Origin of the sequence: Streptomyces sp. NPDC093089 (assembly GCF_044754405.1) — a bacterium.
Classification (GTDB): Bacteria; Actinomycetota; Actinomycetes; order Streptomycetales; family Streptomycetaceae; genus Streptomyces.
Map to the genome: position 1 here is coordinate 113,658 of NZ_JBIVPA010000018.1, position 44,298 is coordinate 157,955.

Sequence of the window (44,298 nt, forward strand, 5' to 3'; positions counted from 1 at the left end):
GCGGCCCCTCTCGATCGTTTGGGTGGACGCTGTTGGACGTCCTCTGTCGCACGACGTCGATCCGCGGGCAGGAAGGACGTCACAGCCCGATCCCCATGGTCCGACAGCATGCTCCGGACGGCTGACGCTCAACGGCCTCAGGCCAGGGGAGCCAGGGCGCGCACGCAGTCGGGGCAGCCGTGGCGAAGACGGCTCCCGGACAGCCAGGGGGCTTCAGGTCCTTCGGGCTGGTCCGCCACGCGCTCCATGTCGGCTGTGGGCCTGCCGCAGACGGTCATGTCACCGGGAGCTCCTGGGAGGTCGGAGGCGGGAAGTGCGGCATGGACCGCTACGGATGCCGTGGTCTCGTTTGGAAGGGCGCCTTCAAGTGCTTCTCTACGCAGCTCTCGCAGCACAACGATGCTCATGGGGTCACCCTCTGCGCCGCATCTCGCTGCCGCATGCCGAGGCCAGGCATTCGGCGGTAGGCGAAGCGGCCACGATCCTTCCCGGGGGACCGGTCGCAGGGGAGGGAGACGGGGTAGCGAATGCAGTCCAGGTGGAGCCCGTCGACGGCGTGGTCGTTCATCAGCTCCTGGAAGACGGAGGCGATGAACTGTCGGGCCGCCGGGATGGCGGGGTCGACGAAGTAGTGGCCCTTTTCCTGTGAGGAGGGGCGTGGTGCTCCGGCTCCCACGTCCTCGCGTTCCACGGCGGCCCATTCGGGGTGGGCCCTGAGGATCGGGCCGGGGCCCGGGTTCTCGGCGGTGTCCGAGCCTACGAAGAAGGTATGCGTCCAGGCGTGGGGTTCCAGGCCTCGGGCGTGCGCGGTGTCGATCCACACCTTGAGTGGGTCGAAGCCCTTCATGCCGGGGCGCTGGTCCTCGATGCCGGCCGACCTGGCCGCCTTGGACGGGTAGATGGTGTAGCCCTGCCAGACCGTCTCCAGGAAGACGATGTTGAAGCCCGCCTTCTTGATGCGGTCCACGGTCGCGGCGATCGCCTCGGGCGTGGTTTCCGTCGCCTCTCCAATCCCACCGCCGCACCCGTCAGGGTCCATCTCGGCTTCCCCGAAGCCGTTTCGGCGACACGAGTCCGACTCGACGAGACCCCCTGAGCGAGTCAGACGGCAAAGTCGACCAGGACATCGCCATGCGTCCCTTCGAGCTGCTCAGGCTGCGCTTGCGCTGATTTCCGGACGGCTTCCTGCCGCGAAGCGAAGGACGGGCCCGATCGCCCCGATCGGGTCAGTCTGCGTTCTCGAGGATTCCGGGGCCCTGGCCGCCAAGAGGCCGCAGACCGACGGTGAGCACCGCCTGCTGCCGTACAACCGGAAGAACTCCGGCGAGCCGGACATGGAAAGGCCGAGCGAGGAGGAACTCGAGTGGCGTCGGCAGCCAACCGACCCCTGAGAGCACACCCGAAGGACCGTCCCGTAAACGATCTTCAAGACAGATGCCTGTCGATGGACGCCCAGACCTCCTCCCGTGGCCGATCGCCCACGCTGTCGCCGTCCCTCACCGAGCCTCGACCTGTGTGAAGACGGGGTCTACACTCCGCGATCATGATCGATCTCACCGATGCGGCCACTGATCCGCGTCTCTTCGACATCATGTCCACCATGCGTGCCATGCGCCGCATCAAACCTGATCCGGTTTCCGAGGACCTCGTCGAGCAGCTCGTCCAGGCTGCGGTCTGGGGGCCCAGCGGCGGCAACATGCAGCGCTTCGAGTACGTGGTCGTCACCGACCGGGACGTCATGGCCCGCCTGGCTCCCCTGTGGAGGCGCTGTGTCGACGCCTACCTCGCCACCACGGGCGCGCTGGCCCCGGCGGGGATGGACGAGACCGCCTACGGCCGGATGGTCGCTGCGATCGAGTACCAGCGCGACCACTTCGCCGACACCCCCGTGCTTGTCATCCCCTGCTATCAGTTCCCTGCCCCGCGTGTGACCGAGGAGGGCTACCTCGCGTCCGCGGCGGCTCTCGGCCCGGCGGCGACCCAGCGGATGATGGAAACGCAGGAACGCTTCATGGCTCTCGCGGAAGGATCGTGCGTCTACCCCGGCGTCCAGAACCTCCTGCTGGCCGCCCGCGGCCTCGGCCTCGCCGCGAACATCACCATCTGGCACCTGATGCTGGAGGAGGAGTGGAAGCAGGCCCTCGGCATACCCGAGGACATGCGCACCTTCGCCGCGATACCTGTCGGCTGGCCCATGGGGAACTTCGGGCCGGTGCGCCGGCGCCCGGTCTCCGAGGTCGTTCACCGCGACCGCTGGTAGGTCTGAAGGACGCACGGGCCGGTTCACCCGTGGGGAGGGTGCCGGAGCGGCGGTCGACGGCGTCCGAAGTCCAGGAACGCGGGCCTTCCGACGGCGGGCCGGCCCGCCGTCGGAAGGGCGCGATCAGGCGATGGCGTCGAAGGAGGGCAGGTAGCCGTACTGCTGGCCCTTGGTGTTGGGGTGGTAGCTCTCGTCGACGGGGATGCGCGTGCTGTGGAGCCACGCGTCGCCCGAGCAGATCTCGTGGCCGCTGAACGCGCCGCGTACGTCGATGAACCGGAACCCGGCTGCGGCCGCCCTCTGGCTGATGACGCTGTTCAGGGTGTCGGCGGCATCGTCCAGGGCCTTGCGCTTGGTGTCACCGATGCCGACGACGCAGCTGCCGAGCTTGTAGAGCCGCGGGTAGCCGAGCACCATGACGCGCGCCTGCGGCGAGCGCGACCTGATGCTCGAGTACAACTGGTCGAGCTGGCCCGGCAGCTGGTTCCGGGCCTTGGACGTGCCTTCGTCGACCGCGTTGATGCATGCCTGATCCGACTGCAGCACGCAGACGCTCATGATGTCGGCGAATCCGATGTCGTTGCCGCCGGAGCTCACGCTGACCAGGGTCGTCGAGCTGGCGAGGCTTCCGAGCTGGCTGTTCCTGACGGTCGTGCTGGTCGCTCCCGAGCAGGCCACGAAGCTGAACGAGGAGGGGGCGTTCGCCGCGCTCCACAGCGCCGGGTAGGAGCGGGAACTGCGCTTGCAGCTGCCGCTGTCGGAAAGGTAGTAACCCGCCCCGACCCCGGAGGAGTAGGAGTCGCCCAGCGCGACGTAGCGTTCCCCCACGGCCTGCGCCGAGCCGGCGCCGACCAGCAGCGCGGCGGCCGTGGCCAGCATGGTGAGGGAAGCGGACAACCTGCGGAATCTGCGCACTGCGTGCCTCCATGGGCGGAGTGGTGGTCCGGGACGGCCCGTCCGTCCCGTGACGTCGGCCGCGGACGGCGAACGGAGGTGCGTCCTCCGGCGTCGCTGGTGGCATCGATGAGCCCTGCGGCCGACGCGGCTGAGCCGAGCGACCGCACAGTAACGTAATCGATTACGTTCGGGGAGAGGGTGCGCACTCTTTCGCATGCACGGTCAACTGCTGTGAGAATTGTGCTCCTTGAGTCCATGTGAGAAGCCTGCGTCGTTCGTGTGGAACGGCGGGCGAGGTCGGCTGGGGTTCTGGCGGCCGGATGCGGGTCCGGTGGGAGCACCGCGGTGAATCGTCGGCGGCCGAAGGGCTGCGCGCGGTTCCAGTGGCTCGACACCGCTACGGTCGGTCGGCATGACGGTTGACGTGGTTGCCTGCCGTCCGATCACTCGGGCGCGCGGCGCCGGTGAGGTGCCTGACGGGCTTGATGCGTAATCGATTGCGTAAAGATCATTTACGAAGTCCTCCTGTCGGGCTCTCGGCAGAAAGGCCAGCTCAAGGGGGGTGTGAATCCTCACAGGCGAGGGAACTCGTGAGAGTTCTCGGAGGCTTGGCAATCGACTTTCTCGCTCAAGGTATTGACACTCGATCATCTGTGCTGTGTGGTTTGGCGACCGCTTGGTCGGAGCGGAACTCGGCGCAAGGAGCGACCTCATGGCGATGCGTGATCGCACTTCTCTGATCAGACGCTGCGTGCTCGGTGGAGCGGCTCTGTCCCTCACCGCTGTGACCGCCTGCGGCGGCGGGGGAGGTGACAGCGGCGACGCGGCGAACGCGGCGTGCGAGCCTGCCGCCGGCAAGGTCACCCTGGACTACTGGTCCTGGGTGCCCGGCATGCAGAAGGCCGTCGACGTCTGGAACAGCGAGAACCCGGACATCCAGGTCAAGTTGAAGGCCGTCCCGTCGGGCAACGCCGGCACCTACCAGAACCTCTCCAACGCCCTCAAGGCCGGCAAGGCCCCCGACCTCGGCCAGGTCGAGTACGACTCCCTGGCGAGCTTCCGCCTCAAGGAGGGCCTGACGGACATCTCCTCCTGCCCCGGAGTCAAGGAAGCGGGCGGCAAGTTCGTCGACTGGACCTGGTCGCAGGTGGAGTTCGGCGCCGACGGCAAGGACGGCACGTGGGCGATCCCTCAGGACACGGGCCCCATGGCCCTGTTCTACCGCAAGGACATCTACGACAAGCTGGGCATGAAGGCGCCCGTCACCTGGGACGAGTACGCGGAGCAGGCCCGCAGGCTCAAGGAGGAGGGCAAGTTCATCACCCACTTCTCCCAGACCGATCCGAACTGGTTCACCGGCCTGCTGTGGCAGAACAGGGCCACCATGTTCGAGCGCGACGGCGATTCCTGGAAGGTCACCGTCGACCGTCCCGAGAGCCGGAAGGTCGGCGACTACTGGCAGAAGATGATCGACGACAAGCTGGTCGCCACCGACCTGCAGGGCTTCTCGCCGGCGTTGTACAAGGCCTGGAACAGCGGTGAGGTCGTCACCTGGGTCAGCGCCGCCTGGGGCTACAGCACGATCCGCGACAACGCCAAGTCCACCGCGGGCAGATGGTCGGTCGCCCCCATGCCGCAGTGGAAGGCGGGCGACCGTCGGGCGGGCAACTGGGGCGGTTCCACCACGACGGTGATGGCCGGTGCCGAGCACCCGGCCGAGGCGGCCAAGTTTGCCCTGTGGCTGAACACCGATTCCAAGGCCCTGGAGATCCTCAACCGGGAGGGCGGCCTCTATCCGGCGGCCAAGACGGGTCTGGAAATGCCCGCGCTGCAGCAACCGGTGGACTTCTACGGCAAGCAGAAGATATTTGACGTCTTCGCGCAGGCATCCGCCCAGGTCGACACCGGCTTCACCTGGGGACCGACGATGACGGACACCTACCGCTTCCTCAGCGACGGTACGGCGAACACCCTCGCCGGCAAGACCACCCTCGGTGACGTGCTCAAGGACACCGGCGCCCGAAGCGCCGACTCCCTCCGCAAGCAGTCGCTCGACGTCACCGAGTGACCTGCCCCCCTCCTGCCCTCCCCGCCGCCTCCCGGCGGCGGGGGACAGCACCTCGAAGGTTGTTCGTGACATCCACCACCGCACCGGCGCGCAGCCGTCCACGCCGGACCCTCGCCCCCTACGCCTTCCTCACGCCCTTCCTCATCCCGTTCGCTCTGTTCACCCTCGTCCCCGTCGGCTACGCCTTCTGGCAGAGCCTGCACAAGACCGCCCGCACCGGCGGCACCTTCGGCAGGACCCGGACGGTCTTCGCCGGGCTGGAACAGTACGGGCGAGTACTGGGGGAGGGCTACTTCGCCGACAGCCTGCTGCGCGTCCTCGGCTTCGCACTCGTGCAGATCCCCGTGATGCTGCTGCTGGCCCTTGTCCTCGCCCTCCTCCTCGACTCGGCGGTCGCCCGCGCCAAGAGGTTCTTCCGGCTCGTGTACTTCGTCCCGTACGGCATTCCCGGCGTCGTGGCCGCCCTGATGTGGGCGTTCCTGTACGACCCGCGGCTCTCACCCGTGGTGGACCTCCTGCGATCGACCGGCATCCACGCCGACCTGCTCGGTCCGGACGCCATCCTGTGGTCCATCGCCAACGTCGTCACCTGGACGTACACCGGCTACAACATGCTGATCATCTACGCCGCCCTCCAGGCCGTGCCGCCCGACATAGCGGAAGCCGCCCGGATGGACGGGGCGAGCGGCTGGACCATCGCCCTGCGCGTCAAGATCCCCATCATCCGCCCGGCCCTCGTCCTGACCGGGGTGTTCTCCATCATCGGAAGCTTCCAGCTCTTCACCGAACCGCAAGTCCTCAGAAACATCTCCACGAGCGTGACCAGCACCTACACACCGAACATCGCGGCTTACTCGCTCGCCTCCGGCGACGGCTACAGTGAGGCCGCCGCCCTGTCCGTGATCCTTGCGGTGGTCACGTTCATTCTGTCGTTCGCGTTTCTGCGCTTCACCACACGGAGGCAGGGATGAGTCTCCTGACCCGAACCGAGGGGGCCCATAACCCGACCGCCATGGCACGCCGACGGCGGAGCACCGGCGTCGGTCCGGTCGCCGCCCTCACGTTCATGGCCGTGGTCGCCTGCTACATGCTCATGCCGGTCTACTGGCTCTTCGTCTCGTCCACCAAGAGCCAGGGTGACCTCGTCACCACCCCCGGATTCCTCACGGCCGAATGGAACCTGGGCGACAACCTCTCCTCGCTCTTCGCCCAACAGGACGGCATCTACCTCCGCTGGCTCCTCAACAGCCTGCTGTACGCGGGCGCGGGGGCCGCCGTCGCCACCCTGCTGGCCGCCGCTGCCGGTTACGCGCTCGCCAAGTACGCCTTCCGCGGACGCGAAGCCGTCTTTTCCGTCGTCCTGGGCGGCGTCCTCGTTCCGGCCACCGCGCTCGCCCTGCCGCTGTTCCTGATGTTCGCCGAACTCGACGCCACCAACACGTTCTGGGCGGTGTTCCTGCCCAGCGTCGTCAGTCCGTTCGGCGTGTACCTCTCCCGCATCTTCGCCGCCGCGTCCGTCCCGGACGAGGTGATCGAGGCCGCGCGCATCGACGGGGCGGGCGAGTTCCGCATCTTCCGGACCATGGCGCTTCGCCTCATGGCGCCCGCCCTGGTGACCGTCTTCCTGTTCCAGTTCGTCGCCATCTGGAACAACTTCCTGCTGCCCCTGATCATGCTTCAGGACGAGCGCCTCTACCCCGTCACCCTCGGCCTGTTCACCTGGCAGACGCAGACGAGCCGCCTGCCCGAACTGCAGACCCTGACCATCGTGGGCGCCCTGGTCTCCGTCGTACCCATCGTGCTGACCTTCCTCCTCCTGCAGCGCCACTGGCGTGCGGGACTCGCCGCTGGAGCAGTGAAATCGTGAACCACCCCGCCCACCCCCTCACCGGCGTGACCCGCGCCCTGGGCGGAATCGCCTACGGCGGCGACTACAACCCGGAACAGTGGCCCCGGGAGGTATGGCAGGAGGACGTACGTCTCATGCGCGAGGCGGGCGTCAACCTCGTCACCCTCGGCGTCTTCTCCTGGTCCCGCCTCGAGCCACGCCCCGGCGTCTACGACTGGAGGCTCCTCGACGAAGTGCTCGACCTGCTGTGCGAGTACGGCATCGCGGTGGACCTGGCCACCGCCACCGCCGCCCCGCCCCCGTGGTTCACCCGGCGGCACCCCGAAGCCCGCCCCGTCACCGTCTCGGGCACTCGCCTCGCCCATGGCAGCCGACAGGTCTTCTGCCCCAGCAGCCCCGCTTACGCCCAGGCCGCAGACGCCCTCGTCACAGCGATGGCGACCCGCTACGCAGGACACCCCGCCCTCGTCATGTGGCACGTCCACAACGAATGGGGCAACCACAACGCCCTGTGCTACTGCGACACCAGTGCGGAGGCCTTCCGCACCTGGCTGCAGGAGCGGTACAAGACCCTCGACACGCTCAACGAGACCTGGGGCACGGACTTCTGGAGCCAGCGCTACGGCGACTGGACCGAGATCGACCCGCCCCGTGACACCACTGCGTTCCGCAACCCCGGACAGGAACTCGACTACCGCCGCTACTCCTCCGACGCGTTGCTCGCCCGCCACCACGCCGAGACCGCCATCCTGCACGGAATCGCCCCCCGCCTACCGGTCACCACCAACGTGATGGGCACCCTGGAGAAGAAGGTCGACGCACACGCCTTCGCCGCCGCATGCGACCTGGTCTCCGTCGACCACTACCTCCCGGCCGCCGACCCGGACGGCCACATCGACCTCGCGCTCAACGCCGACCTCGCCCGCGGCATGGCCGGCGGCAAGCCCTGGATGCTCATGGAGCACTCGACCTCCGCTGTCAACTGGCAGCCGGTCAACGTCGCCAAGCAACCCGGCGAAACCCGCCGCAACAGCCTCACCCATCTCGCCCGCGGCGCGGACGCGGTGATGTTCTTCCAATGGCGCCAGTCTCGCGCCGGCGCCGAGAAGTGGCACTCCGCGATGCTCCCGCACGCCGGTCCCGAAGGCCGCGTCTGGAACGAGGTCAAGGCGCTCGGCGCCGAACTCGCCGCCCTGGGCGAAGTGACCGGCAGCCGTGTCCGCAGCGACGTGGCCTTGCTGTTCGACTGGCACACCTGGTGGGCGCTGGAACTCCAGGCCCGCCCCTCGGAACACATGCGCTACCTGGACGCGGTCCGGGACTGGTACGAAGCACTGTGGACCCTGAACATCACCTGCGACCTCGTCCCGCCCGGCGCCGACCTGACCGGCTACCGCGCCGTCATCGCCCCCAACCTGTACCTGATCTCCGACTCCGCCGCCGACAACCTCACCCGCTACGTGGACCAGGGCGGTCACCTCGCCGTCGGCTGCTTCAGCGGCGTCGTCGACGAGTACGACCGCGTCCGCCTCGGCGGACACCCCGGGGCGCTGCGCGAGCTCCTCGGCCTCGTCATCGACGAGTACCTGCCACTGCGCCCGCAGGACCACGTCCTGCTCGACGACGGCTCCCGCGTACGCCAGTGGACGGAACGCGTCGAGCCCCGCGGCTGCACCACCGTCAGAAGCTTCGCCGACACCGCCGACGGCGGTCCGGCCCGCGGCGGCCCCGCCGTCACCCGGCACACCTTCGGCCGGGGCACCGCCTGGTACACGGCCTGCCGCCTGCCGGCCGCGGCCCTGCGCGAAGTGATCCGCGTCTTCTGCGCCGATGCCGGCTCCCTCCCCGTGGTCGAAGGCCCGGCCGGGCTGGAGGCGGTACGCCGCACCGGCGGGGATCACACGTACCTCTTCCTGATCAACCACACGCAAGGCCCGATGAGGGTCGCCGTCACAGGGGCGGGCCTCGCCGGAGCCGAGGTCACCGACGGCCGGGCGTACGTACCGCCCGGCGGCGTCGTCGTCGTCCGCGAGGACCCCACGACCGCCTCGTCCTGACCGTTGCACCCGGAGAACACATGTGAGAGGAACACCCTCCGTGAAGAACAAGCAGACGCTGCCGGTTCCGCCGGCGCAGATCGACGAGGCGAGCGGCACCATCCTGCTGCGCACCGCCCGCACTGCCTACGCGCTGCGGGTGGACCGGGCCGCCGGATCCGTGCTCCACCTTCACTGGGGCGCCGTGCTCCCGCATGCCGACGCGATCGCGCTGCCGCTGTGGTCCGAGCACGAGAACAGTTTCGCCGGCCGCTGGGACGGAGTGGAGGAGTACCCGGTCGACGGCGGAGCACGCTTCGGGACGCCCGCCCTCGAGGTCCGGTTCGCCGACGGCTCCAGTCCCCTGGAACCCACCGTCCGCGAGATGATTCTGGAGGCGGACGACCACGTCGTCATCCGCCTCCGAGACCGCAACCGGCCACTGGCATGGGACCTGCACTACCGCGTCCCCGCCGACAGCGACGTACTGGAACGCTGGACGGAGTTCCACCACAACGGTACCGCCGCCGACGGTGACATCCTGCTCCTGCGGTACGCGTCGGCGCACTGGCCACTGCCACCCCGCCCGGCCTGGCGAATCGGCTCCGTCCACGGCGGCTGGTCCCGCGAAGGCCGCCTCCACAGGTCCGGGCTGCCGGTGGGTGAGACGGTGCTGGGCAGCCGGCGCGGACACACAGGCCACCACGCCAACCCCTGGGCGACCCTCGACGCCCAGGACGCGAGCGAGGAGCACGGCGAGGTCTGGGCCGTCGCACTCGCCGCGAGCGGCAGCTGGCGCCTCACCGCCCAGCGCACCGCGTCCGGCCGAACCGGCATCGTGGCCGGCGAAGGACACGAAGGCATCGAACTGCGGCTCGCCCCCGGTGGCACCCACCGCACCGCGCTCAGCCTCGGGCTGTATACCGACCGCGGCTTCGGGGGCGCCTCCCGCACCTTCCACCACTACCTGCGCACCTACGTGCTGCCCCACCCGCAAGAACTGCGTCCCGTTCTCTACAACTCCTGGGAGGCGACGTCGTTCGCTGTGAACGAGGACAACCAGATCACCCTCGCGAAACGTGCCGCCGCCCTCGGCGTCGAGCTGTTCGTCCTCGACGACGGCTGGTTCCGCGGCCGCGACGACGACCGGGCCGGCCTCGGCGACTGGACCCCCCACCCCCACCGCTTTCCCAGAGGGCTGCGCCCGCTCGCCGACGAGGTCCACAGCCTAGGCATGGCCTTCGGCCTGTGGGTGGAACCCGAGATGGTCAACACCGACAGCGACCTCTACCGCCGACACCCCGACTGGGTCCTGCACCTGCCCGATCGCACCGCGACGGAACTGCGCAACCAACTGGTCCTGGACTTCTCCCGCCCGGAGGTCACCGGCTGGGCCCTCACATGGCTGCGCGAGCTCGTCGCCGACAACTCGGTCGACTTCCTCAAGTGGGACTTCAACCGGTCCTTCAGCGAAGCCGGCGTGCCCGGCCCCGCCCCCGACGCCAGGCGCGTCCACGTAGAACACGCCCGAGGCGTCCACCACGTACTCGACCACCTGCGCGCCGAGTTCCCGCAACTACGCATCGAAGCATGTGCGGGCGGCGGAGGACGTGTCGACCCTGCCACCCTCGCGCGCACCGATCAGGCGTGGGCCTCGGACAACACGGACGCAGTGGATCGCCTGACCATCCAGCACGGCTTCAGCCAGATGTACCCGGCGGGTGTCATGTCCGCATGGGTGACCGACAGCCCCAACCCGCTGACCGGCCGGACGGTCCCCATGCCCTTCCGGTTCCACAGTGCCATGGCGGGCGTACTCGGAATCGGAGGAGATCTCACCCGCTGGACCGAAGCCGAACTTGCCGAGGCCGGCCGGCTCGTCGAGGTCCACAAGGACATCCGTCCCGTCGTACAGCAGGGGGAGCAGTTCCGCCTCCTGGCTCCGGGCGACGGGCCGCTGACGGCCGTGCAGTATCTCGACGCGCCCGGCGAACGCGTGGTCCTGCTGATCTGGCGGCCCGGAACGGCCTTCGGGCCGCCGCACCCGCCGCTGCGCTTGCGAGGGCTGGAACAGGAAGGCAGGTACCGCGATGAGGAGACGGGACGGGAGTGGTCCGGGGCCACTCTGACCGGGTTCGGTCTCCCGCTTCCCGATCTTCCCCCGGGTGACTGCGCCAGCGCTCTGGTACGGCTGCGTCGTGTCGACGGCCGGGAACGGAGCACCTGACAGCCCTCCGGAGAAGTGGAACCGGTATCGGCGGGCGGGACCCCTCGGACCTCGGGCGCGAGCGCCTCCACGGCGCAACCGCACGTGACATAGGGTGGCTGCAGAAGGGAGGGTGCGCTGTGCGCGAACGAGTCACCATGGCGGATGTCGCTCGTGCGGCCGGAGTGTCGTCCGCGACGGTCTCCTACGTGCTCTCCGGCAAGCGACAAGTCGCCCCCGAGACCCGGGCTGCGGTCGAGGCGGCCATCGCCGAACTGGACTTCACCCTCAACACCACGGCGCGCAGCCTGCGGACGGGGCGGTCCAGCCTGGTTGCGCTGATCGTTCCCGACATCGCCAACCCCTTCTACGCGCAGCTCGCGGCCACGTTGCAGGAAGAACTGCGAGGGCGCGGACTGCACGTCGTCGTCTGCAACACGCGCGCGCGCCGGGACGAGGAGCAGGCGCTCCTGGCGGAGGCCGTGCAGCAGCGGTTCGCCGGCGTCGTCATCACTCCCTTTCGGCTCAAACCGCGTGATTTCGAGCCCCTGGTCGAGGCAGGCCTGCCCGTCGTTGTCAGCGCAGATGTCTCCTTCGGCCCGATCGACCAGGTGACGCCCGATGCCCGCGCGGCAACACGATCCGCACTGGAGCAGGTGGCGGCGGCACAACGACGACGCATAGCCATGATCGCGGGGCCCCGGGACGCCACGGGCGGCGACCCCCGCCTGGAACAGCTCAGAGGTCTGGCGCTCCAGCTCGGCATGGCGCTTCCCCACGAACTGGTCGTCCGGGGCGAGCACACGAGAGAAGCCGGAGCGACTGGCTTCGCCGACCTCATGAGCCGCCGCTACCGGCCTGACGCCGTCTTCTGCGGCAACGACGTGATCGCTGTCGGAGCCATGGAGAAAGCGCACGAACTAGGCTTCGACATACCCCAGGACGTGGCTCTGATCGGCCACGACGACGCTTCCTTCGCTTCCTTGGTACGACCACGACTGACCACTATCCGCTACCCGGCGGACCAGGTCGCGCGTGCTGCCGCCCGACTGCTCGCAGAACGCCTGGACGGCCGCAAGGTTCACAAGTCCGTCCACGTCAAAGCCGAGTTCGTCGCACGCTCTTCAGTCTGACGCAGACGATGCCGGCTGGCCGGGACCGCCGGTGAACGAGAAGGCCGGCCGGACGGTGTCCTGTGGCGATCCGATCGCCTTCGCGCATGCACGGACCGTCGATACCCTCCTCGTTCGCACCATCCTGGTTCCCTCACTGATTCCTAATGCCGTCTGTCAAGCCGCGAGGGCGGTCGGCGGTGTCGTGGTCGAAGGGGCCGATGTCCCAGGTGCCCATGCCTCTCCTCACACGGCTGTCCGGGGATCGTCGCACTGGCCACTCACAATCAGGCCACGAGGCAGGTGGCACCCGCTTGCGCAGGAGCTTGAGGCCGGCGCGTCCGTCTCCGTTGTGCCTTCGCTGCTGCGCCTCCGGGCCAGGCCGGGCGGCGCTTGGGCGCCCGCCGGTGGAAGCGGTCGGGCGATGAACCAGAAAGCTGCGCTACCGGGTGGCCGACCATCCGGCTCGGGTCAGTGCGGCCGTGCCGTCAAGGGTGAGGGTGACGCGGGCGCCGTGTACCCCGCGCACCTGCACGGGAACACGGCCGGGTCGTGCGAACCGGGGACGCTGGTATCCGTCGGACATGACGGCCGCGGAGGCCGGCTTTGGGCGCCGTCGGGACAACCTTTCCCGACGGCGAAGTCGCGTGTTGACGGGCGGTTAGCCGCCATGGCGGATTGCCGCCTGCCCGGCCCCTTACGCGGAAGGGGTGGTTCCCGTTTTGATCATCTGCATGACATCGATACCCAGACGCCGGTCGGCGCTGGCCGCGACCGCCATCGCAGTCGCGGTCAGCAGCGGACTGCTGCTCCCTCAGCCCTCAGCGGTGGCCGTAACCCCGGCAGCACCGCAGGAGCAAACACATGCCGACGCAGAGTCGTATGACATGACCCTTATTACCGGTGACGTCGTGCACTACCGGGAACTGCCCGGCGGTGAGGACGCCGTGACCGTCGACCGCCCTGACGGTGCGACAGGCGGGGTGCACATTCAGCGCTATGGACAGGACACCTACGTCCTGCCGTCCGAGGTACTGCCGCTGCTGGCAGCAGATCGTCTGGACGTACGCCTGTTCAACGTCACCGGGCTGGCCGCGATGCAGCTGGACGACGCGCATGCGAAGGCCATCCCGGTCATCGCCTCCGCGCCGAGGTCCCGTTCGGCACAACCGCCCGCCACACCGCGGGGTGCCGCGAAGGTCCGCACGCTTCAGTCGATCGACGCCACGGCGCTGAAGACGGACAAGCTCCAGGCTCGCGCCTTCTGGAACGCCATCACGCCCGCGGCGGGCAACGCACGGTCTCTCGACGGAGGAATCGGCAAGCTCTGGCTGGACGGCCGGGTGATGGCCGACCTCAGCGAGTCGGTGCCGCAGACCGGTGCTCCCATCGCGTGGGCCCAGGGTTTCGACGGTACGGGTACCACGGTCGCCGTCCTGGACAGCGGCATCGACCCCAACCATCCGGACGTCAAGGACCGGATCGTGGGCACGAAGAGTTTCATACCCGGAGAGGAGGTGACCGACCGGCACGGGCACGGCACCCATGTCGCCTCCACCGTCCTCGGCTCCGGTGCGGCCTCGGGCGGAGTCAACAAGGGCGTGGCTCCTGGCGCCGACCTGCTGGTGGGCAAGGTCCTCTCGGACGGCGGCTACGGCTCCGAGTCGGGCATCGTCGAGGGCATGGAGTGGGCCAAGGCGCAAGGCGCCGACGTCGTCTCGATGAGCCTGGGCACGCAGATCGGCGACGACGGCAACACCCCGGAGGCCCTGGCGCTCAACGCCCTGTCGGCCGATGGCGGGCCGCTCTTCGTGGTCGCCGCAGGAAACCTCTCCTCACCCGGCGCGATCGGTTCTCCGGGCTCTGCGGCCGCAGCCCTGACGGTGGCCGCGGTCGACAAGTCCGACCGACGTGCTTCCTTCTCCAGCCAGGGACCTCTGACGGGGTCCTACTCCCTGAAGCCGGACATCTCCGCGCCCGGTGTGGCGATCAACGCCGCCGCATCGCAGGCGGTTCCGGACTGGGCGGGCGGCATGTACCGCTCGATGAACGGTACTTCGATGGCCACCCCGCACGTGGCGGGCGCCGCGGCCATCCTCAAGCAGCGTCACCCCGACTGGGACGGCCAGCGCATGAAGAACGCGCTGATGTCCACGTCGAAGAAGCTCGACGCCTACCGCCCGTACGCCATGGGCACGGGTCGGCTCGACGTCGCCAATGCAGTGGAGACAACGATCGAGGCGACCGGCTCGGTCGCGGCCGCGGTCTACAAGTGGCCCCACGCAGGGGCCGCGGCCGCTGAGCGCACCATCACGTACCGCAACACCGGCTCTACCGCGATCACCCTGAACCTGGCCCTGGACACGCAAGACGCGGCCTACTCCCTTGACGCCTCCTCCGTCACCGTCCCGGCCGGCGGTGCCGCCGACGTCAGGCTGACGCTCGACCCGACCACCGTTCCGGCGGACACGGTCTTCTCCGGCCAGGTCATCGCCACCGACGCGGCCACCGCAGCGGTCGCCGCCCACACGGGCTTCGCCCTCACCAAAGAACGCGAACTGTACGACGTCACCCTTGAGCTCAAGGACCGGGGTGGCAACCCGGTAGCCGGAACCGTCTCCCTGACGTACGACGGCAACCGCGCCCCGGTCCAGGTGCCTGTCGACGGCCGACGCACCCTGCGGCTGCCCAAGGGCACCTACATGGCCTGGACCTATCTGAACGTCGCCGGCGACCGCTCCGACTCACTGGGAGTGGCGTTCCTCGCCGAGCCCGAGGCAGTGGTGACCGGACCGACGACAGTCACCCTCGACGCGAGCAAGACACACGAGGCGAGCGTCAAGGCGCCGAAGGAGACCGAGGTCTCCCAGACCGTCCTCGACTTCCACAGGATGTTCCCGAGCGGCACGGGCACCGGCGGTGTGGGCTTCGACAGCCAGTTCGTGATGTTGCCCTACTACGACACGGTGTACCTCGGATCCACTGATCCGGTCTCCAGCGGCGAATTCAGTTTCATGACGCGCTGGCGCCTGCGTGAGGAGTTGCTCGACGCGGAGACCGCGAGCGGCCACGAGGTGGAGCTGACCAGCCAGAGCGGCACCCGATTCCAGGACGGCCAGAGCCGGTTGGCGACCGTCTACGTCGGCAGGGGCGCGGTCGAGGACTACGCCGGGCTCGACGTCCGAGGCAAGGCCGTCATCGCGGACCGCAGCGACGAGGTCGGCGCCGCGACCCGCGGCCGCAACGCGGCCGCGGCAGGAGCAGCGATGATCATCAGTGTCAACGACGCCCGTGGCCGGCTCTACGAGGGTTATGGCAACCAGGAGATCACCGCGGCCTCCGTCCCCGCCGAGGACGGTGCGCGGCTGATCGTCGAGGCCAAGAGCGGCCATGGGGTCCTGAAGGTGAAGCAGAAGCGCTTCCCGGACTACCTCTTCGATCTGTCGCGGGTCTACAAGAACGCGATTCCCGGCACCGCCCTGGACTACCGGCCTGACGAGGACGACCTCGCCAAAGTCACCAGCCGCTACCACGGCCACAAGGACGCACTCGGCGGCGGCATCCGCGTCTACGTCCCCGTCCGCGAGATGGGCCGGGGACGCGGCGTGGGACTCACCGAGTACGAGAAGTATCCCGCTGTACGCACCGAATACGTCTCACAGCCGTACGGTGACAGCTTCTGGTACGAGAACCACCAGATCGGCGTCGGCGAGACGCCCGGCCTCGAGCAGCGCGGCGGCAAGGACCGCTTCCAGGCGGACCGCGCCTACACCAGCGACTGGTTCGCCCCCGTGCAGCATCCCCGCTTCGGCCCCGGTTTCGTCAGCACGATGACGGACAGCCGAGGCATCCAGGTCAACGTCCCGATGTGGTCGGACTCGGGCCCGGGACACTCGGGCTCGATGCCCGGCAACGAGTACGAAGCCGGCACCATCGCGCTCTACGACGGCGACCGCCTGATCAAGCAGGCTCCCGGCCGCGCGTTCTCGGCCGTCCTGCCGCGCGAGACCAAGCCCTACCGTGTCGTGGCACAGGCATCCCGCGACGGCGAACTCTGGCAGACCTCCACCAAGGTCTCCACCGAGTACGGCTTCACCTACCACCCGAACGCCGAGGACGACTACGCCCAGCACGGCCTGAAGCTGCTGAACCTCTCCTTCGACGTTCCCGTCGACCTGCGGGGTAACGCACCCGCGGGACGTACGCTGACCCTCGGGCTGGGCGCGGAGACACAGAGCTGGTTCGAAGGTGAGCAGTTCAAGGGTGACACCGCCACGTTGTCGGCGTCCTACGACGACGGCACGAGCTGGCAGCGGATCCCGCTGAAGAAGGGGGCGGACGGCCGCTGGACGGCTCGCTTCACCACACCGGACCGGCCCGGAGCCTTCGTCTCCTTGCGGGCCTCCGCTGAGGGGGTGGACGGGTTGACCGTCAAGCAGGAAGTGATCCGTGCCTTCGCACTGAAGTGACCGTCCCTGAGAACGGTTCTGGACACCCCCGCACCGTGGCGCGTACGCTCCCAGCGCTCGGCTGTCCTCCGCCGGAGCACACTGGGCGGCTGGGACCTGTCCGGGCGATCACGTGCGGAGCCAGGTGACGAGAGCTGCGGCGGTGACCGTTCCAAGGAAGACGTAGCCGCGCTTGTCGTAGCGGGTTGCGACTGCTCGGGCATGCTTGGGCTTGTCGACGGCTCGTTCGACGGTGTGGGGCTTCCTGTAGCGGTCTTCGTCGGAGCCTGGTGGCCGTCCGCCTTGCAAGTCTTGGCGTAGGCGGGCGGCCTGACCGTCGGCTTTCTCCGGGATGGTGGGTCGGATGCCGCGGCGTCGCAGGTACTCGCGGCAGTGCCCGACCGGCTACAGCGTGAAGGTCTCCGCGGGGTCCGAGCTCAAGGAAACCGCCAAGGGCAAGCAATATCCTCCCCACCCCAGCTCCGCCCCGCCAGCCGAGGGCGAGAGCGTCGCCTCCGATGTGACGCAGGGCCAGAAGGGCTCCCAGGCGGTGAACATCATCCGCGGCTGAACCGCCCGTCCCCCCCCCGTAACTCGCCCACCGTCCTGCATCACACATCGTGTACGGTGGGGTCACCGACGCGGGGTGGAGCAGCTCGGTAGCTCGCTGGGCTCATAACCCAGAGGTCGCAGGTTCAAATCCTGTCCCCGCTACGAAAGACAGGGGCTCGGCATCAGCCGGGCCCCTGTCGCGTACCCCGCCCCGAGCGACAAGCCAGTCGCAGCACAGGTCCGTGAACACGCGTCGCCAGGTGGCCCGGTTCGACGCCGACCCGCATGCCGTGATCTACGAGCTGGTCGCTGCGGTCGAGCCGGACTGTTGCCCGAGACCGTTCAGCAGGCGATCCAGCGTGCCGCCCCCTCGAAGGCGGCAGTTGTGCGTCTGGCCCAGGCGCTGGAAGGCGGTCTGCTGATCTCAGGCCCGGCCTCGGTGGAGTGTTCATCGGCATTCTGCAGGAGCTCGGGGCCGTCAACGTCGTCCGGCCTGCGGTTGTGCGCCTCATGTGGCAGCAGCAACAAGACGAAAGGCTGGGCTTGCGCGACCTGCGGCAACAACGCCACTCCGCGCCACGGCTCGATCGCACGGGCCGCGAGGCATGCCGCTCGTGTTTCAAGGCCGAATGCACCGAGGACCCGACCAGTGACCTGCTGCAGTTCCTGGCCGGTCGCCCGCTGGGAGTGAGAGAGGACACTCTGCGGGCGGTCATCGCCGAGGTGACAGAAGGCAAGCTCACCATCACGCGGTTTCTGCACTGGGACGTGCAGAACCTGCCCTGCTCACCGGCCACGCCCACCACTGTTCACCGCGGACTTCAGCGCGGCCGCGCTGACGACCTGGCTCGCCACCCACGCCCCTTCCCGCCCCTGACCCTCCGGCAGAACCGCATCCGCTCCTCTGCGAACACCGCAGCGCCCGGACTCCAGCGGGCGCTGCGGCCCCGTGCACTGAGCGACCGGCCACGCCTGCGTCCACGACTTCTGGAGCGCACCCCCACCTTCGACGGTGAACCCACATGACCTTTCCGCTCGACACGACGGGCCCCGACCCGGCCGTCATCGTCCTCATCGGCCCGGCCGGCTCGGCCAAGAGCACCTTCACCTCCACCCGGATCCCCGCCCAGGTCCTCGGCCTCGACCACTACCGAGCCCTCGCTCGGACCAGTCCCCTGTCAAGTCCGGCTCGTTGAAGTCAGGAGGGCGGGGACACGGGCGTCCCTGCCCTTTCGTCTTGGCGATGAGGGCCCGGGAGGCGGTGAGCAGGACGGTGTCGAGGGCGTGGATGCCGGCCGGTGCAGGGTGAGGCCGTGCGGGGCACGCCGGGCGGCGGGTTCTGGGCACGGGTGACGTAGGGGCGGAGGATATCCAGGTTGGCGATCGGGCCCTGGCCGCCGAAGGCTCCGCTGGTGAAGGCGGCTTTGGTGCGGTTGGCCGCGTCGACGAAGCGGATGCCCTCTTCGCGGGTGGTGTGGGTCTGCAGGGCGCGTTCCAGGCCCATCCTGCGTGCAACGTCTCGTCCGGCACCGCGCAGGTCCACGGTCTGCCGGCCCTCCCGCGGGGCGGCAGAACGCTCGACGAGGTGAGCCTGCATCCCTTGCCGTCCGAGCCAGTGGGCCAGGGCCGGACCGGCGATGCCGGCTTCCGCGGTCAGCACGTTCCGGGGTGTCGTGATGCTCCCTCTGGGCTTCCTCGTCTTCCCTCGCATCGGGCGGCGGCCCTGGTGGGCGCTCCGTTCGGGCCGGTCGGGGCTCAGACGGTGAGATGCAGCTTGGTGCCGGAGTCGTCGGCAGGCGTCTCGGGGGTGGTGCCGTGCTGCTCTTCTTCGGTGCGGCCCTTCTTGGGCAGCAGGAAGGTGATCGCGAGGAAGACCACCAGCAGGCACGCCTGGACGATCAGCGCGCGGTGGAAGTCGCCGGTGAAGTCGCCGGTCTTGGCCTGGGCGAAGAACACCGAGCCGAAGACCGCGACGCCGATGGAGCCGCCGACCGCCTGGACCGCCGACAGGACACCGGAGGCGGATCCGATCTCGTCGTCGACCGCGGCCAGGATGAAGCTGAACAGAGCGGCGATCACCATGCCGGCGCCGACGCCCGCCACCGTCGCGCCGGGGACGATGTCCCAGATCGCGAACGAGGCGGAGTCGAGGCCGTCGAGCTCGAACCACAGCACGGCCGCGCCGGCCAGCTGGACCAGCGGTCCGATCTGGAGCACCTTGCGGCCGATCTTGTCGGCGAGGAACGCGCCACTGATGGCGCCGCCGATCGCGGTTCCCACCGCGAGGGGCAGGTTGCCCAGTCCCGCGTCACCGGCGGTGAAGTGCTGGCCGATTCACGGTGCACGGCCCGTATCCGTGCGGCGAGGCGGGCGTCGGCCGCCGGCCGGGCAGCCCGGTCCGCGGCGGTGCGGCACCGGTAGTAGAAGCTGGAGCGGGCGATGCCGAGGACGGTGCACAGCCGCTTCACGCCGTAGCGGCGCTGGTGGTCGGCGACGAACTGGAAGCGGTTCACCAGCGCGTCTCCCCGGCGAAATACTTCGCCGCCTTCCGCAGGATCTCGCGTTCCTCCTCCAGCTCGCGGACCTTCTTGCGCAGAGCCGCGTTCTCCGCCTCCAGTGGCGTGGGCGGCTCGGCGGGCGCCTCCGCCCGGCGGCCCCGGGGCCGGCTCGCGCCGGCTGCCCGGACCCAGTTCCGCAACGTCTCCGGGTTGCCCCCCGGATCAGCGGCGACCGACCTGATCGTCGCGCCGGGCCGCGACTCGTACAACGCGACCGCGTCCGCCTTGAACTCCGGCTGACAGTGCTTCATGACCACGGGACATCCGTTCTCCTGGACTCAAGATCCAAGTGCCTCGGGTGTCCAAGATCCGGGGTCAAGCCCCAAGGCTTGAAAGAGACCGCATCAGGATCCCACCAACGGCTCCACCGCATCCACAGAACTAACGAGAAGATCAGCAAGGACCGTCCCGTAACTCCGGAGACTGTTCACCGGTGTCCGCTTCGACCTGAACGGCAGGAATCTTCAAGGGCTGGGGAAGTCGGTGTCTGTGACGGTGGCCCACCGCCTGAGGGGGCCCGCCACCGGTGGGGCCAGTTCGGGCTTCGCCGTGTCGTTCAGCTGTCGCCGTCCGTCGCGCCGGTGCGCAGGTCGAGGGTCCAGTTCTGGCCGACAAGATCCTGGCCGTAGCTGTGGTGGCGCTCCTCGTCGGCGAGGGTGAAGCCGAAACTCCGGTAGATCTTGCGCGCCGCCGTGAGCACGTCGTTGGTCCATAGCGTTACCTGCTCATAACCCGCTTCACGGGCGAAGGCGAGGCACCTCTCCACCAGGTGCGTCCCGAGGCGAAGACCTCTGCCCTCCGGGGTGACGAGCAGAATCCGCAGCTTGGCCACTTCCGGCCGGTCGCCCGCGACGAGGAAGACGCAGCCCACGCGTCGGCCGTTGACCTCGGCAACCCAGCCCGCCTCTCGTGCCGGATCGCGCTTGGTTCCGTAGTCGGCGACGATATTGGCGACCAGGACCTCGAAGTCGGTGTTCCAGCCGAACTGCTGGTCGTATGCCTCGCCGTGGGCCATCACCACCCATCCCAGGTCGCCGGGACGGTCGGCGCGGCGTATGACGACTTGCTTCTGATCTTGCTGATACATGCGCTGCTCTCCCGGCCCCGCGATCGAAACACGCCACTGAAACAGTTGTTTCAGTTAGGCTAGCTGCATGCCTCAGAAAGCGCCAACCCCCTCCGCCCGGCAGGCCGAGCTGCTGGAGGCGGCCTACCAGTACGCCCTCGCCCACGGCCTGGCCGACCTGTCACTGCGCCCGCTGGCTGATGCCATCGGCTCCAGCCCACGGGTCCTGCTCTTCCTCTTCGAAAGCAAAGACGGCCTGCTTCGGGCGCTGCTGGCGCGCGCCCGCGCTGACGAGCTGGCGCTCCTGGACCGTGCTCGGCAGCCCGAAAGTCCCGCCGGACTCGTGTCCGCCGTCGAACGGCTCTGGACGTGGCTCGCCGCGACGGAGCATCGGCCGCTGCTGCGGCTATGGGCCGAGGCGTACACTCGCTCCCTCGTCCAGCCCGACGGGGCCTGGGCGGGGTTCGCCCGGGCGACGGTGGAGGACTGGCTCGGCGTCCTGGCCGGCTTCCAGCAGCCGCCCGAGCGCGACAGCGAGGACGGTGCCACCCGCCGGACCCTGGCCCTGGCAGTCCTGCGAGGCGCCCTGCTCGACCTCCTCGCCACCGACGACGATGCGCGGCTCACCGTGGCCGTCGAGCACCAGCTCGCCCTGCTGCATGGTGGCACCACAGGCGGCTGACGCGTGACCCCCGCAACGCCGGGCTCGTCCTCCTCCAGCTCCGGCAGGTCCGCGGCGCGGCCTCAACGGGATGCCGGTCAAGCAGATCGAAACGGACACCGGCAAACAGTCTGCGGAGTCGGCTCTGTCGTTGACTGCCACCCGGACGGCGCAGGTCCGTGACACGAGCCGGTGATCCGGTCTCGGTCCCCACCATTTCCGGACGGACCGTCAGGATGGAGGCGATGCCGTACGGAGCCTTGAGCCGTGACGAGATCCGTGGCGGTCGTGCGGCGATGCTGACCGCCGTGGGAGCGGTCTTGGGGTATGGGTGGACTTCCTGGGAGGGCCGGACGCCTGATCGGTCTTCCGTTCCGCATGGGCCGACCGGGGCCGATGTCCGCGCGACTGAGAGGAGTCGGGATTCATGCGATGCGACGTGGTCGTCATCGGTGCCGGAGCAGCCGGCCTGTCACTGGCCTGGCGTCTCCTCGTCCCCCCGTCCGGCGCACCGGTCCCAGAGGTCGTCCTGGTCGACGCGCCCCCGGGCCCTCTGCGCCCGCCTCCCCGGACCTGGTGCTACTGGGAGAGCGGCCCCGGCCCGTACGACGCCTGGCTGACGTCCTCGTGGCGCCGCGTGAGACTGCACGAGGCCGGCGGGCGTTCCTTCCACCGCGACCTGGGAGAGCTGCGCTACAAGATGCTGACCTCGGAGTCCTTCTCCCGGGGGCTGCGACCGGTTTTGCGCGGGCTGCGCCGGCTCGAGGCCACCGCCGACGCCGTCGACGACCGACCCGACGGCGCCACCGTCACTTGCCGGCCCGCTGACGGTGGCGCCTTCCACGTCCACGCCCGCTGGGTCTTCGACACCCGCCCCCCGAGCCCGGAGCCGGACGCCCGCGTTCGTCTCCTCCAACACTTCAAGGGCTGGTTCCTGCGCACCGAACGGCCCGCCTTCGTGCCGGACGCCGTCGACCTCATGGACTTCCGTACGCCGCAACCCCCGCACGGTCTCTCCTTCGGCTACGTGCTGCCGCTCTCCCGGCACGAAGCCCTCGTCGAGTACACGGAGTTCGGCCGGGAAGCCCTCTTCGACGAGGAGTACGACACAGCCCTGCGCCACTACACCGGGTCCGTCCTCGGCCTCGGCGACTTCGAGGTGCGTGCGGTGGAACAGGGGCGCATCCCGATGACGGACGCCCGTTTCCCCCGGCGGTCGGGGCTGAGCACCTTCCGGCTCGGGGGTGCCGGGGGAGCGGTGCGGCCCTCCACGGGATACGCCTTCGCCGCCATCCAGCGGCAAGCGCGCGCCGTGGCTGCCCTCGTGCACGCGGGCCGCGAGCCCCTCCCTCCCGCCGCCTACCCTCGGCGCGCCCTGACGATGGACGCGATCCTCCTCCGCGGCATCGACACCGGAAGGATCTCCGGGCCCGACTTCTTCACCCGCCTGTTCGACGAGGTCCCCGTCGACACGATCCTGCGGTTCCTCGACGGCGGGACGCGCCTGCCGGAGGAGTTCCGCATCGGCCTGCACACTCCCGTCCGCCCCATGCTCCGTACGGCCGCGGAGCTGTCCTTCCTCTCCCGCCGGCGCTGAACCGGCGACCCGTCAAGAGAGCGAGCCCACGCGATGCGCCCCTTCCTCCACGTCAGTGCCTCACGCGGCCGCGACCGCCGAGCGGTCGTCCTGCCCGCCCCGCCGGGCCTCCGCCGGGCGCGGCCCGGCCCACGGCCCTCGTGCGCCGTCGTCGGCGGCGGTATCGCCGGGATCGCGGCGGCTACGATCCTCGCCGAGCGCGGCGTCGACGTCACCCTCTACGAGCGGCAGCCCGCTCTGGGCGGCCGCCTGGCCGGCTGGCCGGACCGGCTGAACGACGGTTCGGCCGTGACGATGAGCCGCGGATTCCACGCCTTCTTCCGGCAGTACTACAACCTCCGCGGACTGCTGCGCCGGATCGACCCCTCCCTGGAGCGCCTGACCGGCCTGCCCGACTACCCGCTGCAGCACGGTTCCGGCCTCCACGACAGCTTCGCGCGCGTGCCGCGTACGCCTCCCTGGAGCGCCCTCGGCTTCGTCGCTCTCAGCCCGAGCTTCGGCTGGGGCGATCTCCGCCGGATGAACGCGCCGGCCGCGCTTCCTCTGCTCGACGTCCGCGTCGCCGACGTCTACCGGCGGTACGACGCCGTCAGCGCGCGCGACTTCCTCGACGACATCCGGTTCCCGCCGGCCGCGCAACACCTCGCCTTCGAGGTCTTCTCCCGCAGCTTCTTCGCCGACCCCGGGGACCTGTCCGCCGCGGAGCTCGTGCTGATGTTCCACATCTACTTCCTGGGCTCCTCCGAGGGCCTGCTCTTCGACGTGCCGAACGAGCCCTACCCCCAGGCATTGTGGAACCCTCTCGCGGCCTATCTGCGCAGCCACGGGGTTCGCATCCTGACCGACACCGCCGTCCGGGAGATCGTCCCGGCCCCCGACGGAGGGCACATGGTCTCCTCCACCGACGGTTCCCGGCACGCCGACGCCCTCGTGCTCGCCGCCGACACCGCTGGGCTCCAAGAGCTCGCCGCGGCGTCCCCGGCCCTGTGCGACGAGTCCTGGCGCGCCGGGGTGAGCGCGCTTCGCACCGCGCCGCCCTTCCTCGTGTCCCGACTGTGGCTCGACCGGCCGGTGCGCCCGGAACGCCCCGGCTTCCTCGGGACCAGCGGATACGGCCCCCTCGACAACATCAGCGTGCTCGACCGCTGGGAGGGGGAAGCCGCTCGCTGGGCCGCCCGCACCGGCGGCTCGGTCGTCGAACTACACGCCTACGCGGTCGACCGGTCGGCGGATCCCCGCACGCTGTCCCGCGAGCTGGTGGCCCAGCTGCGCCGCGCCTGGCCGGAGACCCGCGCCGCGGTCGTCGTCGACGAGCGGCACGAATTCCGTTCCGACTGCCCGCTCTTCGAAGTTGGCGCACATCGGAACCGTCCCACCGTCCACACCTCCGATCCGACGGTCACGGTCGCCGGAGACCTTGTCCGCACCGAGTACCCCGTGGCCCTCATGGAACGGGCGGCCACCACGGGGTTCCTCGCGGCCAACGCCCACCTCCGCCGGTGGGGCTTGCGCGGCCAGACGCTGTGGACCGTTCCCACCGAGGGGCGCTCGGCCGCGCTGCGGCTCCTCGCCCGCGTGGCCTCGGCATCCACGCCCTGAGGCACCGGCGCCTTGCGCACACACCGGGCGCCGCGGGCCCTGCCCTGCGGGCAGACGGCGCTACTCACTCTCCTGACCACCCCTTAGCCGGGGAACCGGCCCGTGCTCCGAAGCCGCCACCGGCGCTCCGCGTACGCCAGGTCGTCTCGCCACAGGCGCCCCGCCGCGGACCGCATCGCCGGCCGCAGCAGGGGCGCCATGGCCCTGACCGCTGCGAAGTGCGGCCGGTCGGACGTCGCCAGGACGGCCTCGACCACCGCGGTGCGAGGGTGCCCGGCTCCGGCGGGTGTCAACGGCGTGGCGTGCGTTTCGACCACGGAGCCGGCGCCCTCGCCTTCCGTGATCCGCATGGTGACGGTGCGGGGTTCCGGCGCCGTGAAGACAGCGGTCACCGGTACCACGGCGCGGCCCACCACCTTGAACGACACCCGCACGACCAGTGCGTCCTCGGCTTCCTCGTCGTCGTCCGACGGGGCGGAGAGCACCTCCAGGTCGACGAAGGAGTACGGGTGGAGCCACGCGCCGTGCCAGGGATCGAGCCGGTTGGCGACGACGTCTTCGGGCTCGCAGCGGCCGACACCCGTATAGACGGCGGCGATCGCCGCCCCGTCCGGCGGCCGGGGCGGCATCACCGGTCGCGCCGTCGGCTCCTCGCCCCCCACCCGGTCCAACCGCACCCAGACGAGGACGCCGTCGTCGTGCACCGGCCATGGCTCCCAGCCGGCGAAGGAAGAGCCGTCCAGAGCCAGGCCGTGCCAGCGGCAGATCAGGGTCCCGCATCGGACCGCACCGTCCTTCAGAGCGGCGCCGAGGTGCGGACAGACCCCGGAGCCCGCGCGCACCTCGCCCCGGGCGTCGCGCCAGAGCACCACCTCGGTGCCTCCCACGTTCCGCCCGGCGGGACGATCCGCCCGGATGTCCCCGCTCGCCCCCACGACGTACCAGTTGCCCGAGGGCCGGGACACCGCCCGCTTCAGACCGGCGGCGATCGCCGCCGGTCGGGCCTGCCGCCACGTGGCGCGCTGGCTCTCCCAGGACACCGCCTCGCGCCGAAAGCCCAGTGGCAGGCGACGACGCTCACGCCGCTCGTTTCGTTCCGTCACCTCACGTCCTCTCCCGCACGTTCGTGCTCTGGTATCGGCCCAGCAAAGTCCGCGCCCGCCCGCCGCGGGCCCCGGGGGAGACTCCGCCCGAAGGAGCAGGGGTTCGCCATCCGGCACGCGCCGCCCAGGCCCTGGTGAGGCCGGGCAGCGCGATCGACACCCTTCTGCGCACGCCGACAACGGCCCGCCGATGCACCACCGGATACCCCTCCTTCTCGATCACTGCGAGAATGTCCCGGTACAGGACGAAAGCCGTGCGCACACACGGGGCGGACCCGGGCTCCAACAGAGCGATCCCCGGCTCCGCCTTCCGGTAGACCTCCCGTGTGAGAGCCGCTGCCGCGCGCAGCGCGTCGGTGATCCGACGGTCATGGCATCCGGTCCGTCTGCTCCACCGCAGCAGTTCGCCGTCCACCCCGGACGCGGCCAGCAGGTCGGCCGGCAGGTAGACCCGGCCCCGGTCCAGATCCTCCCCGACGTCGCGGAGGAAATTCGTCAGCTGGAAGGCGACCCCCAGCGCGGCCGCGTACGGCTCGGCCTGTTCCCGCGGAACGACGGTCCCGAGCACCGGCACCATCTGCAGCCCGATCACCGCGGCCGACCCGTGCATGTACGCGCGCAGATCGGCGTAGGTCGCATACTCCCTCACGAACAGGTCGCTGCGCATGGAGGCGAGGAAGTCGTCGAAGTGCCGCGCGGGGATGCCGAGGCGTTCTCGGGTGTGGGCCGCCGCGATCACGGTGGGGTCCGTCACCGCCTGCCCGCGCAGCGCCCGGCGCCACTCGTCCTCCAGGACGTCCAGCGCGGCCGCGCGCTCCTCCGCAGTGGCCGCGGCGTTCTCGTCCACGATGTCGTCCGCGCGCCGGGCGAATCCGTACAGTGCGTGGACCGCGCTCCTGCGATCCAGCGGCAGCAGCCGCGTGGCGAGGAAGTACGTCCGTCCGTGGCGCGCGTTCAACCGACGGCACTCGGCGTATGCGGCCCGCAGCACGGGGTCGGACACCCCGATGGCGTCCAGTTCGCGGTGGGTCACGACGCCCCCAGCCTGCCGCGCGTGACAGCAGGAGCCAGGCGCCGTCGTACAGCCGGGGGCGGTCCCGTGATGCGGTGGGCGGCGAGCCTTCCCGAGATGAGCACAGGCGGCACGCCGACCCCGGGCGTGGTTCCGCAGCCCGCGAGGACCACGTTCTCCGTGCCCCGCACCAGGTTGCGCGGGCGGAACGGCCCTGTCTGGGCGAACGTGTGGGCGACCGAGAAGGGGGTGCCCGCGCTGTGCCCCATGGCCGCCCAGTCGGCAGGGGTCACCAGGCATTCGGCGTCGATGGCGTCGCCGAAGCCGTCCAGTCCCCGCCGCTCGAGTTCAGCGACCAGCGAATCCCGGTACGCCGTTCCGAGCTCGCCCCAGTGCAGCGGGCTCGGCCCGATATCGGTGTTCGGACACGGAGCCAGTACGTAATGGAGGTGCCGGCCGGGTGGTGCCAGCGAGGGGTCCGTGGCCGTGGGCCGGGTGACGAGCAGCGAGGGGTCGGTCATCAGCTTCCCCGTACGGGTGATCTCCTCGAACGTGCGCGACCAGGCCGCGCCGAAGAACAGTGTGTGATGGGCGAGGACGGGCCAGGTGCGGTCCGTTCCCGCGTGGAGGATCACGGCGCTGGGGGAGTGCCGCGTTCGTACCGCCCGCCGCGGTGCGCGGCCCAGGAGCCGGTAGGCATGGGGGAGCTCCGTGGTCAGCACCACGGCGTCGCACGGGATCCGTCCGTGCTCCGTCAGGACACCGGTCACCCGTGCCCCGGACCGTTCGAGCGCCTCGACACGCTCCCCGAACCGGAGGTCGGCCCCGGCCCGCCGGGCGGCTTCGGCCATCGCCACGGGTACGGCGTGCATCCCGCCGCGGGGGAAGTACACGCCCGCCACGGTGTCCATGTACGCGATCACCGCGTAGGCCGCCATCGCCCGCGACGGCGGCACACCCGCGTAGAGGGCCTGAAAGGAGAAGACCCGCTGAAGGCGTTCGTCCTCCAGGAAGGACCCGATCGCGCGGTCCAGACGTCCCAGCCCGCCCAGTGCCGCGAGCCGGGCCAGGTCGGGATGGAGCAGCTGCGCCGGCGAGTCGAAGTTCGCTCCGATGAAACGCTGTTCCTGCACCGCGTACAGCCGGCCCAGCCAGGAGCGCAGCCTGAGATAGCCGTCGGCCTCGCGTGCCCCTGCGAACCGTTCCACCTCGGCAGCCATCGCGGCCGCCTCCGTATGGACGTCGACACCGCTCCCGTCCCGGAACAGCGCCCGGTACGCCGGGTGGAGGGGAACGAGCTCGACCCGCTCGCGCAGCGAGTCCCCCACAGCCGCGAACGCCTCGTCGAGGAGGGCAGGCATCGTGAGGACGGTCGGCCCCGTGTCCACCCGGAACCCGTCGAGGTCAAGGCGTCCGGCTCGCCCGCCGGGCCCGGTGTCGCGCTCGACGACGGTCACCTTCCGTCCGGCGCCGAGCAGATGGAGCGCTGCCGACAGGCCGGCGAATCCCGCGCCCACCACGACCACGTGATCCGTCCTCCCCGGAACGCTCTTCATCGCACCCCTTCCGTCACCGGAGCGGAGGACCGCTGCGCCCGTTTCCGAAGGCCGAGGTCCCGCACGCCGGCACGCGTGTCCGAAGCGAGACCCGCGGGCGTACGGCCGCAGGCGTCCAGGAGGATCCGCTCCAGGTGTTCAGCCGGCCCGGGCACCAGGGTTGCCCGCCGCAGGGCGTCGACGGCCCGCGCGCACAGGGCGTCCACGCGCGCGGTGACGTGCCCGAGCGCCCCGAGCGCGTCGAGCAGGTCCCGTACACGGCACCGATCGTCGTCCGTGGCGGAAGGAGAGCCGACGACGGTCTCCAGGAGCCGGAGCCCCGCGGTGTCGCCCCTGCGGACACACAGCGCCCTTCCCACGGCCAAGAGGTAGGTCGCCTTGCCCTCGCGCAGGTCCTCGCCGGCCGGTTTGCCGGTACGGGCCGGATCGCCGAAGACACCCTGCAGGTCGTTCTCCAGCTGAAACGCGATCCCGGCGCACATACCCGCCCGGCGCAGCTCCCGGACCGCCCCCTCCCCGGCCCCCGCGAGCCGAGCCCCCAGCAGCAGGGGGTGCACCGCCGAGTAGCACGCCGTCTTCAGGACAGCCGTCCGGAAGGCGAGACTACGAGAGCGTGCACCGGTCACCTGCGCGCGCACGTCCAGATACTGCCCCGCGACCATCTCGGTCCGCATCGCCCGCCACTGCGCGCCCAGTCCGGCCGAGTGCGGGGTCCTCAGCAGCGCCTCCGTGAACACGTCGTCCGCCCAGGCCAGGGCCAGATCCCCGGCGAGCACCGCGGCCGACCTGCCGAAGCCCGTTCCAGGGCCGGCACGCCCCTCCGTCCGGTACTGGCGGTCAAGCGCTACATGGACGGCGGGTTCACCTCGGCGTGTGAGGGAACCGTCCATGACATCGTCGTGGATCAGCGCGCACGTCTGGACGAGCTCGATGGCCGCCGCCGCGCGCATTGTCGCGTCGGCCACCTCGTCGCCCTCCCCGCCGACCGCACGCATGGCCCACCACAGCAACCGGGACCTGCGGCGGTGGCCACCCGTCGTGAAGGCGGCCACGCGCCGCGCGATGTCCGAGGCGAAGGGCCCCTCGATGGCTTGAGCCTCCTCGAGACGGTCTCGGAGAAGGTCGTCAAGGACGAGGTCCAGGACCGCGGCGACGTCGCGGTCGATCGTGGAAGGATCGAGCGTCTGCATGTGGATTCCCTTGCTGCCGTGTGCCGGGCAGTGCGGTACATGGGGCTTTCGGTACCTCACTGCCCCGCAGATGCAGCGGCGCAGCAGACCTTGGGCCATATGGACCTGCCGCGCCCCGCCAAGCTGCCGCCGGCCTTGCACGGCGAGTCCGCTGGCCTTGGCATCGCGGGTGAGGCAGGCTGGGCGGCCGAGCGAGGAGAGGCCCATGGACATGCTGCGTGACAGGGAGCTCGCCGCCGCGTTCGACCACGCGTCGTCGTCCTACGACCTCATGACGTCCGCCAGCCCGGGCTATGCCGCGCACCTGCGCCGGTCCGCCCGCCGTCTCGGTCTTCCCGCCCAGGGAGCCGGACTGACGCTACTCGACCTGGGATGCGGAACGGGCACGTCCACGGAAGCCCTGCTGCGTGCCGCACCCCTGGCCACCGTCATCGGGGTCGACGCCTCGGCCGGCATGCTCGCGCGTGCCCGGGCCAAGCCCTGGCCGGCGAACGTGTCCTTCGTCCACGCCCCGGTCGAGGACATGTCAGAGGTCGATGCGGGAGGCCCGTACGACGCCGTCTTCGCGGCCTACCTGCTGCGCAACGTAGCCGACCCCGAGGCCGTGCTCCGTGCCGTTCACCGACTTCTCCGGCCCGGCGGCCGACTCTCCGTCCACGAGTACTGCCTCGCCGGCCGACCGTCCGATCGGCTCGTCTGGAAGGCCGTCGTGAACGGCTTCGTGCGCCCCTGGGCACGACTCCACGGGGATGCCGAGCTCTACCGACACCTCTACCGCAGCGTGCTGGAATTCGACTCGGCGCAAACCTTCACCGACCGCCTGCGATGCGCGGGCTTCGCCCGCGTACGCTGCCTGCCCCAGCCCGGATGGCAGGCGGGCATCACCCACACATTCGTCGCCGAGCGCCCTCGAAACGCTCCCGCCGAGCCGAACGGGGTCGGCCGCTCCGGGTAGGCGCGCCGGATGACCCGGCTCTGCCGGAGCGGGCTCGTCAGGCCGAGGACCCGCTCCGCGGAGCCTCTCCTCTCTCGAGCACGCCGAGCCCGAAGGGCCATCGTCGGAACCGGCCGAACCTGCGGCCCTGGGGGCCTGACTCCTTGCCGTCGTCGGGTGCCTCCGGGGCACACACCTCCACGAGTTCCGCCACCGAGACTCGAAAGTCTGCGGAGCCATGACCGTGACCGTCTCCGAAGAGGACGCGCAGAGCGCCGTCGGGCGCGCTCCAACGCCGCACAGCCGAGCCGGGCGCAGCCGAACTGTCAGCGGACGTAGAAAATTGAAGCACTAGGTGAAACCGATCGTTGTGACCCGGCGGAATGCCTCACCACACACAGGGTTCGAGATCTTCTCGACCGGATGATGGGGATGATCGCCATGAACGCTCGTTCTACTGGTGCGGTTCTCACGGCCGGCGTGGCCGTCGTGCTGTCCGCCACCGCTGTTGCTCCCGCGTTCGCGCAGCCGCAGGCTGCGGAGGAGCAGGCGACGGTCTCGGTGCTGCACGCCGTTCCCGGGCTGACCGTGGACGTGTACGCGGGTGACAAGGAACTGCTGCCCGACTTCGCCCCGGGCACGCTCACCGAGCCGCTGAAGCTCGACGCCGGCTCCTACGACATCAAGGTCTTCAAGGACGGTGAGGGGCCGAAGGGCACCCCCGCCATCGAGAAGACGGTCGAAGTGCCCGCCGGAGCCAACGCCACGCTGGTGGCGCATCTGACCGCCGACGGCAAGCCCGCGCTCGACGCGTTCGTCAACGACACCTCCAAGGTTCCCGCCGGCAAGGCCAGGCTCACCGTCCGCCACGTGGCCGCAGCCCCCGCCGTGGACGTCCGCGCCGGCGGAACCGCGGTCTTCCAGGGCCTGGAGAACCCCGAGGAGGCGAAGGGCGAGGTCGCGGCCGGTACCGTGTCGGCCGACGTGGTCCTCGCCGGAACCGACACCGTCGCGATCGGCCCGGCCAAGCTGGACCTTGCCGAAGGCAGCAACACCATCGTCTACGCCTGGGGCAGCGCTGCCGACAAGAACCTCGCGCTCAAGACCCAGACCATCACCGGCATGCACACCGCCCCCCACGCAGTCCCCGCCGGCGAGACCGGACTGGCCGTTGCCGCCGCACACAACCAGGGCATCACCCTGGGCGCCCTTTCCGCCGGCGCCCTCCTGGCTCTGGGAGCCTCCGGCTACCTGCTGCGCGTGCGCCGCCGGACCGACGCCAGCTGAACTGCGCCAGCCGGTCCTGAATCTGACCCCGCTGTCCGGTGCGATCACCCCGCTCACCCGGTGATCGCACCAGACAGCCCCACTTAGCGGAAAGGCCGGACATGGCCATGGCCCCCACTCAACGCCGCACACTCGGGGTAGCCGCTGCCCTGCTCGGCATCATCCTGTCGGTGGCGGCCTACCTTCTTGCCACGGCACAGGCCGACGAAGGCAGCGGCGCCTCTGATTTCGGAGCTGCCCCGGCCACCGCAACACCTGCTGAGCCTGCGCAGCCCGCAGCGTCGACCACCTGGCGTCCGGAGCGGGGAGAGCCTTCTCGAGACTCCACTTTCCCTGCGCCTGCGCCGCCGCGGGAGCTGTCCATTCCAGGGCTCGGTGTTCGCGCCCCGGTCGATCCGGTGGGGGTGGCCGCGGACGGACGGATGCAGATTCCCGCCGATCCTGACCGTGTCGGCTGGTACCGCTTCTCCCCGGCACCGGGGGCGGCCAGAGGCTCGGCGATCATCGTCGGACACGTCGATGCCAAAGGACGCGGCCTCGGCGTCTTGTTCGGCCTGAATCAGGTGAAGCCAGGTGACCGGGTCGATGTGCGACGAGAGGACGGCACGTCCGTCCACTACGAGATCATCACGCGTCGGACGGTCGGCAAGAACGATCTTGCGGAGTCCGCCGTGTTCGACAGGGAAGGGCCCGCGGTGTTGACCCTCATCACCTGCGCCGGCCCCTACCTGCCGGACCGCGGCGGCTACCAGAACAATCTGGTCGTCACAGCGGTGGAGGTAACGAAGTGACGGCCAGGTGGGGCGGCACTCAGGTCCTTGCGGCTAGTGTGGCAGCCGTGACCACGGCGTCGGACGACCAACTGGGCGAGGGGTTCGCCGACAGCGACGAATCCTGCCTCAAAGAGGCCTACCGTCGCTGGGGGGCCCTGATCTACACCATCGCGTCGCGCAAGCTCGCAGACGATGAAGAGGCCAAGGACGTCACCCAGCAGGTGTTCGTCGGAGCCTGGAACAGTCGCAAGACCTTCGATCCCGGGCGCGGCTCTCTCAAGACCTGGCTACTGGGCATCACCCACAGAAAGGTAGCCGACGCCCTCAGCCGCAGATCACGCCACCAGAGGGACGTCCAGGCCGTCACCTCCAGCACGAACATGACTCGGCAAGAGGCGTCTGCGGCCGAGTCGGTGGTCGACTACGTCGTCCTCACACGGGAGATGGAAACCCTCACCGAGCAACAAAAGCTCGTGCTCACGATGGCCTTCTACGAGGACCTGTCCCAGTCACAGATCGCCGAGCGCATCGGGCTGCCGCTCGGAACGGTCAAAACACACACACGGCGTGGTCTGATGCGTCTGAAGAAGCGGTTGGAGGTGGACGGTGAAGCACACCGATGAAGAAACCCTGGCGATGATGGCACTCGGAGAGGACACCGAGCCGTCAGCCTCCCTCCACCTGCACGAATGCGATGCCTGCCGCAACGACTACGACGCCCTGCGTCGGCTCATCACGATGATTGCCCCCGAAACCGCGGACGATCAGCTGCTCACGCCGCCGGCCGACACATGGGACTCCATCGCCACCGAACTCCAGCTCCCGGACCAGGAGACCCCCAGTGTCGGCCCTCGGCCTCCCTCCTCGATCACGGGAGTACCGGGAAGGCCCACGCGGCGGGTCGGTCGCTTCGCTGTCGCACTCGCCGCTTGCACCGCCCTCCTGGGCGCCGCCGCCGGCAGCGCGATCACCTGGTGGGCGACGCACACCGACAACTCTGCCTCACAGACCGTTGCCGACGGCAAGCGTCTCGACTCCCTGCGAGGAGGCTCGGCCGGCTACGCCAGCCTGCAAGACGAGAGCGGCCGGCGATCCCTGCAGATCACCGTCAGAGGGCTGCCCAAGAGTTCGGGCTATTACGAGGTCTGGCTCATGGACATCAGCCACACCAAACTGGTCTCGATGGGCGTCCTGGGACCCGACGGCCGCGCCACCCTTCCGGTTCCCGACAACATCGACCTTCGCGAGTACTCCGTCGTGGACGTATCCGTCCAGCCCTACAACGGCAAACCCGACCACTCCGGAGACAGCATCGTGCGAGGCACCTACGCAGGCTGATCGTCAGGATGACGCGACCCGCCCAGCACTGCCACGCTGCTCCTGCATTCCCACAGCCGGAACCGCCCCGAGCGATCACCTGAACCTTCCATCAGCGCCCGCTCGATCTCGCCTTGGCGTTAACGGCGTGAAATGGCCCCAGATTTTCGGTCTGGGCCGGCCCCACGTTGGTGGTTGAAGCGGCCTTTGTTCCGGCCTGAACTGGCTCCGTGTTCCGGTCTCAGCAGGGCCAGCCATGGTAGTCGTGTGGCTATTGAGGTGGGCTGATGGGCCATGAGCGAGAATGCTGCGCATGACGACTTGAAGAGCACCGGCAAGGCGGTGGCACTGGGGCAAGGTGGCGACCTGGGACACGGTCGAGGACGGTGATCGCCGAAGCTGCACTGCCTGCGGGACCGCCGTCCGCTCCTACCAGTTCCGTCTCTATCCGCCTGAGTCCTCGATGTTCGAGCGGTGCGTCGGCTTGGCATGGTGCTCCGGGTGCCGTATCTACTCCAGTGCGATGGTCCACGTTCCCCGAGCACGTGTCCTCGTCGACGCGCTGGGCTCTCTGCCTGAGGACGAGTCTGCTCGACTGCGCCGCAGCGAAGCGAAACTGGTCGACCACCTCGATCGCCAAGGTCGCCGGAAGCCGTGATCCACATCCAGAGGGCGACCGGTCATCTGTGAGGGCTACTTCTTCGCCTGTTGCTTGGCCTTGGTCTGGGCCAGGCGGTAGGACTCGGTGCCGGTCTCGATGATGGTGCCGCTGAAGGTGAGCCGGTCGACGATGGCCGCGCAGAGCCGCGGGTCCGTGAACGTCTTCGTCCAGCCTCCGAACGACTCGTTCGAAGCGGTGGCCACGCTGTTCTTCTCCTCCCTCTCGGTCAGAACCTGGAACAGCATCACGGCGCCCCGCCGGTCGAGCTCGAGATAGCCCAGCTCATCAATGCAGAGAAGATCGACGCGCCCGTAGCGGGCGATCGTCTTGGACAGCTGCTTCTCGTCGGCTGTCGGCGGCCTCGACGAGCTCGTTGACGAGCTTGGCGGCCAGGGCATAGCGGACGCGGCAGCCGGCCATGGCCGCCGCCGTCCCGAGCCCGATCAGCAGGTGGGACTTGCCGGTGCCGGAGTCCCCGATTAGGCAGAGCGGCTCGCCCTTCTTGACCCAGTCGCAGGTGGCGAGGTTGTTGACCACAGCGGGCTCAACGTTGGGGTTGGTGTCGGCGGGGGCTTGACCCCGGATCTTGGACACCCGAGACACTTGGATCTTGAGTCCAGGAGAACGGATGTCCCGTGGTCATGAAGCACTGTCCGCCGGAGTTCAAGGCGGACGCGGTCGCGTTGTACGAGTCGCGGCCCGGAGCGACGATCAGGTCGGTCGCCGCTGATCTGGGGGTCAACCCGGAGACGTTGCGGAACTGGGTCCGGGCGGCCGGCGCGAGCCGGCCGAGGGGCCGCCGGGCGGAGGTGCCGGCCGGGCCGCCCACGCCGCTGGAGGCGGAGAACGCGGCTCTGCGCAAGAAGGTCCGCGAGCTGGAGGAGGAACGCGAGATCCTGCGGAAGGCGGCGAAGTATTTCGCCGGGGAGACGCGCTGGTGAACCGCTTCCAGTTCGTCGCCGACCACCAGCGCCGCTACGGCGTGAAGCGGCTGTGCACCGTCCTCGGCATCGCCCGCTCCAGCTTCTACTACCGGTGCCGCACCGCCGCGGACCGGGCTGCCCGGCCGGCGGCCGACGCCCGCCTGGCCGCACGGATACGGGCCGTGCACCGTGAATCGGACGGCACCTACGGCGTCCCCAGGATCACCGCCGAGTGTCGGCGTACACATGAACGTCCCCACCCGCGTACGGATGAAAAGGGACAGTTGTTGATGCGGTGAGGTCGGCTGCTCGGCACTCTGCTGGTTGAACGATGCAGGGACGGCGGAGGGCGGTTGACGGTGGTCCTGGATCCGCATCGCTGGCTGGAACTGCGTCGCTTTCGTGGCCTGCTGGAGTCCGGGGCGATGAGCCTGTCGGAGATCGCCCGGGAGACAGGGCTGGACCGGAAGACGGTCCGCAAATACCTCTCCGCGCCGGGCCCGGCCACTCCGCCGCGACGGTCACCGAACGGGCGGTCGCGCGCGAGGGTGATCGACGAGTTCGCGCCGCTGGTCGACTCGATACTGCGGGCGGAGATCCTCATGAAGGCCGCGGTGATTCACGAGCGGCTGGCCTCGGAGTACGGGTTCACCGGCACCTACCAACGCGTCAAGCTCTACGTTCAAGACGCCCGCCCTCGCATCGCAGAGGAACTCGGCATCACACTGAAGGAACTGGCGGGAATGCACCGTCGCTTCGAGGTGATCCCAGGGGCCCAGGCTCAGGTGGACTGGGGCGACGAGGGCCAGATCCTCGGCCACATGGGCATTCCGAAGGTCTACTCGTTCCACATGACGCTGTCGTACTCGCGCGACCCGTTCTGCTGCTTCACCACCAGCCAGGACCTGCAGAGCTTCTTCGACTGCCACCGCCGGGCCTTCGCCCACTTCGGAGGCGTCCCTATGGCGATCGTCTGCGACCGCACCAAAACAGTCGTCCGCCGCCACGTCGCTCCGGGCGAGGCGGTTCCGCTGCATCCGGAGGCGGTCGGGTTCGCCGGCCACTACGACTTCGACATTGACGTCCTGGCGGCCTACCGGCCCACGGGCAAGGGCCGAGTCGAGCGGCAGGTTCTCATCGTCCGCGACCATGTCCTGTCCGGCCGGTCCTTCTCCTCCATCGAGGAGATGGACGCTGCTTTCGCCACCTGGGTCCCGCAGCGGCGGGCACAGGCTCATAGGACTCACCAGCAGATCATCGGAGAGCGTGCGGCACGCGACCACGCTGCCCTCAAGCCTCTGCCGGCGACTCCGTATCTGGTGGCCGAGCGGCATCTGCGGCCGGTCGGCAAGGACTGTCTGGTCGCCTTCGGCGGCAACCTCTACTCGGTGCCGGCCCGCAAGGTCCGCCCCCGCCAGCTGGTCGAGATCAGGGCCACGAAGTCCCAGGTCATGCTCCATTCGACCACCCCCGGCCAAGATGGAGAGAGCCTGCTGGCGATCCACCCGCGGGCGGTGGGCCGCGGAGTCCGCGTCGTCGACGAGACACACTGGGACGGCCTGCCGACGGGCAAGGGACGCCGGACCACCACCGGCGACATCCCGGCCCAGCCCCGGCGCGAACCGTCGCCAGGACGGGAGGCCGGTCCGCTGGCAACCTTGCTGAGCCGGGCCGCCGTCACCCGGATCGAAGTCGGCCGCCGACCGCTGTCGGTCTATGACGAGCTGACCGGCACCCGCCCCTTCACCACCCACCCGAGCACAGGGGAAACGTCTTGAGCGAGCTGACCGGCAACCGCATCCGCACCACGGTCGGCAAGCTCGGCCTGCCCCACCTCGCGGAAACCATCAACGAGTACACCCGCCGGGCCGACGAGGCGAAGATGGGCTACCTCGACTTCCTCGACCTGGTGCTGTCCGAAGAACTCGCCGTCCGTGACGACCGCCGCTTCCGCCAGGGCCTGCGACTGTCGAAACTGCCGCACCACAAGACCCTGGACGAATACGACTTCGCCTTCCAGCCCGAGCTCGACCCGCGCAAGGTCAAGGACCTCGCCACCCTCTCGTTCGTCGAGGCCAAGGCCAACGCCGCCCTGCTCGGGCCGCCCGGGGTCGGCAAGACACACATCGCCGTCGCCCTGGCCGTCGCGGCCTGCCGGGCCGGCTACTCGATCTACTTCACCAGCCTCGACGACATGGTCCGCAACCTCAAGACCGCCGAGGAGACCGGACGGCTGACCAGCAAGCTCGGCACCTACCTGCGGCCCAGCGTCCTCGTGGTCGACGAAGTCGGCTACCAGCCCCTCGAACGCGCCGAGGCGAACCTGGTCTTCCAGGTCATCTCCAAGCGCTACGAGAAGGGCTCCATCATCCTGACCTCGAACAAGACCTTCAGCGAGTGGGGCCAGGTGTTCGGCGACGAGGTCCTGGCCACCGCCATCCTCGACCGCCTCCTCCACCACTGCGACGTCATCTCCATCAACGGCCCCAGCTACCGACTGAAGAACCGCCTCATGGCCATTGAGCGAGAGAACGACGTCGCCTGATCCGGGCCGGCGATCCCGCGTGAAACACGGTCCATATCGACGGCTTCATCCGAGCGCGCGTAGGACCAAGCCTCTCTGGCGCGCGATGGCCTGCTGGCACATTGGGTCCTGCTTCTCGTCCGCCACTGTGACTCGCCCGGTCAACCGGGATACCAGGACTGCCTCATAACAGCTAGACAGGCACTCCAGCGCGTCGTCGGCCGAGAGGCAACCGCCGGGTGCTTCGAAGAGTCGAACCAGCGCGATCAGGAAGGGACCGACTGCTGGCCTGGTGCGGACATCTGGCAGAAGGTCGTAGCGAGCCAGAAAGTCTCGTGCGAAGGCCGCGTCATCCCACCAGCTCGCTGGAGCTTGTGCACGCAGGGCCAGAACGGACTCGACCAGCTCGAAGTGCGGTTCCGGGAAGAAGTGGTCAAACGGCGGCTCGAAGAGCGGAATCGTCGATGCCACCACGTCCAGCACGAGGTCAGCCCGCGTGCTGCTGTCCAGAGCCTCCAGCTCCTCTCCGTACGGCGCGATGTCCTGGTCCCACAACTCCAACCCAATCCCCCATCGCTCTGCTACCCGTGAACCGTAGCTGGGGACGTTCATCCGTACACACCTGGGGAGCCGAGGTCGTACGCCGACACCGAGCTCCGCGAGGACGGCGAGCGGGTCAACCACAAGCGGATCGCGCGGGTGATGCGGAGGATCGGCCTGGCGGGCGTGCGGCTGCGTCGCAGGCACCGCACCACGACTCCGGACCCGGCCGCGGCGAAGGCCCCGGACCTGATCGGCCGCGACTTCACCGCGGCCGAACCGAACACGAAGTACGTCGGCGACATCACCTACCTCCCCGTGGACAGCGGGAAGTTCTGCTACCTGGCGACCGTCATCGACCTCGCCTCACGCCGCCTGGCCGGCTGGGCGATCGCCGATCACATGCGCACTGATCTCGTCGTCGACGCCCTGGCCGCCGCCGAACGCACCCGCGGCAGCCTCACCGGCGCGGTCATGCACACCGACCACGGCGCCCAGTACACCAGCCGGGCGTTCGCCGACGCCTGCCGCAGGGCCGGCGTCCGTCAGTCCATGAGCGCGATCGGCAGCTCGGCGGACAACGCGCTCGCCGAGTCCTTCAACGCGACCTTCAAACGCGAGACGCTCCAGGGCCGAAAGAGCTGGTCCAGCGAGCGCGAAGCCCGCCTCGACGCGTTCCGCTGGCTGCACCGCTACAACACCCGACGCCGTCACTCCCACCTCGGACACCGCAGCCCGATCGCCTACGAGACAGCGTCCGAAACAACATCAACTACGCTGACACCAGCCGCATAACCCGTGTCCAGGACTCAGGGTCAAGGCCCGAGGACCGCATCAAGTGCTTGGTATCACCAGTTCACGCGGGCGGAGTGGACTGATGTACTGCGACGAGCAGACGGCATGGCAGAGCTCGTTCCTTGACTCCATTGTCCCCGTCTGGCTCTACCCGATACAGCTGGGCCTGAGGCGTGCGAGTCACCGTGTCCGTCAACTGCCCGTCGGTGAAAAGGGCACCGACGCCGTCCTCCACTGCCCAGCCGGCCGGAAGAGCGTGGTTCGCCACGGCCGTCTGATAGGACGATCGACGCCCCGGCTCACTGTCGTAGTGGGGGCAGACCGAGCCGGAGAGCACACCCAGCCCATCCGAGAGGTGAGTCAGCGGCCCGAAGGAGTCGGTATGTGAGCCCTCGGCCCAACAGTTGGCGCCGGCGCTGATGCCGCACAGCAAGGTCCCCCGGTCGAAGGCCTCGCGCAGTAGTCGGTCCACGCCGTGCGCACGCCAGACCGCCAGCAGGTTCGCGGTGTTTCCCCCACCCACGTAGACGACGTCCTGAGTGGACGTTAAGTCCGATCTTCCTCGGTTCGTGATCGCTCGATCGTGGCACTGATCGCCACAGTGGCCATCTGTTGGGCATGTTCATGCTGAGATGCGTGCCATGGAGAGAAAGCCGTACCCCAGCGACTTATCGGACGAGCAGTGGGCGTTGATCGAGCCGATGATCACGGCCTGGAAGCAGGATCGGGTGGCACGGTCGGCGACCGGCGATCCCGGGGCCTGTGACCTGCGGGAAGTCGTGAACGCGATCTTCTACCAGAACCGGACGGGCTGCCAGTGGCGCTACCTGCCCCACGACCTGCCGGCCTGGTCGGCGGTGTTCTACTACTTCACGCTGTGGCGACAGGACGGTCTCGACCAGCGCATTCAGGAGATCCTGCGCTGCCAAGTGCGGGAGAGAGCCCGGCGATTAGAGGACCCGTCCCTCGTGATCATCGACACCCAGTCCGTCCGCGCCGCGGCGGGTGTCCCGAAGACCACGACGGGGCTGGACGCGCACAAGAAGGTGTCGGGCCGCAAGCGGGGCCTGGCCGTGGATGTGACGGGGCTGGTCATCGGCGTCGTCGTGCTGGCCGCCTCCGCACACGACAACGCCGCCGGGACCGCCCTGCTCGACCAGGCCGCCGAGCGGTGCGGCAACCGCCTGGAGAAGGCCCTGGTGGACCAGGGCTTCAAGGACGAGGTCCTCATCCACGGCGCCCTGCTGGACGTCGACGTCGAGATCGTCCGCCGCAACCGGGCCGATCAGGGCAAAGGCTTCGTTCCGCAACCGAAGAGGTGGATCGTGGAGCAGGTCAACGGCACGTTGATGCTGCACCGCCGACTCGCCCGTGAGTACGACCACCGGCCCGACACCTCCGCCTCGCGCGTCTACTGGGCCTCGATCGCGAACATGGCCCGCCGCCTCACCACACCGTCTCCGGCCTGGCGCGACACCCTCGGGCTGGCCGCGTGAACGTCACCGAGCTCCTGGCCGACCTCCAGGCCCAGCACGACGAGACCACCGTCCGGGCCGTGGGACTACGCGACCAGATCCAGCATCTGACCGCAGCCCTGGCCGAGACCGAAGCGCGACTCGCGGACCTGGCCACCACCGCCAAGGTCATCGCCGAACTCGCACCGGCTGGAGGTGAGCCCGATCCGCCCGAGACGAACACCGCCTACCAGACGATCGTGAACGTCTTCAACCAGCACCCAGAGCAGGTGTTTCGAGCCCGTGAGCTGCACGAACTCCTCGACATGCCCACCGACGAGGCATCCGTCAACATCACCCGCAGCCGTCTCGGACGCCTCACGCGTCAAGGCTTCCTCACCCAACCCGGACGAGGCCGCTACCAGAAACGGACTTAACGTCCGCTGAAGGTGCCGTGATCACAGTGCCCGGGAGGACTCCCCTTGACCCAACCCAGCTCCGCAGGTCGGCGACTGGCCGTTGCCGCCGGCGTCGCCCTCGCCGTGACGGCGGGCGTCTTGACCGCCCCGGCCCGCGCGGTCGTTTCCGCGGTATCGGCATCCACGACGACCCAGCAGGAGGCGATCTCCGTGCCCATTGGCACGGTCGTCCTCTCCGGCGGGCCTACGGGTTTCCTGTCGCGCCACAAGGAAGCCGAGACCGATGTCTACACGTGGACGCGGTACGACGGCATCCCGACCGTACTGCCCGGCGGGCCGTACGCGGCGAACCCGGGCACGGACATCGCTGTTCGGATCGACGGCACCACACGCACCTTCCTCGACATGACAACAGGTGCGGAACTCGTCTCCTACGACCTGAGCGGTTTCTATGGCGCGCTCGGCTACCAGGGGACCACGCTCGTCGCTTCGAAGCGCGTGGGCGATCAGTGGGAACTGCACCTGCTCGACAAGGGCGACCAAGGCCGGATCGTGGACCGGGTGGTGACCGGCCTGCCGCAGGGCATGACGTGGCGCATCGCGCAGAATTCGGACCCGCGCGCTCTGCTGCTGCGCGCCTTCAAGGTCACGGACGGGACGTGGGAGCAGCAGCTGGCTGTCGTGGACCTTACCTCTGCCTCGGCGACGGAGACGTACGACGTCCTGAACAACAACAACGTCGTGCGTCCCATCAGCGGGTCGTGGACGCACGTGGTCTGGCAGGAGCGGGATGCCGCCGGGAAGCCGGTCCTGGCCGTGGCGAGGCGCGGCTCCCAGGAGATCAGCCGCAGCAACTGGCTGCAGAGGGCGAACGAGACCACGCTGGCGTTCGGCCTGACGGGGGACTGGGCCGTCTACAGCGACCCCAATGCCTTCACCGCCGTGCGCCCGTTCGGCATGGCCGCGGTGACCGCCCAATCCCTGGTGACGGGCGAGACCATCCAGCTCCTCGCGCACGCCACCGCCATGGTCCCGACCGGAGACGGCGGTCTGATCGTGACCGGCGGCACGATCGAGCACGGCGAAGGGCTGTACCGCATCGCACTCGAGACCAACAGCGGCACGCCCACCGTGTCCGTCCTGGCGACCACCGGAGTCCCCACCGCCCTTACCGCCAAGGCCGAGCCACTGGCACCGTCCGGAGTCATCGACCTCGACCAGGCCGGCACGAAGGTACCGGCCGCCTGGACGCTCAGCCGCGCCAACGCGCGCGTCACCCTGAAGCTGGTCCATACCGCCACGCGCGTCTCGGGCACAGTCACGGCCTGGGCTCCCACCACAGGTACCACTGACTTCCGCCTGGACTGGGACGGCCTCCTCGACAAGTTCCCCGCCTACCGAGGCGCCTACACATGGACGCTGAAGGCCGAACCCCTCAACGGCATAGGCCCCGCCCTCGAACGTTCCGGCTCCTTCTCTGTCACCCGCGCGCCCCGCCCGCACGACTTCGACGGGAATGCTTCGCCGGATGTCTTCAGCCGCTCCTTGACCGGCACCCTGTCCTTGTACGACGTCGGCCAGCTGCGACATCTGACGTTCGACGAAACGCCGCGCCACACCAAGATCGGCACAGGGTGGAACGCGTACGACCGGATCGTTCCCACCGGCACCGGACTCGTCGCACGGGACAAGACCGGTGTCTTGTGGTCGTACGAACGAAAGGACGACGCCACCCTCACCCCCCCGCCTGCGTCTTGGCGGCGGATGGAACATCTACGACAGGCTCACCAGCGGCTCCGACCTGACCGGCGACGGCCGAAACGACCTCCTGGCCACGGACAAGACCGGTGTGCTGTGGCTCTACACCGGCAAGGGCGACGGCGCCTACGCACCCCGACGCAAGGCCGGCGTCGGCTGGGGCATCTACAACCAGCTCGCCGCCACCGGCAACCTGGCCGGCGCCCCTGCCGGTGACCTCGTCGCCCGCGACCGCTCCGGTGTGCTGTGGCTCTATCTCGGCAAGGGCGACGGCACCTTCGCGCCTCGCACCCGCATCAGCGACGGCTGGGGCCCGTACCGCATCATCGCCCCCGGAGACGTAGACGGCGATGGCCGAAACGACCTGGTCACCATCCCCGACAGCGACTCCACCAACACGTACATGAGGTTCTACTACGGCACAGGCCAATGGAGGACCCCCTTCCCCAGCACCGAGCCCCCGGGCGCGTACCTGACAGGCCTGGACCCGCTCCTGTGACCGGCTGACGCTCCGCCCGACGTCACCGCGTAGGCCAGCACCGAGGCCCCAGGTCGCTGACCTGGGGCCTCGCGATACGCGTTGACCGACAACCGGCGTTTCGCTGGATTTCGAACACGAATCACACCCTGGTGCGGCTCCGGCCTCCTCGGCGAGGCTGACGCGGTCCTTCACCCCCCCCGGTGTCTCCCGCCATCCGGGGCTGCTGCCGCGGGTTGCTGGCCTGCTCTCCCACCAGCAGACTGCGGACCTGGGCCCTCTACGACAGAGGTGAGCACCGGTGCCACCGAAGCCCTCGACGTCTCGCCGCTAACCGTGCACGAGCTCGTTAGGGCTCGGTGTTGGGCAGCCTTTTGTCGAAGGCCTTCTTGCCGGCCGGGGTGACGGCGGTGGCGTGGTGTTCGCCCTTGCCGACGTCCAGGCCGAGGAAGACGTCGATGTCGCCGGTGTCGATCACGTGCAGGCCCCTCCGCCACGCTTTCGTCCGGCCTTGCCAGGGCACCGAGCCGCCACATCCACGTTGCGGAGCCTCGAAGACGGTAGCGGGGGGCAGCAGTGCGTCAGGGTGTGAGCAGTTCGTCGGTGCATCCGGCGATGTAGTCGTCTGTCCCGGCCTGGTCGTAGCCTTCCAATTGTGCGGTGCT

General features: G+C 69.3%; 37 protein-coding genes, 1 tRNA gene and 6 pseudogenes. 29 read left to right on the plus strand and 15 right to left on the minus strand.

The genetic code is table 11. The features are described from left to right. Positions 1 to 403 precede the first annotated feature (403 nt). On the minus strand, positions 404 to 1,039 hold the full coding sequence (locus tag ACIQFX_RS33940; protein WP_402471232.1) for a glycoside hydrolase family 10 protein: 636 nt from the start codon (positions 1,037 to 1,039) through the stop codon (positions 404 to 406). Positions 1,040 to 1,543: 504 nt separating this feature from the next. Here ACIQFX_RS33940 and ACIQFX_RS33945 point away from each other — a divergent pair. Beyond that, positions 1,544 to 2,260: a nitroreductase family protein gene (locus ACIQFX_RS33945; RefSeq protein WP_402471234.1), complete on the plus strand. Its 717-nt coding sequence runs from the start codon at positions 1,544 to 1,546 to the stop codon at positions 2,258 to 2,260. A gap of 123 nt (positions 2,261 to 2,383) precedes the next feature. Here the strand turns inward: ACIQFX_RS33945 and ACIQFX_RS33950 are convergent, their stop codons facing one another. Further along, positions 2,384 to 3,139 carry an SGNH/GDSL hydrolase family protein gene (locus ACIQFX_RS33950; protein ID WP_402471322.1) on the minus strand — a complete coding sequence of 252 codons (756 nt, stop codon included), beginning with the start codon at positions 3,137 to 3,139 and terminating at the stop codon, positions 2,384 to 2,386. Between the two features lie 730 nt (positions 3,140 to 3,869). Here ACIQFX_RS33950 and ACIQFX_RS33955 point away from each other — a divergent pair. The 7 genes from ACIQFX_RS33955 (at position 3,870) to ACIQFX_RS33985 (ending at position 16,897) form a co-directional block, all read left to right on the plus strand. Then, positions 3,870 to 5,225, plus strand: coding sequence for an ABC transporter substrate-binding protein (locus ACIQFX_RS33955; RefSeq protein ID WP_402471235.1), 1,356 nt, complete (start codon positions 3,870 to 3,872; stop codon positions 5,223 to 5,225). A gap of 65 nt (positions 5,226 to 5,290) precedes the next feature. Then, the gene (locus ACIQFX_RS33960) at positions 5,291 to 6,196 is read left to right on the plus strand and encodes a carbohydrate ABC transporter permease (RefSeq protein ID WP_402471238.1); all 906 of its coding nucleotides are present in this window, start codon (positions 5,291 to 5,293) and stop codon (positions 6,194 to 6,196) included. 41 nt (positions 6,197 to 6,237) lie between these two features. Continuing rightward, on the plus strand, positions 6,238 to 7,092 hold the full coding sequence (locus tag ACIQFX_RS33965) for a carbohydrate ABC transporter permease (protein WP_402471241.1): 855 nt from the start codon (positions 6,238 to 6,240) through the stop codon (positions 7,090 to 7,092). Continuing rightward, positions 7,089 to 9,131 carry a beta-galactosidase gene (locus tag ACIQFX_RS33970; RefSeq protein WP_402471244.1) on the plus strand — a complete coding sequence of 681 codons (2,043 nt, stop codon included), beginning with the start codon at positions 7,089 to 7,091 and terminating at the stop codon, positions 9,129 to 9,131. The genes ACIQFX_RS33965 and ACIQFX_RS33970 overlap by 4 nt, the downstream gene beginning before the upstream one ends. A 40-nt stretch (positions 9,132 to 9,171) precedes the next feature. Next, positions 9,172 to 11,337: an alpha-galactosidase gene (locus ACIQFX_RS33975; protein WP_402471246.1), complete on the plus strand. Its 2,166-nt coding sequence runs from the start codon at positions 9,172 to 9,174 to the stop codon at positions 11,335 to 11,337. A 119-nt stretch (positions 11,338 to 11,456) separates the two neighbouring features. Continuing rightward, positions 11,457 to 12,449: a LacI family DNA-binding transcriptional regulator gene (locus ACIQFX_RS33980; RefSeq protein ID WP_402471248.1), complete on the plus strand. Its 993-nt coding sequence runs from the start codon at positions 11,457 to 11,459 to the stop codon at positions 12,447 to 12,449. Positions 12,450 to 13,162: 713 nt separating this feature from the next. After that, positions 13,163 to 16,897 carry a S8 family serine peptidase gene (locus ACIQFX_RS33985; RefSeq protein WP_402471251.1) on the plus strand — a complete coding sequence of 1,245 codons (3,735 nt, stop codon included), beginning with the start codon at positions 13,163 to 13,165 and terminating at the stop codon, positions 16,895 to 16,897. Between the two features lie 108 nt (positions 16,898 to 17,005). Here ACIQFX_RS33985 and ACIQFX_RS33990 read toward each other — a convergent pair. Continuing rightward, positions 17,006 to 17,266: pseudogene (locus ACIQFX_RS33990) on the minus strand (IS5/IS1182 family transposase); the annotation flags it as partial. On the opposite strand from ACIQFX_RS33990, the gene ACIQFX_RS33995 reads away from it, so the two are divergent. The 4 genes from ACIQFX_RS33995 (at position 17,241) to ACIQFX_RS34010 (ending at position 18,624) form a co-directional block, all read left to right on the plus strand. Further along, complete coding sequence (locus tag ACIQFX_RS33995; protein WP_402471254.1) at positions 17,241 to 17,447, plus strand: hypothetical protein; 207 nt, start codon at positions 17,241 to 17,243, stop codon at positions 17,445 to 17,447. The pseudogene ACIQFX_RS33990 and the gene ACIQFX_RS33995 sit on opposite strands and share 26 nt — an antisense overlap. Positions 17,448 to 17,516: 69 nt before the next feature. Further along, positions 17,517 to 17,590 (plus strand) — tRNA-Met (locus ACIQFX_RS34000). A 282-nt stretch (positions 17,591 to 17,872) separates the two neighbouring features. Then, a complete protein-coding gene (locus tag ACIQFX_RS34005; protein WP_402471257.1) occupies positions 17,873 to 18,454 on the plus strand; it encodes a hypothetical protein in 582 nt (193 codons plus the stop codon). Further along, positions 18,451 to 18,624: a hypothetical protein gene (locus ACIQFX_RS34010; RefSeq protein WP_402471260.1), complete on the plus strand. Its 174-nt coding sequence runs from the start codon at positions 18,451 to 18,453 to the stop codon at positions 18,622 to 18,624. The genes ACIQFX_RS34005 and ACIQFX_RS34010 overlap by 4 nt, the downstream gene beginning before the upstream one ends. Before the next feature lie 2 nt (positions 18,625 to 18,626). On the opposite strand, the gene ACIQFX_RS34015 is transcribed toward ACIQFX_RS34010, so the two are convergent. The 4 genes and pseudogenes from ACIQFX_RS34015 to ACIQFX_RS34030 all read right to left on the minus strand — a co-directional run bounded on the left by ACIQFX_RS34015 (position 18,627) and on the right by ACIQFX_RS34030 (position 21,073). Continuing rightward, positions 18,627 to 19,088 (minus strand): hypothetical protein, encoded by a 462-nt coding sequence (locus tag ACIQFX_RS34015; RefSeq protein WP_402471263.1) that lies wholly within the window; start codon positions 19,086 to 19,088, stop codon positions 18,627 to 18,629. A 95-nt stretch (positions 19,089 to 19,183) separates the two neighbouring features. Further along, positions 19,184 to 19,762: pseudogene (locus ACIQFX_RS34020) on the minus strand (MFS transporter); the annotation flags it as partial. 175 nt (positions 19,763 to 19,937) lie between these two features. After that, positions 19,938 to 20,237 carry a transposase gene (locus ACIQFX_RS34025; RefSeq protein ID WP_402471265.1) on the minus strand — a complete coding sequence of 100 codons (300 nt, stop codon included), beginning with the start codon at positions 20,235 to 20,237 and terminating at the stop codon, positions 19,938 to 19,940. A 305-nt stretch (positions 20,238 to 20,542) separates the two neighbouring features. Further along, positions 20,543 to 21,073, minus strand: coding sequence for a GNAT family N-acetyltransferase (locus ACIQFX_RS34030; protein ID WP_402471266.1), 531 nt, complete (start codon positions 21,071 to 21,073; stop codon positions 20,543 to 20,545). Positions 21,074 to 21,140: 67 nt separating this feature from the next. Between ACIQFX_RS34030 and ACIQFX_RS34035 the strand changes: the two genes are divergently transcribed. The 3 genes from ACIQFX_RS34035 (at position 21,141) to ACIQFX_RS34045 (ending at position 24,909) form a co-directional block, all read left to right on the plus strand. Next, a complete protein-coding gene (locus ACIQFX_RS34035) occupies positions 21,141 to 21,734 on the plus strand; it encodes a TetR/AcrR family transcriptional regulator (RefSeq protein ID WP_402471268.1) in 594 nt (197 codons plus the stop codon). Positions 21,735 to 22,140: 406 nt separating this feature from the next. After that, complete coding sequence (locus ACIQFX_RS34040; protein WP_402471271.1) at positions 22,141 to 23,310, plus strand: lycopene cyclase family protein; 1,170 nt, start codon at positions 22,141 to 22,143, stop codon at positions 23,308 to 23,310. A 33-nt stretch (positions 23,311 to 23,343) separates the two neighbouring features. After that, the gene (locus ACIQFX_RS34045; protein WP_402471273.1) at positions 23,344 to 24,909 is read left to right on the plus strand and encodes an FAD-dependent oxidoreductase; all 1,566 of its coding nucleotides are present in this window, start codon (positions 23,344 to 23,346) and stop codon (positions 24,907 to 24,909) included. Positions 24,910 to 24,992: 83 nt separating this feature from the next. Here the strand turns inward: ACIQFX_RS34045 and ACIQFX_RS34050 are convergent, their stop codons facing one another. The 4 genes from ACIQFX_RS34050 to ACIQFX_RS34065 are packed head-to-tail and all read right to left on the minus strand — an operon-like array spanning position 24,993 to position 29,770. After that, positions 24,993 to 26,012 carry a DUF5914 domain-containing protein gene (locus ACIQFX_RS34050; RefSeq protein WP_402471274.1) on the minus strand — a complete coding sequence of 340 codons (1,020 nt, stop codon included), beginning with the start codon at positions 26,010 to 26,012 and terminating at the stop codon, positions 24,993 to 24,995. 1 nt (position 26,013) lies between these two features. After that, positions 26,014 to 27,045, minus strand: a complete 1,032-nt coding sequence (locus tag ACIQFX_RS34055; protein ID WP_402471277.1) for a phytoene/squalene synthase family protein — start codon at positions 27,043 to 27,045, stop codon at positions 26,014 to 26,016. Continuing rightward, positions 27,042 to 28,580: a phytoene desaturase family protein gene (gene crtI, locus ACIQFX_RS34060; RefSeq protein WP_402471279.1), complete on the minus strand. Its 1,539-nt coding sequence runs from the start codon at positions 28,578 to 28,580 to the stop codon at positions 27,042 to 27,044. Before crtI ends, ACIQFX_RS34055 begins: the two co-directional genes overlap by 4 nt. After that, positions 28,577 to 29,770 (minus strand): polyprenyl synthetase family protein, encoded by a 1,194-nt coding sequence (locus tag ACIQFX_RS34065; protein WP_402471281.1) that lies wholly within the window; start codon positions 29,768 to 29,770, stop codon positions 28,577 to 28,579. Before ACIQFX_RS34065 ends, crtI begins: the two co-directional genes overlap by 4 nt. Positions 29,771 to 29,975: 205 nt before the next feature. Here ACIQFX_RS34065 and ACIQFX_RS34070 point away from each other — a divergent pair, with 205 nt between their 5' ends. The 5 genes from ACIQFX_RS34070 to ACIQFX_RS34090 all read left to right on the plus strand — a co-directional run bounded on the left by ACIQFX_RS34070 (position 29,976) and on the right by ACIQFX_RS34090 (position 34,102). Then, positions 29,976 to 30,725: a class I SAM-dependent methyltransferase gene (locus ACIQFX_RS34070; RefSeq protein WP_402471284.1), complete on the plus strand. Its 750-nt coding sequence runs from the start codon at positions 29,976 to 29,978 to the stop codon at positions 30,723 to 30,725. Between the two features lie 420 nt (positions 30,726 to 31,145). Further along, positions 31,146 to 31,991 (plus strand): DUF4397 domain-containing protein, encoded by an 846-nt coding sequence (locus ACIQFX_RS34075; RefSeq protein WP_402471286.1) that lies wholly within the window; start codon positions 31,146 to 31,148, stop codon positions 31,989 to 31,991. Between the two features lie 101 nt (positions 31,992 to 32,092). Next, positions 32,093 to 32,782: a class F sortase gene (locus ACIQFX_RS34080; RefSeq protein WP_402471288.1), complete on the plus strand. Its 690-nt coding sequence runs from the start codon at positions 32,093 to 32,095 to the stop codon at positions 32,780 to 32,782. Positions 32,783 to 32,829: 47 nt separating this feature from the next. Then, a complete protein-coding gene (locus ACIQFX_RS34085; protein WP_402471290.1) occupies positions 32,830 to 33,387 on the plus strand; it encodes a sigma-70 family RNA polymerase sigma factor in 558 nt (185 codons plus the stop codon). Then, entirely contained in the window at positions 33,371 to 34,102 is a 732-nt protein-coding gene (locus tag ACIQFX_RS34090; RefSeq protein WP_402471293.1) for an anti-sigma factor, read from the plus strand. Before ACIQFX_RS34085 ends, ACIQFX_RS34090 begins: the two co-directional genes overlap by 17 nt. A 672-nt stretch (positions 34,103 to 34,774) precedes the next feature. On the opposite strand, the pseudogene ACIQFX_RS34095 reads toward ACIQFX_RS34090, so the two are convergent. Beyond that, a pseudogene (locus ACIQFX_RS34095) lies at positions 34,775 to 35,306 on the minus strand (ATP-binding protein); the annotation flags it as partial. 77 nt (positions 35,307 to 35,383) lie between these two features. Between ACIQFX_RS34095 and ACIQFX_RS34100 the strand changes: the two are divergent. The 4 genes from ACIQFX_RS34100 to istB are packed head-to-tail and all read left to right on the plus strand — an operon-like array spanning position 35,384 to position 38,210. Then, a complete protein-coding gene (locus ACIQFX_RS34100; protein WP_402471296.1) occupies positions 35,384 to 35,683 on the plus strand; it encodes a transposase in 300 nt (99 codons plus the stop codon). Then, positions 35,680 to 35,964, plus strand: coding sequence for an IS3 family transposase (locus tag ACIQFX_RS34105; RefSeq protein ID WP_402471297.1), 285 nt, complete (start codon positions 35,680 to 35,682; stop codon positions 35,962 to 35,964). Before ACIQFX_RS34100 ends, ACIQFX_RS34105 begins: the two co-directional genes overlap by 4 nt. Before the next feature lie 60 nt (positions 35,965 to 36,024). After that, entirely contained in the window at positions 36,025 to 37,443 is a 1,419-nt protein-coding gene (gene istA, locus ACIQFX_RS34110; protein WP_402471324.1) for an IS21 family transposase, read from the plus strand. After that, the gene (istB, locus tag ACIQFX_RS34115) at positions 37,440 to 38,210 is read left to right on the plus strand and encodes an IS21-like element helper ATPase IstB (protein ID WP_402471300.1); all 771 of its coding nucleotides are present in this window, start codon (positions 37,440 to 37,442) and stop codon (positions 38,208 to 38,210) included. Before istA ends, istB begins: the two co-directional genes overlap by 4 nt. Positions 38,211 to 38,255: 45 nt before the next feature. Here the strand turns inward: istB and ACIQFX_RS34120 are convergent, their stop codons facing one another. Further along, positions 38,256 to 38,801, minus strand: a complete 546-nt coding sequence (locus ACIQFX_RS34120) for a hypothetical protein (RefSeq protein ID WP_402471303.1) — start codon at positions 38,799 to 38,801, stop codon at positions 38,256 to 38,258. A 6-nt stretch (positions 38,802 to 38,807) separates the two neighbouring features. Here ACIQFX_RS34120 and ACIQFX_RS34125 point away from each other — a divergent pair. After that, positions 38,808 to 39,524, plus strand: a pseudogene (locus tag ACIQFX_RS34125) (IS3 family transposase); the annotation flags it as partial. A gap of 61 nt (positions 39,525 to 39,585) precedes the next feature. Here ACIQFX_RS34125 and ACIQFX_RS34130 read toward each other — a convergent pair. Then, positions 39,586 to 40,068 (minus strand): annotated as a pseudogene (locus ACIQFX_RS34130) (Type 1 glutamine amidotransferase-like domain-containing protein); the annotation flags it as partial. Positions 40,069 to 40,165: 97 nt separating this feature from the next. Between ACIQFX_RS34130 and ACIQFX_RS34135 the strand changes: the two are divergent. The 4 genes from ACIQFX_RS34135 to ACIQFX_RS34150 all read left to right on the plus strand — a co-directional run bounded on the left by ACIQFX_RS34135 (position 40,166) and on the right by ACIQFX_RS34150 (position 43,654). Next, the gene (locus tag ACIQFX_RS34135) at positions 40,166 to 41,020 is read left to right on the plus strand and encodes an IS5 family transposase (RefSeq protein WP_402471305.1); all 855 of its coding nucleotides are present in this window, start codon (positions 40,166 to 40,168) and stop codon (positions 41,018 to 41,020) included. Next, positions 41,017 to 41,415: a hypothetical protein gene (locus tag ACIQFX_RS34140; protein ID WP_402471307.1), complete on the plus strand. Its 399-nt coding sequence runs from the start codon at positions 41,017 to 41,019 to the stop codon at positions 41,413 to 41,415. Before ACIQFX_RS34135 ends, ACIQFX_RS34140 begins: the two co-directional genes overlap by 4 nt. Before the next feature lie 120 nt (positions 41,416 to 41,535). Next, a complete protein-coding gene (locus tag ACIQFX_RS34145) occupies positions 41,536 to 43,371 on the plus strand; it encodes a hypothetical protein (protein ID WP_402471309.1) in 1,836 nt (611 codons plus the stop codon). Next, complete coding sequence (locus ACIQFX_RS34150) at positions 43,349 to 43,654, plus strand: FG-GAP repeat domain-containing protein (RefSeq protein ID WP_402471326.1); 306 nt, start codon at positions 43,349 to 43,351, stop codon at positions 43,652 to 43,654. The genes ACIQFX_RS34145 and ACIQFX_RS34150 overlap by 23 nt, the downstream gene beginning before the upstream one ends. Before the next feature lie 334 nt (positions 43,655 to 43,988). On the opposite strand, the pseudogene ACIQFX_RS34155 reads toward ACIQFX_RS34150, so the two are convergent. Beyond that, positions 43,989 to 44,108 (minus strand): annotated as a pseudogene (locus ACIQFX_RS34155) (IS110 family transposase); the annotation flags it as partial. Positions 44,109 to 44,298 lie beyond the last annotated feature (190 nt).

Coding starts and splice junctions, on each gene's coding strand:
- ACIQFX_RS33995 (WP_402471254.1), top strand. CDS start 17,241: ATGCCGCGGCGTCGCAGGTACTCGCGGCAGTGCCCGACCGGCTACAGC.
- ACIQFX_RS34080 (WP_402471288.1), top strand. CDS start 32,093: ATGGCCATGGCCCCCACTCAACGCCGCACACTCGGGGTAGCCGCTGCC.
- ACIQFX_RS34120 (WP_402471303.1), bottom strand. CDS start 38,801: ATGAACGTCCCCAGCTACGGTTCACGGGTAGCAGAGCGATGGGGGATT.
- ACIQFX_RS34025 (WP_402471265.1), bottom strand. CDS start 20,237: ATGAAGCACTGTCAGCCGGAGTTCAAGGCGGACGCGGTCGCGTTGTAC.
- ACIQFX_RS34045 (WP_402471273.1), top strand. CDS start 23,344: ATGCGCCCCTTCCTCCACGTCAGTGCCTCACGCGGCCGCGACCGCCGA.
- ACIQFX_RS33950 (WP_402471322.1), bottom strand. CDS start 3,139: ATGCTGGCCACGGCCGCCGCGCTGCTGGTCGGCGCCGGCTCGGCGCAG.
- ACIQFX_RS33985 (WP_402471251.1), top strand. CDS start 13,163: ATGACATCGATACCCAGACGCCGGTCGGCGCTGGCCGCGACCGCCATC.
- ACIQFX_RS34100 (WP_402471296.1), top strand. CDS start 35,384: ATGAAGCACTGTCCGCCGGAGTTCAAGGCGGACGCGGTCGCGTTGTAC.
- ACIQFX_RS33965 (WP_402471241.1), top strand. CDS start 6,238: ATGGCACGCCGACGGCGGAGCACCGGCGTCGGTCCGGTCGCCGCCCTC.
- ACIQFX_RS33955 (WP_402471235.1), top strand. CDS start 3,870: ATGGCGATGCGTGATCGCACTTCTCTGATCAGACGCTGCGTGCTCGGT.
- ACIQFX_RS34070 (WP_402471284.1), top strand. CDS start 29,976: ATGGACATGCTGCGTGACAGGGAGCTCGCCGCCGCGTTCGACCACGCG.
- ACIQFX_RS34040 (WP_402471271.1), top strand. CDS start 22,141: ATGCGATGCGACGTGGTCGTCATCGGTGCCGGAGCAGCCGGCCTGTCA.
- ACIQFX_RS34135 (WP_402471305.1), top strand. CDS start 40,166: ATGGAGAGAAAGCCGTACCCCAGCGACTTATCGGACGAGCAGTGGGCG.
- ACIQFX_RS34035 (WP_402471268.1), top strand. CDS start 21,141: ATGCCTCAGAAAGCGCCAACCCCCTCCGCCCGGCAGGCCGAGCTGCTG.
- ACIQFX_RS34030 (WP_402471266.1), bottom strand. CDS start 21,073: ATGTATCAGCAAGATCAGAAGCAAGTCGTCATACGCCGCGCCGACCGT.
- ACIQFX_RS33940 (WP_402471232.1), bottom strand. CDS start 1,039: ATGGACCCTGACGGGTGCGGCGGTGGGATTGGAGAGGCGACGGAAACC.
- crtI (WP_402471279.1), bottom strand. CDS start 28,580: ATGAAGAGCGTTCCGGGGAGGACGGATCACGTGGTCGTGGTGGGCGCG.
- ACIQFX_RS34065 (WP_402471281.1), bottom strand. CDS start 29,770: ATGCAGACGCTCGATCCTTCCACGATCGACCGCGACGTCGCCGCGGTC.
- ACIQFX_RS34010 (WP_402471260.1), top strand. CDS start 18,451: ATGACCTTTCCGCTCGACACGACGGGCCCCGACCCGGCCGTCATCGTC.
- ACIQFX_RS34075 (WP_402471286.1), top strand. CDS start 31,146: ATGAACGCTCGTTCTACTGGTGCGGTTCTCACGGCCGGCGTGGCCGTC.
- ACIQFX_RS33945 (WP_402471234.1), top strand. CDS start 1,544: ATGATCGATCTCACCGATGCGGCCACTGATCCGCGTCTCTTCGACATC.